General features: G+C 64.7%; 44 protein-coding genes, 1 tRNA gene and 1 pseudogene. 24 read left to right on the top strand and 22 right to left on the bottom strand.

What is annotated here, in order from left to right:
• The 7 genes and pseudogenes from AC3WUT_RS02135 to AC3WUT_RS02165 form a co-directional block, all read left to right on the top strand.
• Positions 1 to 1,283, top strand: a pseudogene (locus AC3WUT_RS02135) (hypothetical protein); the annotation flags it as partial.
• On the top strand, positions 1,283 to 1,954 hold the full coding sequence (locus AC3WUT_RS02140; RefSeq protein WP_492345406.1) for an OmpA family protein: 672 nt from the start codon (positions 1,283 to 1,285) through the stop codon (positions 1,952 to 1,954). The pseudogene AC3WUT_RS02135 and the gene AC3WUT_RS02140, both read left to right, overlap by 1 nt.
• Positions 1,951 to 2,655: a DUF2894 domain-containing protein gene (locus AC3WUT_RS02145; protein ID WP_492345407.1), complete on the top strand. Its 705-nt coding sequence runs from the start codon at positions 1,951 to 1,953 to the stop codon at positions 2,653 to 2,655. Before AC3WUT_RS02140 ends, AC3WUT_RS02145 begins: the two co-directional genes overlap by 4 nt.
• 232 nt (positions 2,656 to 2,887) lie before the next feature.
• A complete protein-coding gene (locus tag AC3WUT_RS02150) occupies positions 2,888 to 4,294 on the top strand; it encodes a sensor histidine kinase (protein WP_492345408.1) in 1,407 nt (468 codons plus the stop codon).
• Positions 4,291 to 6,897, top strand: coding sequence for an MHYT domain-containing protein (locus tag AC3WUT_RS02155; RefSeq protein WP_492345409.1), 2,607 nt, complete (start codon positions 4,291 to 4,293; stop codon positions 6,895 to 6,897). The genes AC3WUT_RS02150 and AC3WUT_RS02155 overlap by 4 nt, the downstream gene beginning before the upstream one ends.
• Positions 6,894 to 8,405: a sensor histidine kinase gene (locus AC3WUT_RS02160; RefSeq protein WP_492345410.1), complete on the top strand. Its 1,512-nt coding sequence runs from the start codon at positions 6,894 to 6,896 to the stop codon at positions 8,403 to 8,405. The genes AC3WUT_RS02155 and AC3WUT_RS02160 overlap by 4 nt, the downstream gene beginning before the upstream one ends.
• Positions 8,406 to 8,417: 12 nt before the next feature.
• Positions 8,418 to 8,798: a response regulator transcription factor gene (locus AC3WUT_RS02165; protein WP_492345411.1), complete on the top strand. Its 381-nt coding sequence runs from the start codon at positions 8,418 to 8,420 to the stop codon at positions 8,796 to 8,798.
• A gap of 20 nt (positions 8,799 to 8,818) precedes the next feature.
• Here AC3WUT_RS02165 and AC3WUT_RS02170 read toward each other — a convergent pair whose 3' ends face one another.
• From AC3WUT_RS02170 to AC3WUT_RS02190, 5 genes are all read right to left on the bottom strand, one after another.
• Entirely contained in the window at positions 8,819 to 13,189 is a 4,371-nt protein-coding gene (locus AC3WUT_RS02170) for a PAS domain S-box protein (protein ID WP_492345412.1), read from the bottom strand.
• Positions 13,186 to 13,905: a histidine phosphatase family protein gene (locus tag AC3WUT_RS02175; protein ID WP_492345413.1), complete on the bottom strand. Its 720-nt coding sequence runs from the start codon at positions 13,903 to 13,905 to the stop codon at positions 13,186 to 13,188. Before AC3WUT_RS02175 ends, AC3WUT_RS02170 begins: the two co-directional genes overlap by 4 nt.
• Positions 13,889 to 15,064, bottom strand: coding sequence for a response regulator (locus tag AC3WUT_RS02180; protein WP_492345414.1), 1,176 nt, complete (start codon positions 15,062 to 15,064; stop codon positions 13,889 to 13,891). The genes AC3WUT_RS02175 and AC3WUT_RS02180 overlap by 17 nt, the downstream gene beginning before the upstream one ends.
• 242 nt (positions 15,065 to 15,306) lie before the next feature.
• Positions 15,307 to 15,681, bottom strand: coding sequence for a FlxA-like family protein (locus tag AC3WUT_RS02185; protein ID WP_492345415.1), 375 nt, complete (start codon positions 15,679 to 15,681; stop codon positions 15,307 to 15,309).
• Positions 15,682 to 15,755: 74 nt separating this feature from the next.
• The gene (locus AC3WUT_RS02190; RefSeq protein WP_492345416.1) at positions 15,756 to 17,021 is read right to left on the bottom strand and encodes an MFS transporter; all 1,266 of its coding nucleotides are present in this window, start codon (positions 17,019 to 17,021) and stop codon (positions 15,756 to 15,758) included.
• Positions 17,022 to 17,262: 241 nt separating this feature from the next.
• Between AC3WUT_RS02190 and AC3WUT_RS02195 the strand changes: the two genes are divergently transcribed.
• From AC3WUT_RS02195 to katG, 3 genes are all read left to right on the top strand, one after another.
• Positions 17,263 to 18,027 (top strand): oxygen-binding di-iron domain-containing protein, encoded by a 765-nt coding sequence (locus tag AC3WUT_RS02195; protein ID WP_492345417.1) that lies wholly within the window; start codon positions 17,263 to 17,265, stop codon positions 18,025 to 18,027.
• A complete protein-coding gene (locus tag AC3WUT_RS02200) occupies positions 18,024 to 20,207 on the top strand; it encodes a putative bifunctional diguanylate cyclase/phosphodiesterase (protein ID WP_492345418.1) in 2,184 nt (727 codons plus the stop codon). Before AC3WUT_RS02195 ends, AC3WUT_RS02200 begins: the two co-directional genes overlap by 4 nt.
• 410 nt (positions 20,208 to 20,617) lie before the next feature.
• Complete coding sequence (katG, locus tag AC3WUT_RS02205) at positions 20,618 to 22,792, top strand: catalase/peroxidase HPI (RefSeq protein ID WP_492345419.1); 2,175 nt, start codon at positions 20,618 to 20,620, stop codon at positions 22,790 to 22,792.
• A 98-nt stretch (positions 22,793 to 22,890) separates the two neighbouring features.
• Here the strand turns inward: katG and ilvD are convergent, their stop codons facing one another.
• A complete protein-coding gene (ilvD, locus tag AC3WUT_RS02210; protein ID WP_492345420.1) occupies positions 22,891 to 24,750 on the bottom strand; it encodes a dihydroxy-acid dehydratase in 1,860 nt (619 codons plus the stop codon).
• Between the two features lie 446 nt (positions 24,751 to 25,196).
• Between ilvD and AC3WUT_RS02215 the strand changes: the two genes are divergently transcribed.
• Positions 25,197 to 26,783: an EAL domain-containing protein gene (locus AC3WUT_RS02215; protein ID WP_492345421.1), complete on the top strand. Its 1,587-nt coding sequence runs from the start codon at positions 25,197 to 25,199 to the stop codon at positions 26,781 to 26,783.
• A gap of 116 nt (positions 26,784 to 26,899) precedes the next feature.
• Here AC3WUT_RS02215 and AC3WUT_RS02220 read toward each other — a convergent pair.
• Positions 26,900 to 26,989: transfer RNA gene (locus AC3WUT_RS02220), tRNA-Ser, on the bottom strand.
• Between the two features lie 146 nt (positions 26,990 to 27,135).
• The gene (locus AC3WUT_RS02225; protein WP_492345422.1) at positions 27,136 to 28,293 is read right to left on the bottom strand and encodes a PilT/PilU family type 4a pilus ATPase; all 1,158 of its coding nucleotides are present in this window, start codon (positions 28,291 to 28,293) and stop codon (positions 27,136 to 27,138) included.
• A gap of 204 nt (positions 28,294 to 28,497) precedes the next feature.
• Between AC3WUT_RS02225 and AC3WUT_RS02230 the strand changes: the two genes are divergently transcribed.
• Positions 28,498 to 28,698 (top strand): hypothetical protein, encoded by a 201-nt coding sequence (locus tag AC3WUT_RS02230; protein WP_492345423.1) that lies wholly within the window; start codon positions 28,498 to 28,500, stop codon positions 28,696 to 28,698.
• 38 nt (positions 28,699 to 28,736) lie between these two features.
• Here AC3WUT_RS02230 and AC3WUT_RS02235 read toward each other — a convergent pair whose 3' ends face one another.
• Entirely contained in the window at positions 28,737 to 29,003 is a 267-nt protein-coding gene (locus AC3WUT_RS02235; RefSeq protein ID WP_492345424.1) for a DUF2164 domain-containing protein, read from the bottom strand.
• Between the two features lie 228 nt (positions 29,004 to 29,231).
• Between AC3WUT_RS02235 and AC3WUT_RS02240 the strand changes: the two genes are divergently transcribed.
• Complete coding sequence (locus tag AC3WUT_RS02240; RefSeq protein ID WP_492345425.1) at positions 29,232 to 30,026, top strand: hypothetical protein; 795 nt, start codon at positions 29,232 to 29,234, stop codon at positions 30,024 to 30,026.
• A gap of 58 nt (positions 30,027 to 30,084) precedes the next feature.
• Here AC3WUT_RS02240 and AC3WUT_RS02245 read toward each other — a convergent pair whose 3' ends face one another.
• Positions 30,085 to 30,981 (bottom strand): LysR family transcriptional regulator, encoded by an 897-nt coding sequence (locus AC3WUT_RS02245; protein WP_492345426.1) that lies wholly within the window; start codon positions 30,979 to 30,981, stop codon positions 30,085 to 30,087.
• Between the two features lie 114 nt (positions 30,982 to 31,095).
• On the opposite strand from AC3WUT_RS02245, the gene AC3WUT_RS02250 reads away from it, so the two are divergent.
• On the top strand, positions 31,096 to 32,295 hold the full coding sequence (locus AC3WUT_RS02250; protein WP_492345427.1) for a serine hydrolase domain-containing protein: 1,200 nt from the start codon (positions 31,096 to 31,098) through the stop codon (positions 32,293 to 32,295).
• A 44-nt stretch (positions 32,296 to 32,339) separates the two neighbouring features.
• Here the strand turns inward: AC3WUT_RS02250 and AC3WUT_RS02255 are convergent, their stop codons facing one another.
• Together AC3WUT_RS02255 and AC3WUT_RS02260 are read right to left on the bottom strand one after the other, a co-directional pair.
• Positions 32,340 to 32,642: a cupin domain-containing protein gene (locus AC3WUT_RS02255; RefSeq protein WP_492345428.1), complete on the bottom strand. Its 303-nt coding sequence runs from the start codon at positions 32,640 to 32,642 to the stop codon at positions 32,340 to 32,342.
• A 123-nt stretch (positions 32,643 to 32,765) separates the two neighbouring features.
• Positions 32,766 to 33,521, bottom strand: a complete 756-nt coding sequence (locus tag AC3WUT_RS02260; protein ID WP_492345429.1) for a carbonic anhydrase — start codon at positions 33,519 to 33,521, stop codon at positions 32,766 to 32,768.
• Between the two features lie 233 nt (positions 33,522 to 33,754).
• Here AC3WUT_RS02260 and AC3WUT_RS02265 point away from each other — a divergent pair, with 233 nt between their 5' ends.
• The 3 genes from AC3WUT_RS02265 to AC3WUT_RS02275 all read left to right on the top strand — a co-directional run bounded on the left by AC3WUT_RS02265 (position 33,755) and on the right by AC3WUT_RS02275 (position 36,198).
• Entirely contained in the window at positions 33,755 to 34,309 is a 555-nt protein-coding gene (locus AC3WUT_RS02265; protein ID WP_492345430.1) for a BON domain-containing protein, read from the top strand.
• A 243-nt stretch (positions 34,310 to 34,552) separates the two neighbouring features.
• The gene (locus AC3WUT_RS02270; RefSeq protein WP_492345431.1) at positions 34,553 to 35,674 is read left to right on the top strand and encodes an MGDG synthase family glycosyltransferase; all 1,122 of its coding nucleotides are present in this window, start codon (positions 34,553 to 34,555) and stop codon (positions 35,672 to 35,674) included.
• Complete coding sequence (locus tag AC3WUT_RS02275; RefSeq protein ID WP_492345432.1) at positions 35,671 to 36,198, top strand: hypothetical protein; 528 nt, start codon at positions 35,671 to 35,673, stop codon at positions 36,196 to 36,198. The genes AC3WUT_RS02270 and AC3WUT_RS02275 overlap by 4 nt, the downstream gene beginning before the upstream one ends.
• A gap of 137 nt (positions 36,199 to 36,335) precedes the next feature.
• On the opposite strand, the gene AC3WUT_RS02280 is transcribed toward AC3WUT_RS02275, so the two are convergent.
• Together AC3WUT_RS02280 and AC3WUT_RS02285 are read right to left on the bottom strand one after the other, a co-directional pair.
• Positions 36,336 to 37,247 carry an SPFH domain-containing protein gene (locus AC3WUT_RS02280; protein ID WP_019576615.1) on the bottom strand — a complete coding sequence of 304 codons (912 nt, stop codon included), beginning with the start codon at positions 37,245 to 37,247 and terminating at the stop codon, positions 36,336 to 36,338.
• A 52-nt stretch (positions 37,248 to 37,299) separates the two neighbouring features.
• Positions 37,300 to 37,725 carry an NfeD family protein gene (locus AC3WUT_RS02285; RefSeq protein WP_492345433.1) on the bottom strand — a complete coding sequence of 142 codons (426 nt, stop codon included), beginning with the start codon at positions 37,723 to 37,725 and terminating at the stop codon, positions 37,300 to 37,302.
• A 161-nt stretch (positions 37,726 to 37,886) separates the two neighbouring features.
• Here AC3WUT_RS02285 and AC3WUT_RS02290 point away from each other — a divergent pair, with 161 nt between their 5' ends.
• Positions 37,887 to 40,157 carry an Orn/Lys/Arg family decarboxylase gene (locus AC3WUT_RS02290; RefSeq protein WP_492345434.1) on the top strand — a complete coding sequence of 757 codons (2,271 nt, stop codon included), beginning with the start codon at positions 37,887 to 37,889 and terminating at the stop codon, positions 40,155 to 40,157.
• Positions 40,158 to 40,252: 95 nt separating this feature from the next.
• Here AC3WUT_RS02290 and AC3WUT_RS02295 read toward each other — a convergent pair whose 3' ends face one another.
• Positions 40,253 to 41,185: a DNA ligase gene (locus AC3WUT_RS02295; protein ID WP_492345435.1), complete on the bottom strand. Its 933-nt coding sequence runs from the start codon at positions 41,183 to 41,185 to the stop codon at positions 40,253 to 40,255.
• A gap of 124 nt (positions 41,186 to 41,309) precedes the next feature.
• Complete coding sequence (fabI, locus tag AC3WUT_RS02300) at positions 41,310 to 42,113, bottom strand: enoyl-ACP reductase FabI (RefSeq protein WP_492345436.1); 804 nt, start codon at positions 42,111 to 42,113, stop codon at positions 41,310 to 41,312.
• 108 nt (positions 42,114 to 42,221) lie between these two features.
• Here fabI and AC3WUT_RS02305 point away from each other — a divergent pair, with 108 nt between their 5' ends.
• The 5 genes from AC3WUT_RS02305 (at position 42,222) to AC3WUT_RS02325 (ending at position 48,344) form a co-directional block, all read left to right on the top strand.
• A complete protein-coding gene (locus tag AC3WUT_RS02305) occupies positions 42,222 to 44,039 on the top strand; it encodes an extracellular solute-binding protein (protein WP_492345437.1) in 1,818 nt (605 codons plus the stop codon).
• Between the two features lie 48 nt (positions 44,040 to 44,087).
• Positions 44,088 to 45,113, top strand: a complete 1,026-nt coding sequence (locus AC3WUT_RS02310) for a microcin C ABC transporter permease YejB (RefSeq protein WP_492345438.1) — start codon at positions 44,088 to 44,090, stop codon at positions 45,111 to 45,113.
• Positions 45,079 to 46,185 (top strand): ABC transporter permease, encoded by a 1,107-nt coding sequence (locus AC3WUT_RS02315; RefSeq protein ID WP_492345439.1) that lies wholly within the window; start codon positions 45,079 to 45,081, stop codon positions 46,183 to 46,185. Before AC3WUT_RS02310 ends, AC3WUT_RS02315 begins: the two co-directional genes overlap by 35 nt.
• Positions 46,182 to 47,828: an ABC transporter ATP-binding protein gene (locus tag AC3WUT_RS02320; protein WP_492345440.1), complete on the top strand. Its 1,647-nt coding sequence runs from the start codon at positions 46,182 to 46,184 to the stop codon at positions 47,826 to 47,828. Before AC3WUT_RS02315 ends, AC3WUT_RS02320 begins: the two co-directional genes overlap by 4 nt.
• 123 nt (positions 47,829 to 47,951) lie before the next feature.
• Positions 47,952 to 48,344: a VOC family protein gene (locus AC3WUT_RS02325; protein ID WP_492345441.1), complete on the top strand. Its 393-nt coding sequence runs from the start codon at positions 47,952 to 47,954 to the stop codon at positions 48,342 to 48,344.
• A 24-nt stretch (positions 48,345 to 48,368) separates the two neighbouring features.
• Here the strand turns inward: AC3WUT_RS02325 and AC3WUT_RS02330 are convergent, their stop codons facing one another.
• Positions 48,369 to 48,857 (bottom strand): hypothetical protein, encoded by a 489-nt coding sequence (locus tag AC3WUT_RS02330; protein WP_492345442.1) that lies wholly within the window; start codon positions 48,855 to 48,857, stop codon positions 48,369 to 48,371.
• Positions 48,858 to 48,907: 50 nt separating this feature from the next.
• Entirely contained in the window at positions 48,908 to 50,944 is a 2,037-nt protein-coding gene (locus tag AC3WUT_RS02335; RefSeq protein ID WP_492345443.1) for an ABC-F family ATP-binding cassette domain-containing protein, read from the bottom strand.
• A gap of 220 nt (positions 50,945 to 51,164) precedes the next feature.
• Between AC3WUT_RS02335 and AC3WUT_RS02340 the strand changes: the two genes are divergently transcribed.
• On the top strand, positions 51,165 to 51,770 hold the full coding sequence (locus tag AC3WUT_RS02340; protein ID WP_492345444.1) for a peptidoglycan recognition protein family protein: 606 nt from the start codon (positions 51,165 to 51,167) through the stop codon (positions 51,768 to 51,770).
• A gap of 494 nt (positions 51,771 to 52,264) precedes the next feature.
• On the opposite strand, the gene prmB is transcribed toward AC3WUT_RS02340, so the two are convergent.
• From prmB to dapC, 4 genes are all read right to left on the bottom strand, one after another.
• Positions 52,265 to 53,173, bottom strand: coding sequence for a 50S ribosomal protein L3 N(5)-glutamine methyltransferase (gene prmB / locus AC3WUT_RS02345; protein ID WP_492345445.1), 909 nt, complete (start codon positions 53,171 to 53,173; stop codon positions 52,265 to 52,267).
• Positions 53,170 to 54,342 carry a succinyl-diaminopimelate desuccinylase gene (gene dapE, locus AC3WUT_RS02350; RefSeq protein WP_492345446.1) on the bottom strand — a complete coding sequence of 391 codons (1,173 nt, stop codon included), beginning with the start codon at positions 54,340 to 54,342 and terminating at the stop codon, positions 53,170 to 53,172. Before dapE ends, prmB begins: the two co-directional genes overlap by 4 nt.
• Positions 54,342 to 55,499: a PilT/PilU family type 4a pilus ATPase gene (locus tag AC3WUT_RS02355; protein WP_492345603.1), complete on the bottom strand. Its 1,158-nt coding sequence runs from the start codon at positions 55,497 to 55,499 to the stop codon at positions 54,342 to 54,344. The genes dapE and AC3WUT_RS02355 overlap by 1 nt, the downstream gene beginning before the upstream one ends.
• Before the next feature lie 62 nt (positions 55,500 to 55,561).
• Positions 55,562 to 56,767, bottom strand: coding sequence for a succinyldiaminopimelate transaminase (gene dapC, locus AC3WUT_RS02360; RefSeq protein ID WP_492345447.1), 1,206 nt, complete (start codon positions 56,765 to 56,767; stop codon positions 55,562 to 55,564).
• Between the last annotated feature and the right edge of the window lie 4 nt (positions 56,768 to 56,771).

Raw genomic sequence — 56,771 nt, forward strand, 5'->3', positions numbered from 1 at the left:
AGCAAGTGGCGGCTGACCGCCAGCGCCTGGAAGCCTGGGGCCAGGCCCTGGGCTCGGTGGCGCAAAGCCTGCAGGGCGAATGGCAGCGTGTGGGCGAGCAGGCCCTGGCCCAGCAGCAGGCCCTGAGTCAGACCCTGGAGCAGACGGCGGCCACCATCAGCGAGCACAGCGCCGAGCAGGCGCGGCAGACCCTGGCCGAGACCCGCCAGCTGCTCAGCCGCCTGGATGCCTTGGCCCAGGCCCGTTCCGAGGCCGAGATCCGCTCACAGGCCGCACAGGAGGCGGCAGACCGACAGCGCCTGGCCGATTGGTCACAGGCCCTGGGCAGCATGGCCGGCACCTTGCAGGTCGAGTGGCAGCGCGTGGGCCAGCAGGCCCTGGCCGGTCAGCAGCAGCTGTGCCAGACCTTGGAGAAGACGGCGGGCGAGTTGGGCGAGCGCAGTGCCGAGCAGGCACGTCGCACCCTGGCCGACATGGCCGCCCTGGTGGCCCGCCAGGACGAATTGACCCAGGCCCGCAGCACCGCCGAGGAGCGCTGGTTGCAGCAACAGGGCGAACGCATGGACCAGCTGGCCGCTTTGTGGCGCCAGGAGCTGGGCGCCTTGCGCGACGATGAAGCGCGCCGCGGCGACGCTGCCGTGCAGCGCCTGGGCGATCTGCAGGCGGCACTGGCCAGCCAGTTGGCCACCCTGGGCCAGACCCTGGAGGCGCCGATGGCGCGCCTGATGCAAAGTGCCGCCGAGGTGCCGCAGGCCGCCACCGCGCTGCTGGCCCAGGTGCGCGAACAAATGGGCGCGCTGGACCTGCGTGACCAGGCCGCCTTGCAAGAACGCAGCGGCCTGATGGAGCGCCTGAACCAACTGCTGCTGAGCCTGGAGCAGGCCTCGGCCGAGCAGCGCGACAGCGTGCAGGCCCTGCTGGGCCAGGCGCTGGGCACCTTGGGCCAGGCTGGCACCCAGTTCACCGAGACCCTGAGCAGCCATGCCGTGCGTGCCGAGGACCTGGCCGTGCACCTGCGCGGCGGCGCCATCGAGCTGTCCAGCCTGGGCGAGGCCTTCCATCAAGGGGTGCAGTTGTTCAGCAGCAGCAATGAAAAGCTGGCCGAGGGCCTGCAACGGGTCGAGACCGCCATCACCCAGTCGATGGCGCGCAGCGACGAGCAACTGGCCTACTACGTGGCCCAGGCCCGCGAGGTGATCGACCTGAGCATCAGCGCGCAGCGCGGCATCGTGGATGACCTGCGCCGCCTGCAGGCCCAGGCCACGGCGGCCGGGAGCGCCTGATGAGCCAGCTGGAGGAGATGGACGAGGGCCTGGAGCAGACCGCTCCGGTGTGGGCCGTGTTCGGCGACCTGATGACCGGCCTGCTGGGGGCCTTTGTGCTGGTGCTGCTGGGCGTGCTGGTGGTGCAGATGGACCTGGTGGACCACCTTCAGGTCGAGGTGCAGAAACGCCAGGTCGAGGAACGGCGTCGCATCAGCCTGGAAAAGGCGCTGGCGGGCCCGCTGGCGGCAGGGCGGGTGACGCTGAACAACGGGCGCATCGGCATCAGCGGCAGCGTGCTGTTTCCGTTCAACTCAGACCAGTTGCGGCCCGAAGGCCGGGCCTTGCTCAAAAGCCTGGTGCAGCCCCTCAAGGTGTACCTGGCCGAGCGTGACGAGATGCTGATGGTCAGTGGTTTCACCGATGACCGCCCGATCCAGGAAGGCAACCGACGCTTTGCCGACAACCTGGAGCTGTCGGCCCAGCGGGCCTTGACCGTGACCCGGGCGCTGGTGGACGAGGGCATGCCCTCGTCGCAGACCTTTGCCGCCGCTTTCGGGGCCGAGCAGCCCGTGGCCTCGAACGCCAACGAGGCCGGCCGGGTGCTGAACCGGCGTGTCGAGATGGCGCCTGTGCCCAAATCGGCCCCGGCCCCGGCGGCCGTGACTGACGGCCGCGACCCACGTCCATGATGTCGCTTGTGCCCCCAGCGATGGAGCCTGCCCTGGCCGACGCAGACGAACTGGCTCGGGCCCTGGCCCGCTTGCAGGCCTTGCACGAGGCCGGGGCGGGGCAGGCCGACCCCATCGGGTTGGCCTATCTGGAAAGCCTGGCCCGCCAGGCGCAGGCGCAGGCGCACTATGGGCCCTTGCGGGCCCGCTTGCAGCGGCGCCTGGGTGAGGCGCTGGACCGCTTTGAGCAGGCCCTGGCCTGGGCTGTGAACGAGCCCCGCCCGGCGCCCGGCGACCCGGCCTTGACCCGCCCCGCACCGGCCGCGGTGCTGGCCGAGCTGAACCGCCTGCTGCGTGAGGCCAGTGCGCCGGCCCCCCTGGCCGAGGGCGAGGAGGCGGTGTCGGCGCCCGTGCGCAGCCCGGCCGGCCGACCCGAGATGAAGAGCGTGACCCGGTTTCGCGAGGGTTGGTCGCGCCTGCGCGCCGAGACCCGCGTCACGGAAGCCTTGGGTCGCAAGCCAGAGAACGCCGGCCCGCTCAATTCGCACGCGCTGTTGCTGCGCTCGCTGGACCTGATGCGGGGCCTGTCGCCCGACTACCTGCGCCGCTTTGTGACGCATGTCGATGCCTTGCTGTGGCTGGACGCTGCCGGCCAGAAGCCCCAGCCGCCCAAGGCCAAAGGCAAGCCCGGGGCTGCACAGCGTCGGGTCAAACGCACGTAGCTTGACCCAGGTTTTGCAGATTTTAAAGCTGCATAAATGATTTTCTGAAATTATTTATGCCGTTTAAATGTGGCAAAAAAGGGTTTGTGAGGTATAAACACGCTCTGTGAAATGCGTTCTTTGATGAACGTGTTCATTTGGTCCTTTGAGGCCGTCCCGCCAGACTGGTTGGGGGGCTGCAATTGACCCTGTGCATCCGCTGGCCCTGGGCTGCCAGCCCACGGAGACCCTGATGACCTCGAGCACCTGTGAGCCTGCGACGCGACCTGCTGCCCCGGTGGTTCTGCTGGTGGACGACCAGCGCGTCAACCTGATCCTGCTGCGTGGCCTGCTGAGCCCCGCCTACCAGGTGCTGGAGGCCGATTCCGGCGCCCTGGCGCTGACACTGGCTGCCGCCAGCCCGCGGCCCGACCTGATCCTGCTCGACATCATGATGCCCGACATGGATGGCTACGAGGTGTTGCGGCGCCTGCGCTCCGACCCGGCAACCTGTGAGATCCCGGTCATCTTCGTGACCGCCATGACCGACGAGAACGACGAGCGGGTGGGCCTGACGCTGGGGGCGGTCGACTACCTGACCAAGCCCTTTCGCTCGCCCATCCTGATGGCCCGGGTGCGCACCCAGCTGGAGCTCAAGCAGGGCCGCGACGAACTGCAGTTGCGCAACGACAGCCTGGAGGCCGCCGTGCAGCAGCGCACGCAAAGCCTGTCCGAAGCCCTGGCCCGCCAGCGTGAACTCAACCAGCGCCTGGAGCAGGCGCAGCTGCAGTTGCTGCAGTCCGAAAAAATGGCCTCGCTGGGGCAGTTTGCGGCCGGTGTGGCGCACGAAATCAACAACCCGATCAGCTTTGTGCGCTCCAACCTGGGCACGCTCAAGGGCTATGTCGGCGATGTGATGGCCCTGCTGCAGGCCGGTGATGCGGTGTGCCAGCAGGCCGCGGCGAGCCCGGCCCGGGCCGACTACCTGCGCCTGTGCCAAGAAAAGGATTTGCCCTACCTGCGCGAGGATCTGGCGCTGATGCTGGACGAAAGCCGCGACGGGCTTGACCGGGTGAGCCGCATCGTGGCCGACCTGAAGAACTTCTCGCGCTTCGGTCGCGAGGACTGGGCCTGGGCCGACCTGCACGAAGGCCTGCAGGCCACCCTGCGCCTGATGGCCGGCCAGTTTCCGCCGGGCTGCGAGGTGCAGCTGGAACCCGCACCCGAGCTGCCGCTGGTCCATTGCATCGCTCCACAGCTGAACCAGGTGTTTCTGAACCTGCTGACCAATGCCGTGCAGGCCTTGCGGGGGCCTGGCTGCATCCGCATTGCCACACGCCGGCTGGACGAGGCGCGTGTCGAACTGCGTTTTGAGGACACCGGGCCCGGCATCGCGGCCGAGCACCTGGGCCGCATCTTCGACCCCTTTTTCACCACCCAGGCAGTGGGGCAGGGCATGGGCCTGGGCCTGTCGATCAGTTGGGGCATCGTGCACCGGCATGCGGGCCAGCTGACGGCGCACAACCGCGAGCAGGGCGGTGCTTGCTTTGTCCTGCAGTTGCCGCTGGATCCAAAGGCTGTGCCGTCTGAAGACGGTCCGCGCGTTGGCGGCCACGGCCAGACCTCTCCTGTACAGCTTCACACCGAAGGCGTCTCATGAACCTGTCTACCGTCTTGCCCCTGAGCTTCATCACCTCACCCGACGAGGTGCTGCGGGCCTACGACATGCACTTCCAGCCCACCCAGGTGCTGGTCTCGGTGCTGCTGGCAGTCTTTGCGGCCTGCTGTGCGCTGGAGATGGCCAACCAGAAGACCCACCGCCCTCGGTGGATCGCCCTGGGGGCGCTGATGCTGGGCCTGGGCACCTGGGCCATGCATTTCATCGGCATGACGGCCCTGCGCCTGGCCTGCGGTATTCAGTATGAGCCCTGGTTGACGGCACTGTCGGTGCTGCCGGGGGTGGCGGCTGCGGCCGTGGCCCTGCAGGTTGCCGCACGCGACCGTGCGGGCCCGGCCACTTTATGGCTGGCGGGCAGCGTGATGGGGGCAGGCGTGGGCCTGATGCACTACCTGGGCATGGCCGCGATGCGCCTGGACGGGGTGCTGCGCTATGACAGCGGGCTGTTCATGCTGTCGATCGTGGCGGCGGTGTTGCTGGCCATCGGGGCGCTGTGGCTGCGCCAGCGGCTGCTGGGCACGCGTCTGGGGCGGCACCCTTTCCTGGGCTCCTTGGCCGGCGGGGCGGTGCTTGGCCTGGCCATCTCGGCCATGCATTACACCGCCATGGCGGGTGCGTATTTTCTGCCCGGCCCGGCGGGGGCCTCGGGTGTCTCCGGGTTCACCGACCCGACCGCCCTGGCCACGGTGGTGGGCTTGTTGACCGTGCTGCTGCTGCTCGGCGGCCTGGCCTTTCTGGTGGCCTCGGCCCGCATCTCGATGGCCCGTCAGCGCGCGGAGGCCATGCAGGCCATGCTGCGCAAGGTGACCGCGGTGCTCGACAACATGGGCGATGGGCTGCTGGTGACCGACGGCCAGGGCCGCATCACCCAGGTGAACCCGGCCCTGCTGGCCTTGTATGGCCTGGACGATGAGAGCGGCTCACCCGTGGCGGGCCAGCCCGTGAGCGCCCTGTTTGGCGACGAAGTGGCCGATTTTGTGGGGCGGGCCTTGGACACGCCGCGCGCCAGTGCCTCCCTGACGGCCGAGGTGGCGGTGTTGGACAGCCGGGTTGCACGGGTGGTTGCCACCGTGTTGGGCCAGGACAGCGGCCTGGCCCAGCCGGGGCCGCAAGGTCTGGTCATCACCTTCCGTGACATCACCCATGAGGTGGAGGTGTCGCGTATGAAGACCGATTTCATCGCCAATGTGTCGCACGAACTGCGCACCCCGCTCACCTCGGTGCTGGGCTTTGCCAAGGTGATCCGCAAGCAGTTCCAGCGCAGCGTGCTGCCGGCGCTGAACCCCGAGGACAGCAAGGTGATCTCGGTGGTCGAGAAGATCCAGTCGCAGCTCGACATCATCGTGTCCGAGGGCGAGCGTCTGACCAATCTGATCAACGACGTGCTTGACCTGACCAAGATCGAAGCGGGCAAGATCGAATGGCGTGATGAACCCGTGGACATGGGCGCCTTGTTGCAACGGGCGGTGGATGCCACGGCCGCCCTCTACCAGCCGCGGGCGCTGCCCCTGCAACTGGAGGTGGCCCGCCCCTTGCCGCTGCTGCGCGGCGATCCGGATCGCCTGCTGCAGGTGATCATCAACCTGCTGTCCAATGCCGCCAAGTTCACTGAACACGGCGAGGTGCGTTGCTGGGCGCGCCTGGAGGGCGGGCGCCTCACGGTGGCGGTGGCCGATCAGGGCTGCGGCATCAGCGATTTTGATCAACAGCAGCTGTTCGAGCGCTTCCGCCAGGTCGGCAATACCCTGACCGACAAACCACGAGGCACCGGGCTGGGCCTGGCCATCAGCAAGCAGGTGATCGAACACCACCGGGGCGAGATCTGGGTGGAAAGCCAGATCGGCCAGGGCAGCACCTTCTACTTTGCGCTGCCCCTGCCCGATGAGGCCTTGGCTGGGGGCGCGGCGCAGGCACCCGACGCCCCGCCGGCCAGCGCCCTGGCTGCCCTGAGCGAGGGCCCGCGCACCATTTTGGTGGTGGATGATGAGACCAACATCCGTGCCTTGCTGAGGCTGGAGCTGGAGGCCGTGGGCTACGGGGTGCACGAGGCCGCCGATGGCCTGCAGGCCATTCGGCAGGTGAAGCAGGCGCCGCCCGATCTGATTTTGCTCGACGTGATGATGCCCGGCATGAGCGGCTTCGAGGTGGCCGCGGTGTTGCGCTCCATGCCTGAGGCCAACAAGATCCCCATCATCATCCTCAGCATCGTGGATGACCGCGCCCGTGGCCGTGCGGTGGGGGCGGACAGCTACTTGTCCAAGCCCATCAACATGGAAGTGCTGCTGCCCGAAATCGATGGCCTGCTGCGACGGCGCGAATCCACCAAGCGCATGTTGCTGGTGGACGATGGCGAAGCACCCGTGGTGGCCGTGACCCAGATGCTGCGGGCCAAGGGTTACCAGGTGGAGGTGTTGGGCCCCGAGGTGCAGCGTGGTGAGCGGGCGGCGGCCTTGCCGGAGATGATGGTGGTGTTCTCCTCCTCTGAAGACCCCCTGCATGTGGCCTCGTCGATGCAGGCGGCGCGGGAGGGCGAGCGGGTGTACCTGGTGGTGACCGGTTCTGTGCCGGCCCTGCCTGACGCATGATCGCCCGCGCCACCCGCCGCGCCCTGAACCGGCCGGCGCTGGGCCAGGCGCTGGGCCGTGTGGCCCAGGCACTGGACAGCGCCTGGTGCGTGATGGATGAGCAGGGCGAAGCCATTGCAGGACAGATCGGCCAGGCTGAGCCGGCCTGCGCCTGGCCACGGGTGCCGCTGGACAGCCTGCTGCCCGAGCGCTTGTGGCTGGCGGCCCCTTTGCATGCGCCCGCGCTCGCCGCGGCCATGAATGGTTTGCTGATGCAGGAGGAAGAGCGCCGGCTGCTGGTGGAGGAGGCGCTGGCCAAGTACCGCGAGATCAATCTGCTGTTCCGGGTGCACGAGGTGATCAACCACCACATGCCGGCTCGCGAGGTGTTGCAGGCGCTGCGCCACGAGGCTGCGCGCTTGATCCCGGGCCTGCCGCTGGAGGTCTTGCTGCTGAGCACCGATGCCAACCTGCTGGCGCAGGGCCTGGGCCCCGAGCAAGGCGTGCACACGCCCGCGGCCGCGCCCTGGGGCGGCGAGGTGGCGCAGCGCGCCTGTGCCATGCGCCAGGCCGACATCGTGAACGCGGGCGAAGCCTTGCCCGCGGCCCTGGGCGAGAGGAGTCTGATGGTGGCCCCCATGGTCACCCCGCGCGCAGAACTGGGCGCCTTGCTGGTGGGCAGCCGCCAGGCGGTGGTGTTTCAGGCCAACCACCTCAAACTGCTGGTCACCCTGGCGGCCCATGGCGCCGTGGTGCTGGAGAACGCGCTGCTGACCGACCAACTGCGTGGGGCCCTGGACCGGGCCGAGAGCGCCAACCGATCGAAGAACGCTTTCTTGCGCAACATGGGCCACGAACTGCGCACCCCGATGAACGCGATCCTGGGGTTTTCGGACCTGCTGGCGCTGCGCTTGCAGGAACCCGATAGCCTGGAGTTTGCGCGCAGCATCCAGAGCTCAGGCCGTCATTTGCACGGCATGCTCAATGACATCCTGGAAATATCGCGTGGCGACGACGACGGGCCGCGGCGACTCAGTGCCTTCAGCGTGGTTGACCTGCTGCAGGCGGTGGTGGCGGCCGAGCGGCCGGCGGCACAGGCCAAGGGCCTGCAGTTGCAAACCCGGATCGATCCGGAGCTGGAGGCGGGGGCCCTCGGGGAGGTCAATCGCCTGCGTCAGGTGCTGCGCCACCTGCTGGGCAATGCCGTCAAGTTCTCCAGTCAGGGGCTGATCACGGTGGAGGCCGCCCTGCAAGACAGCGCGGCCGGTGCCCCCCGGCTGGTGTTCAGCGTCCAGGATCAGGGCGAGGGCATTCCGGCCGAACACATGGCGCGCATTTTCGCCAGCTTCGAGCAGGGCGATGGCGAGCGCGGGCGTCGCCACGAAGGCGTGGGCCTGGGCCTGACCGTCTGCAAGTACCTGGTGGAGCGCATGGGGGGCGAACTGGGCGTGGACAGTGTGCCGGGCCAGGGCAGCCGTTTCTGGTTTCGGGTCGGGATGGAATGGCCTGGCCACGAGGCCGCGAATTGAACAAGGAACACGATGGAAACCACCGTATTGATTGTGGATGACGAGCCCCATATCCGCATGCTGCTGGAGGAGAGCCTGGTCGATCTGGAGGACCAGGGGATCGGCCTGTTGAGCGCGTGCAATGGGCGCGAGGCGCTGGACTTGATCGAGGCGCACCGGCCGCGCCTGGTGCTGCTGGATGTGATGATGCCCGAGCTCAGTGGCTACGAGGTGTGCCAGCAGGTGCGTGCCAACCCGGCACTGGCCGGGGTCTACATCCTGATGCTGACGGCCAAGGGGCAGGAGGCCGATCGCTTGCGCGGCCTGGAGGCCGGGGCGGACGACTACGCCACCAAACCCTTCGATCCGGACGACATGCTGGCGCGGGTGCAGCGGGTGCTGGCCCTGGGCTGAGGCGGCGGCCCCGGTGGGTTTCAGCCCGGTGGCGGCGGTTTGGGGTGGCGCTCCAGCAGGGCCAGGGCTTCGGCCAGGTCAAAGGCCTCCATGGCTTGCGCCAGCTGCCGTGTCAGGGCCGGATCGGCTTGCTGCAGGGCAGGGCGCAGGGCCTCGAAGGCTTCGGCTGCGTCCAGGTCGTCGCTGGCCAGTTGGCGGCGCCAATGGGCCAATGGCTCCGCCAGATGGGTCAGCGAGCCGGCGGGGGCCTGGGGCAGCGGACTGGGGGCTGGCGTGCTGGCCGTCCCGTCCGGGCCCAGGCGTTGCAGAATGGATTGGCAGCTTTCATCAAGGGCCTGTTGCAGTGCCAGGAGCACGGCCTGGGTGTTGGCCGCATCACTGTCCGGGGCGGCTTCGGGCGAATGTTTGAACGCTTGCTCGGCAGCCTGGGCCAGGCGCTGGACCCGCTCCAGTCCGAGCATGCCCCCCAGCCCTTTGAGCGTGTGCAGCCTGCGCTGGCCTGCCTCGTGCTCGCCTTGCTGAATTTCGTCGCGCAGCTTCAGCAGGTCCTGGCCATGTTCGGTGGCAAAACGCAGCAGGAAGTTGCGCAGGCGCTGCTGGTCACCGCGCATCGAGCGCAGGCCGGCGTCCAGTTGCAGGCCTTCGACCAGGTGCAGGCGCTGGCGCAACTCGGTATCGCCCAGCGCCGGCATCGAGGCGGTGCCGGGGCTGGACACGGGCGGCGTGTCTGCCTTGTCTGGCGCCCGCAGGGCTGCGGGTAGCCACTTGGCCAGGGTCTGGGCCAACAGGGTCGGGTCCACGGGTTTGGGGATGTGGTCGTTCATGCCGGCGGCCAGCGCCACGGCACGGTCTTCGGCAAAGGCATTGGCCGTCATGGCCAGGATGGGGGTGCTGGCCCAGCCGGGCAACTGGCGGATCTGGCGCGTGGCCTCCAGGCCATCCATGACCGGCATCTGCACATCCATCAGCACCAGTTCGTAGGCCTGGTGCCGGGCCTGCTCCAGGGCCTGCAGGCCATCGCAGGCCAGGTCCACGGCAAAGCCCAGGTCCTTGAGCAGTTCCAGGGCCACTTCCTGGTTCATCGCATTGTCTTCAGCCAGCAGCAGGCGGTGGCCGGGGGCGAACCGGGGCTGGGCCTGGGCCGGGTGAGGCGCTGTGCCCAGGTTGCCACGACCCTGGGCCAGGGTGGCCGAGATGGTGTCGGCCAGCAAGGCGGGCAACACCGGTTTGGGGATGAAAGCGGCAAAGATGCCGTCATCCTTGACCTCGCTGGGGCAGCCACTGCTGCCGCTGACCAGGATGCACACGGGCTGCTGGCGCAAGGGCAGTTGCTGGATGCGTTCGCAGGTCTGCGATCCATTGAGGCCGGGCATGAGCCAGTCGGAGAACACCATCAGGTAGGGGTCGCCGTGCGCGTCGGCCTGGGCCACCATCTCCAGGGCCAGGGCGCCCGAGCTGGCCCGATCGACCCGGGCGGACAAGCCCTGCAACAGGTCGCCCAGGGCTTCGCGGGCCTCTTCCATGTCATCAAGCACCAGCACGCGGCTGCGCGGTGGCAGGGGCATGATGCCGTTGACAGGGCTGTCGGGGGCTGATTCGAAGGGCGCTTCGAGCCAGAAGGTGCTGCCCTGGCCTGGTTGACTGCTGACACCGACCTGGCCGCCCAGCAAATCGGCCAGGCGCCGGCTGATGGCCAGGCCCAGGCCGGTCCCGCCATACAGCCGCGTGGTGGAAACGTCGGCCTGCTGGAAGGCGTTGAACAGGCGGGTTTGCTGATCGGCGGTGATGCCGATGCCGGTGTCTCTCACCTCGAAGCGCAGCCACTGGTGGCCATCGCCCCGGTCGGGCAGCACGCTGCCGCGCAGGCGCACGCTGCCATGCTCGGTGAACTTGACGGCGTTGTTGGCGAAGTTGAGCAGCACCTGGCCCAGGCGCACACCGTCACCATGCAGCATGCGGGGCAGGCTGCCGATTTCGGCCACCAGCTCCAGCCCCTTGGTCTCGGCTTTTTCGGAGACCAAGGCAAACACGTTGGAGACCACGCGTTCGAGCTGGAAGTCGGTCGGGTCCAGGGTCATCTTGCCGGCCTCGATCTTCGAGAAGTCGAGGATGTCATTGATGATGGACAGCAGGTGCATGGCCGCATCCGACAGCTTGTCCAGCTGCTGCGCCTGGCGCTCGCTCAAGGGGGCGCGGCGCACCAGGTGGGCCAGGCCGATGATCGCGTTCATGGGCGTGCGGATCTCGTGGCTCATGTTGGCCAGGAAGCTGCTCTTGGCGCGGTTGGCACTTTCGGCCATGTCGCGGGCGCGGCGCAGCTCTTCGGCATGGCGGTGCTCGGCCGTCACGTCTTCGATGATGCCGATGATGGCGTTGGGGAACTCGGGAATGTCGATGCGCGCATTGGTCAGGCGGGCCCAGAAACGGCTGCCGTCGCGCCGGCGCATTTCCTGCTCGCGCACATGGGGCCCCAGTTGATCAAGCTGGCGCTCGATCAACTGGCCTGCCGCTTCGTAGTCGGCATCGCTGCCGTACCACAACCGGGTGCTCTGGTTGAGCAGCGCGCCCGGGGGGTAGCCGAAAATCTCTTCGACCTTGCGGTTGCAGCGCAACACCCGGCGCGACTGCAGGATCACGATGCCCGCGGTGGCGTGGTCGAAGATGCCGCGCAGCTCGCTGTTGGCCGAGCGCAATTGCAAGGTCTGCTCTGACAGGCGCCGGCTGGCCTCCTCCAGGCTGGCCGTGCGCTCGATCACCCGCTGTTCCAATTGCTCACGATGGCGTTGCAGTTCCCGCTCGGTGTTCTTGCGCTCGGTCACGTCCATCCAGACGCCGGTGAGGCAGGCCCGCCCGTCCAGTTGCAGGGGGCGCATGGAGATCCAGAATTCACGCACCTCGCCCTGTTTGTTGCGGCGCTGGTTTTCGAACTCCAGGCCGTTCTCGGACACGATGCGCTGCACGACGGCGTCGACTTGCGCGGGGCTCAGGTGGGCTTGCAGGTCATAGATGCTCAGCCGGGCAAATTCGTCGCGCTCGTAGCCCATGGCCTGGCAGGCCGCCTCATTGAAGCTGATGAAGCCCAGGGTGGCCTGGTCGACCAGCACGATGCCGATGGGGGCCTGGCTGACGATGCTGGCGTATTGGCGTTCCCGGTCGGCCAGGGCTTGCTGGGCCTGGTGCAGGGCCGTGATGTCGCGGCCCACGCCCAGCACGCCCAGCAGCTGGCCCTGCGCGTCGCGGATGGGGGTTTTGATGGCGGTCACCAACTCGCGGTGGCCATCGGCAAAGGTGCGCCAGTGCGGCGGCAGCTCGTAGCGGCCGGTGTCGACGGCGATCTGATCGCCGCTGAGGTAGAGCGCCGCCACTTCAGGAGAGAACAGGTCTTGATCGCGCAGACCCCGCAGGGACTCGGGGCTGCGCCCGGTCTGCTGCAGAAAGCGCTGGTTGAACACCTGGTAGGCGCCGTCGGGGTCTTTCAGCCAGACCAGATCGGGCATGCCCTGGATCAGGGCTCGCAGTTGGCTGCGCTCGGCGTCCAGTGCGTCCTGGGCAGCGCGGCGCTGCAGTCGGGCGTCGCGGTAGGCCAGCACGGCGCGGGTCATGTCGCCCAGCAGGCCATGCCGGCGGGCACTGGCCACGAGTTCGGTGAACAGCGGCGTGTCGCCGGGCTCGTCCCCGTGCTCGCTGAGTTGGCGAAGCGCGGCGCTGAGGCGGCCCAGGCGTCGGGCCAGCCGCACGGCCACGGCCAGCCAGAGCAGCAGCACCAGTCCTGTGGCGGTGCCACTGAGCACCAGCATGCGGGTGCGGATGGCGTCCAGCGCCTGGCCGGCCTCGGCGTTGCGCTGCTGGGCTTGTTGGGTGAGTCGCTCGTCAATCGACTGCAGTTGCAAGGCCAGCTTCACGTAATGCTCATGGGCGGTGAGCAGGTGCTGGCCGGCGAGGCGGGTGTCGATCGAGGCCAGGTCGGTGCTCATGAGCACAAAGCGTTTGAAGTCGCCGAATTCGGTCTGGGCAGCGCGCAGGGCCTGGGCCTGCTCGCTTGACAGGTCGGCCTGCCCCAGACGGGCCAGGCGTTGCTCGAACTGGGCCACCTGGTCAACGATGCGGGTGTGCAGGCGGTAGGCACCGGCCTCGTCGATGCGCCCGGCCTGGGCTTGCGCCAGCGCGTCGGTCAGCTCTTGCTGCAGGACCAGCGCTTGCAGGCTGATCGAGGAGGCCTCGCTGGCGGTGCCCAGGTCGCGCGCCTGGGCCCGGTCGTACTCGCTTCGAGTCTGTTGCAGTTCCTGTTCAGTGAACTGGTTGAACGCACCACCCAGCAGCAGGGCCAACGCCACCGGCAGAAAGAGCAGCAGCAGAAAATGCAGTTGCTTGGAGTCGGTGCGCCACTTCATGGCGTCGGCGCCGCCTTGAGCAACTGCGGCCAGAGGGCTGGGGGGATGCTGGCGAGGTATTCAAAGCCGTTGGAACCCAGTGGGCGCAGCACGACCACCGTGCCCTCGGGCTTGACGAAGTAGCCCATCAGGTCTGCCATGTTGGGGGCGTGGGCCACGATCAGCCGGTTGCTGCCTGGCGCCGGCGGCGTGCTGACCAGGCGCCGGGTGGCTTGCAGCACGGGCTTTTTCTGTTCACTGGTCAGGTTGGCGGTGTACATCAGGTCCGGGTCGGCGTGCACCGGGCCTTTGAAGTCGGGGTAGGCCAGTTTCACGGTCTCGGTGGTGCGGCACAAGGGGCTGTGGAAGATCTCAGCCACCGGGATGCGGGCCTGGCGCAGGGTGTTGCCCAGGGTGACCGCGAGACGGCGCCCCTCGTCATTGAGCACACGCTGGGTGCTGCAGTCGTCCAGGCGCAGGCCGGTGACGGCATCGGCCCGGCTGTTGTCGGTGGTGCCGTGGCGCATGTAGAGCACGTAGCCGCCGGATCGCAACTGGCTCAGGATTTCGGGTTTGGCCATGACCTCCTGAAATGGAGTCGGTGCGGGCATGGGGCTGGCATCCGCGGCCCGGGCTGCCTGGCTCGGACCCAGCAGCAGGGGCGCCACCAGCGCGGCACAGGCTGCGAGTCGTTGTAGGGCCGGTCGCGGCGATGCGGGCTCAGGCTTGATCGGCATAGTGGTCTGCAATGGTCCTGAACTCATCGAAGCGGGCCAGAAAGGCGTCGACGATGTCGGGGTCAAAATGGCGGCCTCGGCCCTCGGTGATGATTTGCCGGGTGGTGTCCATGGGCAAGGGCAACTTGTAGGGGCGGCGCGAGATCAGTGCATCGAACACATCAGCCAGGGCCATCAGGCGGGCCGGCAGAGGGATCGCTTCACCAGACAGCCCGAGGGGATAGCCACTGCCATCCCATTTTTCATGGTGGCCGGCCGCGATCTGTTGGGCGGTTTCGAGGAACTCGAGGGAAGGGCTGCTGTCGGATGTGTCTGGTGCGTCTGGTGCGTCTGGTGCGCCCGGGGCGTCCGGGCCGGCGCCCACAGGGGTCAGCGTGGGCTCCAGTTCACGTGCACGTTCAATGGCCTCTTCAAGGGCCTGCGCTCCGATGGCCGCATGGGTCTTCATGATCTCGAACTCTTCGGGCGTGAGCCGGCCGGGCTTGAGGAGAATGGCGTCCGGAATGCCCACCTTGCCGATGTCATGCAGCGGCGCGGCCTTGGCAATGCGCTGGCGCACGTCGGGTGCGGCCAGCGCCTGGGCGAAACGAGGATGATCGAGCAGCTGGTTCATCAGCACCTCGATGTAGGCCTGGGTGCGGCGCAGGTGGTTGCCGGTCTCGTTGTCACGTTTCTCGGCCAGCGTGGCCAGGGCGAACAGGCTGAGGTTCTTGATCAACTCGTTTTCGGCCATGCGGCGACGCACCTCGGCGTCGAGAAAGGCGTTCTGGTGGGCCAGGCGGTCACGGGCCTGTTTGAGTTCGAGCTGCGCATGCACCCGGGCCAGCAGCAGTGCCGGCTTGACCGGCTTGGTCACGTAGTCGACCGCACCCAGGGCCAGACCGTGCTCTTCGTCGTCGTCGGCGTTGAGGGCGGTGACAAAGATCACCGGGATGTCGCGCCACAAGGGGGCAGCCCGCAGTTGCTCCAACACCTGGTAGCCGTTCATGTCGGGCATCATCACGTCGAGCAGGATCAGATCAGGTCGAGGTGGGTTCTGCAGCGCGAGCAGGGCACGTTGCCCCGAATTGGCCACCCGGACCTGGTAGAGCGGACGCAACATCTGACCGATGACGGAGAGGTTCTCCTTGGTGTCGTCCACCAGCAAAACCGTCGGCAAAACGCGCCCTGCAGGCGCCAAGGCGTCTGGATTCGGGGGCGAAATTGCAGGGTGCGTGTGCATCATCAGCAGAGCATGGATATTCCATTGGCTGTTTGATACAACAAGATACACGAAGCGCTTCGATAATCCAGCCCCCATCGCAATGAATCACCAGGTATCGCTGGGGTATCGAACCGAGCCGGCTGAAAATCCCGGCTTATTGCGTTGAGGCGATCTGCATGCGCCACCATTCAACGTTTTCAGACGTAGACGTCGACCTGCTGGCCCAGGCCGATCTGGGCGGCTGCTTTTTTCTGCTGCGCCTGTTGATTTTTACCGCTGGCCTGGCCGGGCCTGGATTCCTGGGCCTTCGCAGCTTTGTCCAGCTTTTCTTGCTGCTGCTGTTGTTGCAAGGCGGATATCTGGGCCTGAACCAATTGAATCTGAGCCTGCAGCAAGGCGGCACGCTTTTGCTTGGTCTTGGCGTCACCATCGGAATTGGTGATGTCCTTGAGTTGTTGAGTCAATTGCCGCAACTGCTTTTGAAGCGCGGCAATCTGGCTGGCGCTGTCGGTTCCGCCCGAGCTGGTGGTGCTTGTGACGGCGCTGCTGGAGGTGTTGGAATTGACTTGCATGCCCTTGTGTATCGGCCATATCAGCCAAAAATGAACTGATTTAGTATTTCTGATGCGGTTTCTTTGCCTGCTGCTTACAAATCGGGGCCCTGGCTCGCCCGCCGCCAGACCCAACCCAGGCCCGACAAGACAAGCAAGGCCAGGACCCCATTGAGGGCCAGCGCGCTGCGCACGCCCATGAGGTGCACGCTGAACCCCGTGAGCAGGCTGCCCAGCGACAACCCACCCCGCATGGCCAGCATGAACAGGCTGACCGTCTTGCCACGCAGGTGCTCGGGTGCACTCGATTGCAGCAAGGTGTTGGCAGAGGCATTGCTCGCAGTCATGGCCACCCCGGCCAGGACAAACAAGGGGGCCATCGCGCCAGCCCAGGGTTTGATGGCGGCCAGCAACACGACCACTGCATAGGCAAGCGCAAAGCCCGTGCACCAGGGGCGTCGGTCGCGCTGGGCGTCGAACCCCAGCAAGGCGGCTGCGCCCAGCAGGCCCCCCAGACCGAGTGCGCCAGCGCTCAGGCTGAACTGGGCAGCATCGCCTTGAAAGGCCTGTTTGACCAGCACGGGGCAAAAGGTGATCAGGGGGGCGCACAGCAGGGCATTGACGAACACGGTCAGCAGGGCGCCTCGCAGTCGGGCCTGGCCCAGCACCTCGCGCAGGCCCAGCCAGAGCCTCTGGCTGCCCTGGGTCAGGGCCTGGGCGGGCGGGCGACCCGGCACCTGGGGGGCTGCCGGGGGCGTTTGCAAGCGCCGCGGCAGCACCCACAGGGCCACGCCGATGAAGGGTAGGTAGGACGCTGCGCTCACGGCAAAGGCGCCGGCCATGCCGGCACTGGCCATCAGCAGACCCGCCACCGCAGGCCCGAGGATGCGTGACAGGTTGAATTGACTGGCATTGAGGGCGATGCCCGCCGGGATCTGCTCGTGCTGGACGATGGACGGAACAATCGATTGAAACGATGGCATGGACAAGGCGTCGGTCACGCCAACCACCAGCGAGAGCAGCACCACTTCCCAGGGTTGGATCCAGCCGCCCAGCACGCCTGCGACCAGCAGCAAAGGGCACAGCATCTGGATCGACTGGAACAAGGCGATGGTGCGGCGCCGATCGGCACGGTCGGCCAATTCGCCACCCACCAAGGTCAGCAGCAGGGCGGGTGCGCTGAGCGCAAAGGCATCCAGGCCCAGCATCAGGGGCGAGGCGCCCAGGCTGAGCATGAGCCAGGGCTGGGTGACCTGTTGCGCCCAGGTGCCGATGTTGGCCAACAGGCTGGCGACCCAGAAGGTGCCGAAACGCCGGCTGGTCAACAACGCCAGGGATTTTTGAAAGGCAGTTGAAGGCACAGCAGGCTCAGGGGTTGGAGATAAAAATCATAGATGAAATAAATGCGTGGCTCGTTTCATTTTTCGGACTTTGGCATCAGTGGATTTGTGTCGCCGTTGCCACGCCGAAGATGGGGTTTTCCCTTGAGCAAAAATCCAATTCAGATTCCTTGACGTAACGCAAATGGAACAGATTGCCGCTCCGAAATCATTTTATGTTTCGTCGATCATCGACCCTGCCCCTTGAAGCTCTCAGAAGGTTATGCGCAATATCAAGCTCCATGAATCAGACCAGCATCAATTCATTTTGTTGAATGAGAGTGAACCGGGCGAGGAGGATGGGATCAGGTCCAACCAATATCTGGTGGTTCATGAGGGGCAGGGTGTGCTGCTGGATCCCGGTGGTTTTGGCGTGATGCCCCGGGTGCTGGCTGAAATGCTGCGCTATGTGCAGCCTGCCGGCATCAAAGGTGTTTTTCTCTCCCATCAGGATCCGGACATTGTCGGGGGCCTGTCGACCTGGCTAGAGTTGCTGGACGCGCCGGTTTATGTGTCGAGCATCTGGATGCGTTTTTTGCCGCATTACGGGCTCAAGGACATGTCCCATTTTGTCGGGGTTCCCGACGAGGGCATGCACTGCAACGTGGCCCCTGGGTTTGATCTGGAGGTGGTGCCGGCGCATTTTCTGCACTCCGAGGGGCAGATCAATGTGTACGACCCGGTGGCCAAGGTGCTGTTCTCAGGCGACATTGGGGCGGCCATGTTGCCGCCGGAGCAGGACACGGCCTTTGTGGATGATCTGGCTGGGCACCTGCCCTACATCGAAGGCTTTCACCGCCGCTACATGGGATCGAACCGGGCCATCCGTTGCTGGCTGGAGACGATCGCGCACCTGGACATCGAGATGATCGCGCCCCAACATGGGCCGGTTTACCGTGGGGCCGCGGTGGGGCAGTTTCTGGCCTGGCTGGGCGAATTGCAATGCGGCATCGATCTGCTGCAAAGCGGCGGGCGATTCGTTCGATGAGTGCCCCCATCTTCACCAACCATCTGGAGGCCTTGCGCCAGCGGGTGATGGACCGCATGGCGTCCCTGCTGGAGAGCCAGACGCGCAGCCGGGCCTTCGCCAGCAACCTGGGGGCCCTGGTTCGCCAGGTGCAGAGTGAGGTGATGGCTGAGCTGGAGGCCTTGTCGCAAGAGGCCATGCCGCACAACCTGGCGCTGCGCCTGCGCCACGTGATCGACACCTACCGCAGCCTGGAGCAGACCATGGCGCTGCTGTTGGGCGAACGCCAGCGCCAGTGGAGCCGCAACGCCGAGCATGCCAAGACCACCTTGCTGGAGTTCAATCAGACGGTGACCGATCTGGCCTCGACGCTGATCGAGAAAGACCTTTTCGAGCGCCAGAGCCGGGTGCTGGAGCGCATCATCCTCTCGCACGAGCATGTGGCCCAGTGGAAGGCGTTTGTGCAGGAGATCCTGGCCGATTTCCATGCCATCTTCCCGTTCAACTTCTTCTACATCGCATTTGCCGAGGAGCACGGCCTGTCGCTGTTCCTGTACTACCTGGGTGACTACCCGGAAGACATGAAGAAGAGCGCGCGCGAGATGCTGTCGCGCCAGATGTTGACCGGGCTGAACCTGCCGGCCGACACCCTGCTGGAGATCGACGAGTTCGAGATTCCCGTGCCCGAGCAAAATGCGGCAGCGGATGACATCCGCATGATCACCGTGACCGTGCCCGAGCACACTCCGCGGCTGGCCGGCCTGCTGGGCGTGGCCTACGTGGGCAGCAACGAGCTGACGTCGCAGGAAGAGAGCGTGGTGCGCTCCATCCTGTCGGTGATGGTGATGGTGGTGGGCTCCAGCAAACTGTTGTCGCGAACGCTGTCCGAGCTGGAGTACTACGCCATGCACGACCCGCTGACGGGCTTGTACAACCGGCGCCAGTTCAGCAACGTGCTGGAGTACGAATTTGGCCGTTCGGAGCGTCACGGGCACGAGTTTTCGCTGCTCATGCTGGACCTGGACGATTTCAAGGACATCAACGACTCCTATGGTCACCAGGTGGGTGACGAGGCCTTGCGCGGTGTGGCCGAAATCCTGCGCACCCAGATCCGCAAGGGGGATGTGGCAGCGCGCATCGGTGGCGACGAGTTCACCGTGCTGTTGATGGAGACGGGCCGCAGCGGGGCCAGCACCGTGGCCAACCTGCTGGGGCAGGCTTTGCGCGAACGCAGCTTCACCGCGCCCGATGGCAAGCACTTTCACCTGACCGTGTCGATTGGCATCGCGGTGTACCCTGGTGACGCCGGCAATGAGGCCGATATCCTGGCCGGTGCCGATCAGGCCATGTACCGGGCCAAGGAGATGGGCAAGGACGGCGCCTGCACGCTGGAATCGCTCAAGGGCAAGGCCCACGCGGGCCGGCAGACCCGTGACTATGCCGAGCGCCTGCGCGTGGCGTTGCATCAGGAGCGCATCGTGCCGTACTTCCACAGCATCGTGGACTGCCACAGCGGCGAGCTCTTTGCTTGCGAGACCCTGGCTCGGATGGTCGAGCCCAATGGCGACATCGTGGTGGCCGGGCAGTTCATCGAGACCATCGAGAAATACGGCATGGGCCGCGAGCTGGACCGCATCGTGATCCGAAAAGCCCTGGAGGCCCAACGCCAGCGCATGCTCAGCGGCGCGCCCGACATCAAGGTGTTCCTGAACCTGTCGGCACAGGAAATCCAGGGGCGCGGCGTGCTGGCCTATGCGGAAGACCTGTGCAATGCGCTGGGCATCCCGCCCCAGTGCATCGTGTTTGAGATCCTGGAGCGCGATGCGATTGGTGACATGACCAATATGCGCACCTTTCTCACCCAGTTGCGCAGCCGGGGCTTTGCCTTTGCGCTGGACGATTTTGGCAGCGGCTACAACTCGTTCCATTACCTGCGCGAGTTGAAGTTCGAGTACGTGAAGATCGATGGCGCCTTTGTGCGCAATATCCTCAACTCGAAGATCGACTATGCCCTGGTCCATAACCTGTCGCGTCTGTGCCAGGACATCGGCATCCTGACCGTGGCCGAGTTTGTCGAGAGCGACGACATCCTGCAGGCGCTGCGTGAGATGGGCATCAATTACGCCCAGGGCTACCGCATCAGCCTGCCCACCCGGGACATGCCGCTGACGGCCTCTCCGCGTCTCAGCAGCGAGGCCTGAGGCACCCTGGCCCGGGTCGAAGGCCGGCGAGCGAGTGCGGCTGGCGCGCGTTCGCCTGCAAAGGGCGAGGTGAGGGCAAGGCTTCCTTTCGTCGGATGGTGCGACCGTTTGCTTCTCAAAGCGCACACACCTGCGCCATCGCGAGGCACGATAGACACCGAGCGGTCGGTGCCGATGACTGAATGGCGCACAAAACTATCAAAAATCAAAGTTGTTTGTATTTTTCTATTGTGATGATAATGATTTTGGAGTGATATTTTTGTGGTTTTAAGCGGCCAGGGCTTCAGAATGGAGACCGCTGGATAGTGATCAACAAGACGCAGCTTGGCCCCGCCTCTTTTGGCATGCCAGGGCCATCGCATCGAGTCAGGTCGATCCGGACCGTCATCTTTTCTACAAAGGAACTCGCAATGGAAAACAGCAACGCCAATGCCGTCGGCAAATGCCCGGTCATGCACGGTGGAATGACCTCGGTCAGCAAGACCAATGCCGATTGGTGGCCCAAGGCCCTGAATCTGGACATCCTGCACCAGCACGACAGCAAGACCCAGCCCTTGGGCGACGGCTTCAGCTACCGTGAGGCAGTGAGCAAGCTGGATGTCGAAGCCCTCAAGCGCGACCTGAAGGCCTTGATGACCGACAGCCAGCCCTGGTGGCCGGCCGACTGGGGCCACTATGGCGGCCTGATGATCCGCATGGCCTGGCACTCGGCTGGCACCTACCGCATTGCCGACGGCCGTGGCGGTGCAGGCACGGGCAACCAGCGCTTCGCCCCCTTGAACTCCTGGCCTGACAACGGCAACCTCGACAAGGCCCGCCGCCTGTTGTGGCCGATCAAACGCAAGTATGGCAATCAGCTGAGCTGGGCCGACCTGATGATCCTGGCTGGCAACATGGCCTACGAATCGATGGGCCTCAAGACCTTTGGCTTTGCCTTCGGCCGTGAAGACATCTGGGCACCCGAGAAGGACATCTACTGGGGTTCAGAAAAGGAATGGCTGGCCCCGAGCGGCGGCCCCAACAGCCGTTATTCCGGCGAGCGCGATCTGGAGAACCCCCTGGCTGCGGTCATGATGGGCCTGATCTATGTGAACCCGGAAGGCGTGGACGGCAAGCCCGACCCACTCAAGACCGCCCACGACGTGCGTGTGACCTTTGCCCGCATGGCCATGGACGATGAAGAGACCGTGGCCTTGACCGCCGGCGGCCACACCGTGGGCAAGGCCCACGGCAACGGCGACGCTGCCAAGCTGGGCCCGGCCCCCGAAGGTGCTGATCTGAACGAGCAAGGTCTGGGCTGGATCAACCACAGCGGTCGAGGCATTGGCCGCGATACCGTGACCAGCGGCATTGAAGGCGCCTGGACACCGCACCCGACCCAATGGGACAACGGCTATTTTGAAACCCTCTTGAACTACGACTGGGAACTCAAGAAGAGCCCGGCCGGGGCCTGGCAGTGGGAGCCCATCAACCTCAAGGACGAGCACCGCCCGAGCGATGTGGAAGGCGCCAGTGGCCACACCCGCCTGATCATGACCGACGCCGACATGGCCATGAAGATGGACCCGGCCTACCGCGCGATCTCGGAGCGTTTCTACAAGGATCCGGCGTACTTCTCGGAAGTGTTCGCCCGGGCCTGGTTCAAGCTGACCCACCGCGATCTGGGCCCCAAGGCCCGCTACATCGGCCCCGATGTGCCGCAGGAAGACCTGATCTGGCAAGACCCGGTGCCGGCCGGTCGCAGTGACTACGACGTGGCCGCCGTCAAGGCCGCCATTGCGGCGACAGGTCTGAGCACGGCTGACTTGGTCAGCACGGCCTGGGACAGCGCCCGTACTTTCCGTGGCTCGGACAAGCGCGGCGGTGCCAATGGGGCCCGCATCCGCCTGGCCCCGCAAAAGGACTGGGAAGGCAATGAGCCAACCCGCCTGGCCCGTGTGCTGTCGCTGCTGGAGCCCATCGCCGCGAAATTCGGCGTCAGCGTGGCCGACGTGATCGTGCTGGCCGGCAATGTGGGGGTGGAAGCGGCTGCCAAGGCAGCCGGGTTTGACCTCACCGTGCCGTTTGCACCCGGTCGCGGCGATGCCACGGCAGAGCAGACCGACGCGGCGTCTTTCGACGTGCTGGAGCCGGTGGCCGATGGCTTCCGCAACTGGCTCAAGAAGGACTACGTGGTCAGCGCTGAAGAGCTGCTGCTGGACCGTGCCCAACTGATGCGCCTGACGGCTCCGGAAATGACGGCTCTGATCGGCGGGCTGCGTGTGCTGGGCACCAATCACGGCGGCAGCGCACATGGCGTGTTCACCGACCGCGTGGGCACTCTGAGCACCGACTTCTTCGTCAACCTGACCGACATGGCCTACACCTGGAAGCCGGCCGGCAGCAACCTGTACGAGATCCGTGATCGCCAGTCGGGTGCCGTGCGCTGGACGGCCACCCGGGTGGACCTGGTGTTCGGCTCGAACTCGGTGCTGCGCGCCTACGCCGAGGTCTATGCCCAGGACGATGGCCGTGACAAGTTTGTGAAGGACTTCGTGGCCGCCTGGACCAAGGTCATGAACGCGGACCGTTTCGACCTGGCCTGAGCCCCCCACCGGCCCCGAACGGGGCCACCATGAGAAAAGCCCCTTTCGGGGCTTTTCTCGTTCAGAGCTCAGAGCTCAGAGCTTGGGGGCGCTGGCGTTCAGTCGCCGAGCAGCGAGAGGTCGCGCACGGCACCCTTGTCAGCCGAGGTGGCCAGCAGGGCATAGGCCTTGAGGGCCGCCGACACCTTGCGGGGGCGCGGCTTGACGGGCTTCCAGCCCTTGGCATCTTGCTCGGCGCGGCGCACGGCCAGTTCTTCGTCGCTCACCAGCACATCGATCGTGCGGTTGGGAATGTCGATCCGGATGCGGTCGCCATGGCGAACCAGGCCAATGGTGCCGCCCGCAGCGGCTTCGGGTGAGCAGTGGCCGATCGACAGGCCGGACGTGCCCCCCGAGAAGCGGCCGTCAGTCAGCAGGGCACAGGCTTTGCCCAGGCCCTTGGACTTGATATAGCTGGTGGGGTAGAGCATCTCTTGCATGCCCGGGCCCCCCTTGGGGCCTTCGTAGCGCACGATCACCACGTCGCCGGCCTTGACTTCGTCGTTGAGGATGTGCTCAACCGCTTCGTCCTGGCTTTCGACCACATGAGCCGGGCCCTCGAACACCAGCAGGCTGTCATCCACGCCCGCGGTCTTGACCACGCAGCCGTCCAAGGCGATGTTGCCGCGCAGCACGGCCAGGCCGCCTTCCTTGGAGAAGGCGTTTTCGTACGAGCGGATGCAGCCCTCGGCACGGTCAGTGTCCAGGCTGGGCCAACGGGTGGCCTGGCTGAAAGCCACCTGGGTGGGGATGCCGGCCGGGCCAGCCATGTAGAACGTGCGCACGGCCTCGTCGGTGGCGGTGACGATGTCCCAATGGGCCAGGGCGTCGCCCAAGGTCTTGCTGTGCACGGTGGGCACGTCGGTGTGCAGCTTGCCGGCGCGCGCCAGTTCTCCGAGGATGGCCATGATGCCGCCGGCACGGTGCACGTCTTCGATGTGGTATTTGTTGGTGTTGGGCGCCACCTTGCACAACTGAGGCACCACGCGCGACAGGCGATCGATGTCGGTCATGGTGAAGTCGATGCCGGCCTCTTGCGCAATGGCCAGCAGGTGCAGGATGGTGTTGGTGGAGCCGCCCATGGCGATGTCCAGGGTCATGGCGTTCTCAAATGCCTTGAAACCCACCGAGCGCGGCAGCACGGTCTCGTCATCGCCTTCGTAATAGCGCTTGGCCAGGTCCACGATCAGGTGGCCCGCACGCTTGAAGAGCTGCTCGCGGTCGGCATGGGTGGCCACCACGGTGCCGTTGCCCGGCAGGCTCAGGCCCAGGGCTTCGGTCAGGCAGTTCATCGAGTTGGCGGTGAACATGCCCGAGCACGAACCGCAGGTGGGGCAGGCTGAACGCTCGACCTCGGCCACGTCGGCATCGCTGACCTTGCTGTCGGCGGCCATCACCATGGCGTCAATCAGGTCGAGCTTCTTGAATTCGATGGTCTGGGTCACCGGGTTGGCCAGGCGCACCTTGCCGGCTTCCATCGGGCCACCCGACACGAAGACGACCGGGATGTTCAGGCGCATGGCGGCCATGAGCATGCCGGGCGTGATCTTGTCGCAGTTGGAGATGCACACCAGCGCATCGGCTGTGTGGGCGTTGACCATGTACTCGACCGAGTCGGCAATGATGTCGCGGCTGGGCAGCGAATACAACATGCCGTCATGGCCCATGGCAATGCCGTCATCCACCGCAATGGTGTTGAACTCCTTGGCGACGCCGCCAGCGGCCTCGATTTCACGCGCCACCAGTTGGCCCATGTCCTTGAGGTGAACGTGACCCGGGACGAACTGGGTGAACGAGTTGGCAATCGCAATGATGGGCTTGCTGAAGTCGTCGTCCTTCATGCCGGTGGCGCGCCACAGAGAGCGAGCGCCCGCCATGTTGCGGCCGGAAGTGGAGGTCTTGGAGCGGTAAGCTGGCATGAGGAGGTCCTTGGGGTCGTTCCAGATCGTTGGTGTCGAACAGCGTGCCGCACAGGCGGTGAGCGCCGAAGCCCCTGATTATCGTCTGGCGGAGCAAGCCTTGTTGTCGTGCGGGTCTGAGGCTTGGGGCAGGGGCCGCCCCGGTGGGTTCCGGTCCAGGCAATGGGCGCGGCGTCGGCCGTGCCGGTGGGTCAGCCCACTGCACCGGCTCGCTCGATGGGCCGATGATTCGACGATCTGTATCAATCTGGCAACAAAATGGCGTTCGTCGGTGTCAAATTTTTGACTTGAGTCATTTTCGGGGCTGCGCGAGCTTCTAATTGCCGATTCTGGCGACAAATGTGCTGCGTTGGAGTGGGGCGGGGTTGATGATTGTCAATGAATATATGTACGGAGTGGCGGGGTTTGTGGTGCCCCGAGCGGCAAGTTTCCCTTCGCCACTGTCCATGCTGTTATTTGTGGCCTTCGCGATTCTGGTGGTGCAGGTCAGCAATCGGCTGGTGGAGCACGCAGCATGGTCGGTCGACCCCGGCAATCGGCGCCTGAGTGCCTCGCACGCTGCGCTGATCATCGGCTGTATCGTCTGGGCGCTGGACATCGGTGGTTTCTTCATGTACCAGCACCTGGGCGGCAGGGCGCCCAACCTGAATGAGGGGCTGCTGGCCTTGCTGGTGATGATGGTCAGTGCCCGCATCACGCTGCCTGAGCTCAGCACCAGCGTCAGCCGCAAGCGCACCGTGGTGGCGGGTGTGGTGATGGCCCTGGGCATGCTCACGGGGCACTTCGTGCTGGCCATGGGCTATGGCGCCAGCCTGGCGCACATCGATGCAGGGTCCCTGCTGGCGTCCATCGCGGTCGCCATTTGCCTGACGACTGTCCTGTCCATCCGTCACCGTGCGGCGAAGCGGCGTTTGTTGATCCAGAGCCACGCCATGCGGCGCTGGCCCGACGTGGTGCTGGGTGGCCTGACCATCCTGGCTCTGCATTGCCTGCTGATCAACGCCTTTCCTCCGTCGCCATTGACGGACCCGGTGGGCAGGTCGGCTGGCGCTATCGCGGTGGTGGCGGTGTTTGCCCTGGTCGTGGTGCTGGAGCACATGGGCAACCTGCGTTTGGATCAGCGGCTGCAATTGCGCTTGCGGCAAGGCCTGTCAATGATGCGAGTGGCAACACCGGTGACCAACCCGCAGCACGACGTTCAGATGGCGCTGATCGCAGACCACTTGGCAGAGTTGCTCACCAAGCAGCGCCTGAACTTGCATTTTCAACCCATCGTGCAGTTGAAGGCGGGCCAGCCGCCGGCCTTCGAGGCCCTGCTGCGTCTGCAGCATCCGGTGCTGGGCCGACTCAACCCCGAGGTGTTTTTGCTGGTGTGCGAGTTGCAGGGCAAGACCACGCTGGTGGATCGCCTGATCCTGGAGCAGGCCATCGGTCAGATGGCGCGCTGGGGGGATGACGGCCAGCTGGGTCTGCGGGTTTCGGTGAACCTGTCGCCGACCACACTGATGGAGCCAGGGTTTGAGCATTGGCTGGTACAGGTCTTGGCGGCTCACGGTGTCGAGACCGGACAATTGACCCTGGAGTTGACCGAGCACGCCATCATTGCCAGCGGTGCTCCCATGCTGGAGGCCATGCGTGCCATGGCGCGGGTGGGCATTGCCGTGGTCATGGATGATTTTGGTGCCGGGTATTCATCGCTGGCCATGTTGGCCGAGCTGCCCATCCGGGGCATCAAGTGCGACCGTCTTTTTGTGCGAAACCTGTTGCTCGATCCGCGGCGTCAGCGCTTGCTGAGCCATGTGTTGGCCATCGCGCAGGATTTCGACCTGGAGGTGACCGCCGAGGGCATCGAAACCCAGGAGGAACTGGCCGTGGTGCGTGGCATCGGACTGCACAAGCTGCAGGGCTACCTGTTTGCCAAAGCCATGCCCGCCGAGGAAATTTCAGACTGGTTGACCCGCCTGTCCCATGGACTGCCTGAACTCCAAGTGGCAGAGAAGTCGGCCGTTGGGCAGCGAACTCTCCAGCCCTGACGACCGTCGCTTGCGTGGGCTCATGAATGGGCTGATCAGGGCCCCATCCGTGCCCTGGTGAAAGGGTGTCGGGCAACAAAAAACCCCAAGTGACGCAAATCACTTGGGGCTGTATTTGGCGGAGAGGGCGGGATTCGAACCCGCGGTGGGGATTAACCCACACACGCTTTCCAGGCGTGCGACTTAAACCGCTCATCCACCTCTCCGGAAGCCCTCAACTATAGCAGGAAAAACGGAGGGCTTTGGCTTGATGGAGGAGGAAGGCCGAATTTTTCTGGCTCAGTGCCGCGGGGCCAGCCCTGCGTGCCTGGCCGTTCTGGAAATCGCGAAGGCTGCTATTTGGGGACCTGGCTCACAGGCTGATCGTCGGCGATGTCATGGAACCGGCCGGCGGCGGCCGCCGGCTGCGCAGCTTGATGGCCAGGCGCATTTCATTCTCGCTGTCGGCATACCGAAGTGCATCGGTGTAGTTGATCTGCCCCAGTTCATGCAGATCAAAAATCGCGTCATCGAGCGTCTGCATGCCCACATTGCGCGATTTGCTCATCACGGCCTTGATGTCGTGAAACTCTCCGCGGTAGATTTTCTCGGCCAGGGTCGGGGTGTTGAGCAGTATCTCGATTGCGGCCTGGCGGCCTTGCCCTTTTGCGTGGGGCACTAGGCGCTGGGAGATGATGGCGTTGAGGTTCATCGACAGGTCCATCAGAATCTGCTGCCGGCGTTCTTCCGGAAAGAAATTCAGGATGCGATCAAAGCTGCGGCTGGCGCTGGTCGCATGCAGGGTGGCCATGCACAAATGCCCGGTCTCCGCAAACGACAAGGCCTGTTCCATGGTCTCCGTGTCGCGAATCTCGCCGATCAGGATCACATCCGGCGCCTGCCGCAGCGCGTTCTTGAGTGCGTGATGCCAGGAGTGGGTGTCGATGCCAATCTCCCGGTGCGTGACCAGGCTGGAGATCGAACTGTGGACATACTCTACCGGGTCTTCCACCGTCACGATATGGCTTTTGGTGTGGCGATTGCGGTGATGGAGCATGGCCGCCAAAGAGGTCGACTTGCCCGAGCCGGCTGCCCCCACCAACAGAACCAGGCCACGCGATGCCAGCGATAGGGTCTTGAAGATGTCTGGCAGGCCCAGTGCCTCGATCTCGGGCACTTCGTTCGGGATGGTGCGGATCACCATGCCGACCTGGCGCTGTTGGCGGAACACATTGACCCGAAAGCGAGCCACGCCGGGCAAGGACATGGCGAAGTTGGCTTCCAAATCCTGCTCAAAATCCTGCCGGTGTCCTGCGTCCATCAGCGCTGCGGCCAGTTGCAGGGTGTGCTCACCCTGCAATTTGATGGATTGCAAAGGCTGCAACTCGCCATTGACCTTCATGGACGGTGGAAAGTCGGCCGAGATGAAGAGGTCGGTGCCGCCGGCCTGAACCATGGTACGCAGCAAGGTGTGCAGGTAGGTCAGCGAAGGGTGACCTGGTGTGCTTGGGCTGTCGGCAACAGTGCTCATGATGTTGGGTTCTCCCTGAACGTTGGTGGTGGCTGCTCTGAGGGCATTGGCCACCGTCGACGGGAAGCAATAAACGCACCGGCGTACGCGGACAGGGGCCGTCGGTGGCAAATCATAGGCCGGGCCGCCCAGTCAGGCCAACAGGGGGTTCTTCCCGAGTGCTTGCTCTGTCTGTTGGCGTTCAATTCGGTATTGAAAGCCACGGTGGCCTTGCCGGAAGTGATGCCGGCCCTTGTGCTCACGGTGGGGTTTTTGTTGGCGTACAGCCTGGCCATGGCTATCTATGGTGGCTTCACGCCCCTGATCTCGACCTGGTTGATCGAGACCACCGGTGACAAGGCTTCGTCGGGCTACTGGATCTCTTTTGCCGGGGCCTGTAGCTTGGTCACCATGGGCTTGCTGTAAAAAGGGTGGTGAAAGCCAAGGCCGCTGCGGCCTGATCATTATTTTCGTTGACGATCGAACTTCTGCCAATACGCAAAGGGCTCTTCATGCACCTCCAGGTCGATCTCACTGACCCGGTGCTGCAAACGCTCTTGCACATCGCTCACGGCCTGGTTGTAGATCAAGGGGCCGATCTCTTCGAGAAAAAATCCCAGTAGAGCGCCCGCAGCGATGTTGCCGATGCGCTCTTCGTGGTGGACCTGAAAGTAACGCTCGATGGAGGTGACGGCCTGTTGGCGTGCTTCGCGCTGGAGTTCTAGGGGCATGTGGGCTGCCTGGCGGCGTTTGAATACGGATGGACTCCTACTTTGCGTGAGGGGTGGTTTCCTGATGGGGCCGCTTGCCCAGGCCGAAAATCGGGCGCGGAATCCCAGCAGTCCTCTCGGATTTTCCGTTTGAGGCATGCTGCCTGGCGCGCTGGCTAACCCGTTGTCGCATGGGGTTGGCCTGTGCCGGATGGTTTCTGTTTTCTTTGTGATGGAGGGCCCTGCCGAATGCGCCTGCAACTGCCTACGCTGGCGAAATGGGTGTTGGTCACAGCGGCTGCGTTGAGCACCGGGCTGTGTCAAGCGGCCCCGGAGGAGATTCAGGTCTACCTCGATGAATTTGCCGAGCCGGGTCAGTTCGGCTTGGATCTGCACACCAACTTCGTGCCCTCGGCCCAGCCCGGCTCGCCCACCTTTCGCCAGTGGCGACTCACGCCTGAACTCAGCTATGGCATCAACGCCCACTGGGAGGCGGGTCTGTATGTTCTGAGTTCAGGGGCCCCGGCCGTCTCGCAGGGGCACCCCGTCACCGATGGGGCCAAGGTCAGAATCAAGTGGCGGCCCAGTGCGCCTTCGGCGGATTCGCCTTGGTATTTCGCCGTCAACTGGGAGGTGGGGCATCTGGCCCAGCGTTTTGATGCCGATGAAAGTTCAACCCAACTGAAGTTCATTGAAACCTACCGCCAGGGGCGCTGGCTGGCGGGGGGCAATTTCAACCTCAACGGCTCTTTCAGAAGTCACCCGCAGCAGTCCTCGTCGACCGAGTTGGACTACAAGCTCAGCTATCAGTTCACGGACGAGGAGCACGGCGACTTGCGCCTGGGAGTCGAGCGATACGACACCCTGGGCCTGCTGCATCGGAATGCGGCAGTGGCGTCGCCCCACACTACCAGCAATTTTGTGGTGGCCGACTTCAACCTGGGTGGGTGGGATGTCGACCTGGGGTTAGGGCGTTCCTATGGCTCTGCGTTGGCCAACAGCGACAGAACGGTCATCAAGTTGATTCTCGGCGTACCCATTTGATGTCCGGGTGGGTGCTTGGGGTTGAGTCGGGCCGCCGTGCCTGCGAATTCGCTGAACCTCAGGCCAGTCGTTGTCGCAGCAGGTCGCACAAAGGGGCCATCACCGGCAATTGGACCCGGCTGGTGGTCCGTACCAGGGCATAGCGACCGTCCGGTGTCGGCAGACCGGTGGCGGGCAGAGCGATCAGGCGCCCATCGTCCAGTTCGGCCCGCACCACGGCATGCGCCACCAGCAGCACCATGTTGGAGGCCAGGGTTGCGCTCTTGAGGGCCTGGTAGTTGTCGCCCTGCAGGCTCAGCAAGTCACCCGAGTGCAGCGGCTTGCCGAGGATCTGGCCGATCTCCCGGTCAAAGGCTTCACTCAAGGGGGAGCAGGCCACGGCGTAGGGGCGCAAATCGGCCAGGCCAGGCTGGGGCAGGGCGCTCAGAGGATGGGCGGCCCGGCAAACGAAACCACCAGTCAGGGGTCGCAAAAGCTCGATGCTGAGGCCCTCTTTGTCGTGAATGGCGCTGGCGTCCACCACCGCCAGGTCCAGGACATGGCGGCGCAGATCGTTGAGCAAGGCGTCTGTCCTGCCGATGACCATGCGGGCGTGCACCTGCGGCGCCTGGTCGGCCAGCCAGCCCAGGCAGGGGGCCATGCCCAGTTCGGCCGGGGTCGGGCTGAACCCGATCGCGCAGTCGCCGGCCTGCCCTGCGTTCATCAGGGCCAATTCGCGTTTGAGTTCACGCTCCTCATCCAGCAGGCGCTGGGCCCTTTGCTGCAGGGCCAGGCCGAAGCGGCTGGGCTGCAGCCGACGTTTGCCACCATCGAACAGGGGCACGCCCAATTCCTGGGCCAGTGCTGCCAGGCTCCGGCTCAGGGCTGACTGGGTGAGGTGGCAATGCTCGGCGGCCCGCTGCATCGAGCCATGCTCGCACACTGCCAGAAAGTGCTGCAACTTGCGGCTTTCCATGCTTGAAGGTCGTTGTATGAGGAAATTGCAAAAATTGGATGATTATTTTGCGCTTGAATCACTGAACTCGGCACAGGATGATCAGGTCTTTGTCACTTGCTGCCCGAGACATCCATGCCCACTTCTTCTGATCAATGCGGCTCTCCGCGCCCCGGCGAGCCTCTGCCGATAGGCCGCTTCGAAGACATGATGACCTGGCCCGCAGAGGTCCAGCTCAACAGTTACCGGCAGATGGAGCAGGTCTACCCAACCCGTCGGGTCTGTCGCGGTCCCGGGGTGCGGCCTCTGCCGTCGGGGCCAGGGCTTTCGCTCCAGTACCGCGTTGGCGAACAGGCACTGGGCATCGACGATTTCATGCAACGCAATCGCACCACGGGGCTGTTGCTGCTCCAGGACGGCCAGGTTCGGCTGGAGCGCTATGCGGGGGGGCACCATGCCCAAGCCCGATGGCCCTCTTTTTCCGTGGCCAAATCGATTTCTTCAGTGTTGCTGGGGATCGCGCTGCACGAGGGCTTGATCCAAAGCCTGGACCAGCCCGTGACGGACTATGTGCGTTCTCTCAAGGGCTCGGCCTACGAGCAGGTCAGCATCCGCCAGGTGCTGCAGATGAGCTCCGGCGTGGGCTGGAATGAGGACTACCTCGACCCCCAGTCCGAGCGTCGGCGCATGCTGGCCGTCCAGGCCGCTGATCAGAAAGGGGGGGTGCTGGCGTTCATGGCCCACCTGCCGCAGGTGGCGGAACCGGGCACGCGCTTCAACTACAGCACCGGTGAAACCTATCTGGTGGGCGAGATACTTTCTGCCGCCATTGCTCGCCCGCTCAGCGACTACCTGTCTGACAAGCTTTGGGCCCCGCTGGGGATGGAGTGCGATGCGCTGTGGCAACTCGATGCCGAAGAGGGGCTGGAATTTGCTGGCAGCGGCTTGAACGCCACATTGCGCGATTTCGGGCGCTTTGGGCAGTTCATCCTGAACCAGGGTGTGGTCGATGGCCGTCGCATCTTGCCGCTGGATTGGGTGGCCGATTCGACTGACGTGGTCCGTCACCGCCACCTTCAACCCGGGCAGATACCCCGCTATGCCCCCCGGGGCTACGGCTATCAATGGTGGACCTTTGCCGATCCACCGCCCGCGCCGGGGCAGCGCAGTGCCGCCCTGTTCGCGGCACTGGGTATTTTTGGCCAACAGATCTACATCCATCCGGCTTCACGCATGGTGCTGGTGCTGCACAGCGCCTGGGCCGAGCCGATCGACCCGGCCTGTGTGGCAGAGACCTCGGCCTTGGTTCAGGCCTTGTTGCACGCCTTGTCCTGAATCTGGGGGGCCCGCTTTCGCTTGGCCGCTCAGGCCTTTGTGGCTTAGCCTGGCGGATCGACGATGAGCAAGGAACCCCAGCTACCGCTGGCCACCGCATGCGCAACGCCCGCGGTCACGGTGTAGAGCTCACCGGCCTGGACGCGGACGGCCTGCCCTTCAATCGTCAGCAGAAGCTGGCCTTCCAGCACCAAGAAGGCCTCGTCATAGGGGTGGGTTTCTTCTTCGACGGTCCGGCCATCCATGCGCAGGATCTTGATCTGGCTGTGGCCCAGGCGCGCAATGATGTGGGAGCACCAGGCTGGTTCAAGCTGGGCAGCTAGTGGGTACAGGTCCAAAGAAGGCATGGGTGCAATGAGGCTCCGGTCTGGCCCCGCGCACCGTGCGCCAGGCCGATGGCAAGCATAGGGGCCCAAGGCCTGGCGGTCTTGTACCGGATTGCGCACCCGTTCGGGGCCAGGGCCTTGAGCTCAGAGGCTCTCGTGCACCACCCGTCCCTGCAAGGGTTGCACGGGCCGGGCGTTGGCCGGGAACAGGCGGCGGAAGGCCTTGATCTGCGCCGGTGCCAGCGTAATGGGTTGCTTGAGCACCATCCAATTGACCCCTTCCGAGCAAGGTGGCGTGGTCAGCGAGCCCTCAAAGGCGTAGTAACCCTGCTTGGCTGGCAGCAGGTCAGCCAGTTTGATTTCCAGCCCCTCGACGGTGATCTTTTCCCCGGGGCGCGGCAGGTGGGCAAACACGGGCTCGAAGGCTTTGTTGGGCACGCCAGGCTGTATCAGCACGCCGACCACGCCGAGTTCGCCGGCAGCGCTTTTGTGCACAAAATGGGCCACCATCGCGGTATGGCGTCCCTTCAAGGTCTCTTCGCTGGGGGTGTGGAAATGGAACTGCAGCAATTCGTAGGTCTTGTCACCCACGCTCAGCTTGCTGCCGGTGGGCAGGTTCACCTGCACCGTGTGGCCGTTGTTCACCAGCGTCGGGGATGCGCTGCCGTACTGAAAATCGAGTGCGGGCAGTGTCTCCTTGACCGTGGTGCTGATGTCGATCGGACTTTGGCGCAAGCCCTTGGCGCAGCTTTCAAATGCGGGGTCCATCTCGGCCCAGTGCGCGGCCCCATGGTGGCCTGCGTAGCCCCAGTGGGGGGCTGTATCGGCGGCTTGGGCTGCGATGGCTGCCAGGGCGAGCATGCTCGCAGACAGTGTCTGAAGGGTGGGGCGGCGGATCATGTGAGGGCTCCTTCTCGGCTGGCGCAGGTCTCAGGGATGCGCGTACGAGTGGGTTAAATGTAAGTGGATGTTACTCTTGGTTGGTTCAAATTTGGACAATCAAAAGCGAGGCTGGTGTGATGTCGAACATCCGGGGTCGCCGAGACGATTCAAAAGGCCCGTTTTTTCAGCGGGGCTGCACCCGCCCGCCTGTCGCGGGGCGGGCCTCGGTCCTGAGCAGAGCAGGAGAAAACATGGGCGTTCGCTTTTTGCCAAGGCTTGTGCTGGCTTGCCGCAAGCCCATGCTGGGTGTGGCCTGCTTTCTCGGTGCGCATGGCCTGTGGCTGGCCGCGGTCTTGGGAGCAGGGTCTGCGGCGGCTCAGCCAACGCGGCACGCCGATGACCCGATGTTGCAGGTCAGCCAGGCCATCGCCGGATGCCCGATACCGGCCGTGCCTGTTGAAACACCGGCACAGGCCCGCGATTCGGCTCATTGGCGTGCCGAACGCGGCACCAGTTGCTACCGTTCTGGCCGCTGTCGACTGCCCAATGCCTACCTTTACGACGCCGAGATCATTCCCAGGGTGCGCCAGTTCATTCAGCAAGATGATCGGTTTTGGGGGACCAGCCTCTGGGTTCTGGGCCAACGTCGCTGGGTGTTTGTGTTCGGTTGTGTGAGTTCAGAGGCGCAGGGCAGGGCGTTGGAGCAGGCCATCCAGGGCATTGACGATGTGGAGGCCGTTGTCGGCCAATGGCGGGTTGGGGCAGGCGCGCCAGTACCCTATCCGGTGGCTGGGCCGTCACCCTGATGCGCCTTGCCCTGCAGAGCACTGGGCGGTCGGCCCTCGCCTCGACCGAGTGCCGGATCGAGGCCCGCCGTGACGCCATCAAGGGCTGCCGCCTGGAGACCTGTGGTGCCCCTCAAGCGATTGCCTGGGGAAATGCTGTTGTCATGTGCGGGCCCTAGGCTCCAGGATCGACCGTTTCGTCGAAATGCCTTTGTGTCATTTTCGTGCCATTGCCATGTCCCCCTACCTGAACCCCGGCCTTCCATGCCAGCCAAGAAACTCCTGATCATGAGCGTGTCGGCCGGCATGGGCCATGTGCGGGCCGCGGAGGCCATCCGGGCCTGTGCGCTGCAGCATGCCGAGGTGGCCGAAGTGGTGCACCTGGACGCGATGGACTTTGTGACGGCGGGCTTTCGCAAGGTCTACACCGATTTCTACGTCAAGCTGGTCGACAAGGCGCCCACGCTGTGGGGCTACCTGTACAACCACACCCATGAGGCCAAGGCCGACAGCTCCCTGGAGCGCCTGCGCCGCGCCCTGGAGCGCATGAATGCGCGGGCCTTGCGCCGTCAGATCCGGGCCCTTCAGCCCGACGCCATCATTTGCACCCACTTTCTGCCGGCCGAGATGCTGGCGCGCCAGATCCACCTGGGTGAGCTTGCCTGCCCGGTGTGGGTGCAGGTGACCGATTTCGATTTGCACCGCCTGTGGGTGCATGAAGGCATGGCGGGTTACTTTGCCGCCAATGACGAAGTGGCTTTTCGCATGCAGGCCCAGGGCATTTTGGCGCGCAACATCGAGGTGACGGGCATCCCCATCATGCCGGCCTTTGGGCAGCCGCTCAGTCGTGCCGTGTGTGCGGCAGAGTTTGGGCTGGACCCCAGCCAGACCACCTTGCTGCTGATGGGCGGTGGGGCCGGCGTGGGCAGCCTGGAGACCATTGCCCAGCGACTGATGCGCCTGGAGCAGCGCTTTCAGCTGGTGGTGCTGGCCGGCCGCAATCTGCAGGCCCTGGCCAGCCTGCAGGGCCTGGCCCAGCAACACCCGGGTCGGCTTTTTCCGCAAGGTTTCACCGGCGTGGTCGAGCGCTTGATGGCCTGCGCGGATCTGGTGATCACCAAACCCGGTGGCTTGACCACCTCTGAGTGCATGGCCATGGGGCTGCCGATGATCGTCAATTCGCCGATTCCGGGCCAGGAGGAGCGCAATGCCGACTACCTGCTGGAGCAGGGCGTGGCGCTCAAGGCCTTCGATGGGGTGACGCTGGAATACCGTGTGCGGCGCCTGCTCGATCAACCGTCGCTGCTGGCCGCCATGCGCGAGCGCAGTCGCGCGTTGGGCCGCCCCGACGCGGCGCAGCGGGTGCTGGCCAGGGTGCTGTCGTGAGCGCGCAGCCCCGCCTGCAGGGGCAGGCCACCGAGCGGCCCTGGCTCACCATCGCCTGGGTGGCCGTGCTGGCCTTCTTTTTTGCCCAGGTCGAGATCCAGATCGAAGGCGGGGCAGGCTGGGCGGCGGCCTTGCCCACTTGGCGCATCGAGCAGCATTGGCTGCTCGACATCTTCTGGGGCGGTCGGGCCATGACGGGCTACCACGCCTGGATCTTCTCCTTCATGGTGCTGATGTTCCATTTTCCGCTGGCCTTTGTGCAGACCTGGTCATGGCGTCTTCAGGCCCGGGCGCTGGCCTGCATCATGCAGTTCTGGGTGATGGAAGATTTTCTGTGGTTTGTGTTCAACCCCGATTTCGGGCTGACCCGCTTCGATCCGCAGAACGTACCCTGGCAAAAGCACTGGTGGTGGTGGGCCCCGACCGACTACTGGACCTTCTCGGCCGTGGCCATTGTGTTGTTCTGGCTCTCGTTCAAGGCCATCGGTGCCCCAAAAGCACTGCCTGTCACACCACTGCCTTGAAAACAGGCAGTGCAAGGCAAGTCAAGTCAAATCAATGACTTGCGTGTGCTTTCAAGCCCAAGGGCACGGCTTGTCCACAGCTTTGTCCAGTGCTCGCGGGGAAAACCCTGCCTTTGTCATCGATGGTCTGGGCCGTCTCAGCCCTTGTTCTGCTTGACCAGGGCCATGGCTGAACCGATCAGGCTGGCCAGTTCACCCATGTGGCTGGGCACGATCAGCGTGGTGGTGGCGTCGGTGGCCACGCGGCTGTAGGCGTCCACGGCCCGTTCGGCCACCTTCAGCTGCACGGCCTGTTCACCGCCGGGCTGGCGGATGGCGGTGGCAATGCGTTCGATGGCTTGCGCGGTGGCGTCGGCCACCGCCGTGATGGAGGCGGCCTCGCCCTGGGCCTTGTTGATGGCGGCCTGTTTTTCGCCCTCCGAGCGCGCAATGAAGGCCTCGCGTTCGCCGGTGGCGATGTTGATCTGCTCTTGCCGGCGGCCTTCCGAGGCGGCGATCAGGGCCCGCTTTTCGCGTTCGGCCGTGATCTGGGCCTGCATGGCGTGCAGGATCTCCTTGGGCGGAGTCAGGTCCTTGATCTCGTAGCGCAGCACCTTCACCCCCCAGTTCAGGGCGGCCTCATCAATGGCGGCGACCACCTGGGCATTGATGATGTTGCGCTCCTCAAAGGTCTTGTCGAGCTCCAGCTTGCCGATCACGCTGCGCAGTGAGGTCTGGGCCAGTTGCGTGACCGCCATGATGTAGTTTGATGAGCCGTAGCTGGCCCGCATCGGGTCGGTGACCTGAAAGTACAGGATGCCATCGACCTGCAGCTGGGTGTTGTCGCGGGTGATGCAGATCTGGCTGGGCACATCGAGCGGAATCTCTTTGAGGCTGTGGCGGTAGGCCACGTTGTCCACGAAGGGGATCAGCAGCTTGGGGCCGGGCGTGAGGGTGCTGTGGTAGCGCCCCAGGCGCTCAACCACCCAGGCGTGCTGCTGGGGCACGATCTTGATGGAGCGGGCGATGAAGATGGCCACGATGACGGCGATGACGAGGGCGAATTCCATGGGGTTCCCTGGGCTGGTGGAGGAGGGCTGAAGTGGAACGGGAGGGAGCGTTTCAGATGGGGGCAACGATCAGTCGGCTGCCCAGCACTTCGACGATGCGCTGCGGCCCGGGGCGGGCGCTTTGGCCAGCCTGCAATTGCACGGCCCATTGTGCGCCGCGGTATTGGGTGGTGGCGCTGCCGTCGGCCTGCCAGTGCGCCACCTGCACGGTCTGGCCCAGGTCCAGGTTCACGTCGGGGTTCTGGCTGGCGGGGCGGTCCTTGGGGTGCTGGCGGCGCCACAGGTGCCAGGCGAGCATCAACGCGCCCGCCACGGCCGAAGCCAGCAGCAACTGGCTGGTGGTGCCGACACCCAGCCAGGCGGCCAAGGCGCCGGTGGCCAGTCCGGCGGCCAGCAGCAGGAGGTAGAGCGTGCCCGTCAACAGCTCGGCAACGACGGCCGCTCCGGCCAGAATCCACCACAGGGTGATCGGGGTCATGATTTCTTCTCCCAGGCCAGCCATGATGATGTCTTGCTGACACCACATTCTGGGTGAAAAACAGGGGGTGTCAAAAGGGCGCCCCCAATATTCCTTACACTTCGCGCCTGTTTCCGTGATCCACGCCCTTTTTAGCCCCACTCCCGCTTCCGGAGGTCTGCATGAAATTTCGCTTCCCCATTGTCATCATCGATGAGGACTTCCGCTCTGAAAACACCTCGGGCCTGGGCATCCGTGCGCTGGCACAGGCGATCGAGTCTGAAGGGTTCGAGGTGCTGGGGGTGACCAGCTATGGGGACCTGAGCCAGTTCGCCCAGCAGCAAAGCCGGGCCAGCGCGTTCATCCTGTCGATCGACGATGAAGAGTTCACGCCGGGCCCCGACCTGGACCCGGCCGTCGTCAATTTGCGCAGCTTCATCGATGAGGTGCGGCGCAAGAACCTGGATGTGCCGATCTACATCTATGGTGAAACCAAGACCTCACGCCACCTGCCCAACGACATCCTGCGTGAGTTGCATGGCTTCATCCACATGTTCGAGGACACCCCCGAATTCGTGGCGCGCCACATCATCCGCGAGGCCAAGAGCTACCTGGAAGGCGTGCAGCCGCCGTTTTTCAAGGCCCTGCTCGACTATGCCGAAGATGGCTCCTACTCCTGGCACTGCCCGGGGCATTCGGGTGGCGTGGCCTTCCTGAAAAGCCCGGTGGGCCAGATGTTCCACCAGTTCTTTGGCGAGAACATGCTGCGCGCCGACGTGTGCAATGCGGTGGAAGAATTGGGCCAGTTGCTGGACCACAACGGCGCCATCGGCGAGAGCGAGCGCAATGCGGCCCGCATCTTCAATGCCGACCACTGCTTCTTTGTCACCAATGGCACCAGCACCAGCAACAAGATGGTGTGGCACCACACCGTGGCGCCCGGCGACGTGGTGGTGGTGGACCGCAACTGCCACAAATCCATCCTGCACTCGATCATCATGACCGGGGCCATCCCCGTGTTCCTGAAGCCGACGCGCAACCACTTCGGCATCATTGGCCCGATCCCGCAAAGCGAGTTCACCCACGAGTCCATCCAGGCCAAGATCAAGGCCAACCCCTTGCTCAAGGGGGTGGATGCCAAAAAGGTCAAGCCGCGCATCCTGACCATCACCCAGTCGACCTACGACGGCGTGCTGTACAACACCGAGACCATCAAGGGCATGCTCGACGGCTATGTCGAGAACCTGCACTTTGACGAAGCCTGGCTGCCGCACGCGGCCTTCCATCCCTTCTACGGCCCCTACCACGCCATGGGCAAGAAGCGCGCGCGCCCGAAGGAGAGCGTGGTGTACGCCACCCAGTCCATCCACAAGCTGCTGGCCGGCATCAGCCAGGCCAGCCATGTGCTGGTGCAGGATTCGCAGAACACCAAGCTGGACCGCCACCTGTTCAACGAGGCCTACCTGATGCACACCAGCACCAGCCCTCAGTACAGCATCATCGCCAGCTGCGATGTGGCCGCCGCCATGATGGAGCCGCCCGGCGGCACCGCGCTGGTGGAAGAAAGCATTGCCGAGGCACTCGATTTCCGCCGCGCCATGCGCAAGGTGGACGATGAGTACGGCAAGGACTGGTGGTTCAAGGTCTGGGGCCCCGACAAGCTGGTGGACGACGGCATCGGCCGCGCCACCGACTGGATCATCAAGGCCGACGCCAAGTCCACCAAGTGGCACGGCTTCGGCAAGCTGGCCGACGGCTTCAACATGCTCGACCCCATCAAGTCGACCATCGTCACCCCCGGCCTGGATCTGAACGGCAAGTTCGCCAAGACCGGCATCCCGGCCAGCATCGTCACCAAGTTCCTGGCCGAGCACGGGGTGATCGTCGAGAAGACGGGCCTGTACAGCTTCTTCATCATGTTCACCATCGGCATCACCAAGGGCCGCTGGAATTCGCTGCTGACCGCGCTGCAGCAGTTCAAGGACGACTACGAGAAGAACCAGCCGATGTGGCGCATCCTGCCCGAGTTCTGCCAAAAGAACCGCCGCTACGAGCGCATGGGTCTGCGTGACCTGTGCCAGCACGTGCACGAGCTGTACGCCAAGTACGACATCGCGCGCCTGACCACCGAGATGTACCTCAGCGACCTGACCCCGGCCATGAAGCCGTCGGACGCCTATGCCTACATCGCCCAGCGCAAGACCGAGCGCGTGGAGATCGACCACCTCGAAGGCCGCATCACCACCAGCCTGGTCACACCTTACCCGCCGGGCATCCCCTTGTTGATCCCGGGCGAAGTGTTCAACAAGAAGATCGTCGACTACCTCAAGTTCTCGCGCGAGTTCAACGCTCAGTGCCCGGGCTTCGAGACCGACATCCACGGCCTGGTCGAGGAAGAAGACGCAGACGGTCACATGCGTTACTTTGCCGATTGCGTCAAACAAGGCGCTTGAGACCGGTCCGCTGAGCCGCAGGCCTGCGGCACATGAACAAAGGCCCCGCCCTCCAAACAGGAGGCGGGGCCTTTTTGTCGGCCGGTGCCGGCGCGTCAAAGGTCGATGTCGGGGATCACTCGCAAAAAGCTGGCAAAGCGTGGCATGCCACCGGGGTGCAGGCCTTGGTAGCGGAAGCTGACCCAGCTGCCCACGGGCGGTGGCGCGCGGCGATGGGCCTCGGACAGGCCGCTGCCCAACCGCAGGCGATGCCCGTCGGTGGTCTGCACCAGCAAGGCCCCGGCCAGGCCCTGCCACTGGCCCTTGCCGGGCAGGATCTGCACCACGCGGGCCTCGGCGTCCAGAAAGGGCTTGAATTTCAGCAGGTCGTTGGAGCGCCCTGATCGGTAGAGGTTGCTGGCGCGGTGCAGCATCAGCCCCTCGCCACCGGCGGTCACCACCTCGTCCAACCAGGATTGCAGGTCGGCCGTCGATGTCACGGGGTGCTGGGGCAGGGCCTGCAGGCCCGTGGGGGCCGGTGCGTGCGATGCGCTCAGCGCCGCCTGCAGCAAGGCCAGGCGACCCTCCGGGCCGCCAAAGGGCCGCACCGGGTCGGGGGTGTCAAACACCATCAGGCGCAGGCCGGTCCAGGCTTCGCTGCCGGCACCCTCACGTACCGCGGCCACGGCGCGCAGAAACTGGCCCCGGCCGGCCCACAGCTCGCCATCCAGAGGCAGTGCGGGCCAGCCTGCGGTGAAGTCGTCCGGTGGTGTGATCCGGTGGCCGCTGCGGGTCCAGAGTTGTTGGCCGTCCCAGCGCGCCCTCACACCGTCGAGTTTTTCGCTGACCAGAAAACCGTCCACCGGCTGGCCAGCCTGGTAGCGGCCAGCCTTCATGAGGGGCCCGGGAGCGGGTTGAGGGCTCAGGGCCCGGGCATGTGGCGCCATCGAACCCAGGGCTGCGAGCGCCAGCAAAGTTTGGCGCCGTGCTGGATGGCGCGAAGCCGTGGAGGCGCCTTGGGGGCGCGAGATGGGAGAGGCAGAGGGCATGGCAGCGTCCGGTGCGAAGGGATCAAGGTCGATCGGCACCGCACCGGTGCCGTCAGGCACGGGCGCGGTGGGCTTCTGCCCGGGCGCGGCAGGGCGGCGCTGGGGCCGCCTGAGATTGTGGTGCTCAGCCGGCCACGGCGGGTTCGGCAATGCCGCCGACCACCTGGCTGAAACCACCGTCCACATAGGTGATTTCGGCGCTCACGCCGGCAGCCAGATCGCTCAGCAAGAAGGCGGCCACGTTGCCCACGTCGTCGATGGTCACGTTGCGGCGAATCGGCGAGTTTTCGGCCACAACCGACAGGATCTTGCCAAAGCCCTTGATGCCGCTGGCGGCCAGGGTCTTGATCGGTCCGGCCGAGATGCCGTTGGCACGCAGGCCCCGGTTCTGGCTGCCCAGCGACTCGGCCAGGTAGCGCACCGACGCTTCAAGACTGGCCTTGGCCAGGCCCATGGTGTTGTAGTTGGGCACCGTGCGCAGGGCGCCCAGGTAGCTCAGGGTCAGCACCGACGACTTGTCGTTCAGGTAGGGCAGGGCCGCCTTGGCCATGGCCGGGAAGCTGTAGGCGCTGATGTCGTGCGCGATGCGGAAGGCTTCGCGGCTCAGACCATCGAGAAAGTCGCCCGCAATCGCCTCGCGCGGGGCGAAGCCGATGGCGTGCACAAAACCGTCAAACTTCGGCCAGTGGGTGGACAGGTCGGCAAACAGCTTCTCGATCTGGGCGTCGTCGGCCACATCGCAGTCAAACACCAGGTTCGAGCCGAAATCGGCGGCAAATTCGGTGATGCGGTCCTTGAAGCGCTCGCCCACATAGCTGAACGCCAGCTCGGCGCCTTGCGCATGGCAGGCCTTGGCGATGCCGTAGGCAATCGAGCGGTTGGACAGAACGCCGGTGATCAGCAGTTTCTTGCCGGTGAGAAATCCCATTCTTGTTCTCCAGATCAGGGCCCGGACGTTGGCGCCGGGCAGGGTTCAGGGGCCGGGCCGCAGGCTTGCTTGCCTCAAGCGACTGCCGGACTAGGGCAGAATTGTCTCATGCGTGCTTTGAGCTTTTGCCTCCTGCTTGCCGCTTCGGCGTTGAGCGCTTCCCCAGTCGGGGCTGCCCCGGCCTACGCCCTGTGGGGGCAGCCCAAATACCCGGCGGGTTTCGCGCATTTCGACTACGTCAACCCGCAGGCGCCCAAGGGCGGCGAATTGCGTCTGGTCAGCAACAGCCGCGCCTCCACCTTCGACAAGTACAACCCCTTCACGCTCAAGGGGTCGGCCCCGGCCTACCTGGGGGCGTTGATGTTCGACACCTTGCTCACCGGCGCGATGGACGAGGTGGGCTCGGGCTATGGCTTGCTGGCCGATGATGTGACGGTGGCCCCCGATGGGCTGAGCGCCACTTTCCGGCTGCGGCCCGAGGCCCGCTTTCACAACGGCGACCCGGTGCTGGCCCGTGATGTGAAGTACAGCTACGACATGCTGATGGGACCGGACACCTCGCCCGCCTACAAGACCACACTCGAAGACGTGGCGGGCCTGGACGTGCTGGATGATCGCACCGTGCGCTACCGTTTCAAAAAGCCCAACCGAGAGCTGCCCCTGACCGTGGGTGGTCTGCCCGTGTTCAGCCACCAATGGGGGGCCGGCAAGCGCTTCAGTGAGGTGGTGACCGAGGTCCCCATCGGCAGCGGCCCCTACCGCGTCGGGCCGGTGCGTTTCGGCAAAGACATCACCTATGTGCGCGACCCCCAATACTGGGCGCGCGATCTCAACGTCAAGCGTGGCAGCGACAACTTTGACCGCATCACGGTCAAGATCTACAAGGACAACACGGCCAAGCTGGAGGCCTTGAAGGCGGGCGAGTTCGACCTGATGCGTTTCTATTCGGCGGGCGACTGGGCGCGCCGCGTCAATGGCAAGCGATTCGATTCCGGCGAGCTGGTCAAGCGTGAATTCAAGCACCAGCTGCCCTCGGGTTTCCAGAGCTTTTTCCTCAACACCCGGCGCAAGCCGCTGGACGACCTCCGGGTGCGTCAGGCCCTGGGGCTGGCGCTCGATTTCGAATGGATGAACCGGCAGCTGTTCTACGGCAGCTACCAGCGCGTGACGGGTTTGTTCGGCAACACGGCCTGCGCCGCTTCCGGCAGCCCCGGCCCCGATGAGCTGGCCCTGCTGGAGCCCTGGCGTGGCCAGGTGCCCGAGGCCGTGTTCGGCCCCATGGCTCAGCCGCCGCGCACCGATGGCGATCAGTCGCTGCGCGGCAACCTGCGCCTGGCCCAGGCGCTGCTGGCCGAGGCGGGCTGGCACTACCGCGATGGCGCCTTGCGCAATGCGCGGGGCGAGCCCCTGGTGCTGGAGTACCTGGACAGCAGCGAAGGCAAGATGGCCACTTTTGCCTCGTGGGGGCGCAATCTCGAGAAGCTGGGCATCAAGCTCAATTTCCGCTCGGTCGACTTTGCGCTGTACCTGCAGCGCATCCAGAAATTTGATTTCGACCTGATCACCCTGGCCGTGCCCGGCACCCACACGCCGGGCCAGGAGTACGCCGACCTGTTTGGCAGCAAGGCCGCCGACACCGAGGATTCGGGCAACATGGCGGGCGTCAAGAGCCCGGCAGTGGATGCCCTCATCGCCCGCATGACGGCGGCCAAGACCGAGGCCGCGTTGCATTCGGCCTGCCGTGCGCTGGATCGGGTCATCATGCACGGCCACTACCTGATTCCGCAGTACACCGCCGTCACCCACCGGCTGGTGTTTGATGCCTGGCGCCTGCAGGGGCCCGCCACCATGCCCCCCTACGCCCCGGGCGAAGAGTGGGTGATCGACACCTGGTGGGCCCGGCCCGCGCCGGCCCGACAGCCCTGATCCCGCCCTGACCTCAAGCCCTGACCCCAGTCACCCACCGGCCCACCCATGCTTGCCTACATCGTCAAACGCCTGCTGCTGATGGTGCCCACCTTGTTCGGGGTGCTGCTGCTGACCTTCGCCGTGATCCAGTTCGTGCCCGGTGGGCCGGTGGAGCAGTATCTGGCCGAAGCCAAGGCCGGTGCCCAGCGCGGGGCCGAGGGCGGCGGCAGCTACCGCGGAAGCCAGGGTGTGGACCCGAAACGGCTGGAGCAGATCAAGGCCTTGTATGGCTTTGACAAGCCGCCAGCCGAGCGTTTCGTGCAGATGCTGGGCCAGTTTGCGCGCTTTGACCTGGGCAAGAGCTTCTTCCAGAACAAGGATGTGTGGCAGCTGATCCTCGACAAACTGCCGGTGTCGGCCAGCCTGGGCCTGTGGACCTTTTTCATCAGCTACGGTGTGGCCGTGCCGCTGGGGGTGGCGAAGGCGGTGCGGTCAGGCTCGCGCTTCGATCTGGTCACCACCTTGCTGATTTTGGTGGGCTATGCGATTCCGGGCTTTGTGCTCGGGGTGGCGCTGCTGGTGATCTTTGGCGGGCAGTTGCAGTGGTTCCCGCTGCGTGGGCTGACCTCCAGCAACTGGTCTGACCTGGCCTGGCCGGCGCGCATCACCGATTACCTGTGGCACATCGCGCTGCCGGTCACGGCCATGGTGCTGGGCAGCTTTGCCGTCACCGCCATGCTGACCAAGAACGCCTTTCTCGAAGAAATCCGCAAGCAGTACGTGATCACCGCCCGTGCCAAGGGCCTGAGCGAGCGTCAGGTGCTGTGGAAGCATGTGTTCCGCAATGCGCTGATCCCCATCATCACCGGTTTTCCGGCGGCCTTTGTGGGGGCCTTCTTCACCGGCTCGCTGTTGATCGAGACCCTGTTCTCACTCGACGGGCTGGGACTGCTGAGCTACGAGAGTGTGATCCGGCGCGACTACCCGGTGGTGCTGGGCACGCTGTACCTGTTCACGCTGATCGGCCTGGTGACCAAGCTGATCTCCGACCTGTCTTATGTTTGGGTGGACCCCCGTGTCAAATTCGACTGAAGCCCCCCTTTCGTTGCCTGAATCCTTGCCCCCCGTGCCGGCCAGCCTCAGCCCCTCCCGCCGTGCCTGGCTGCGCTTCAAGCGCAACCGGCTGGGCTACTGGAGTCTGGTGTTGTTCGTGGCCCTGGTGTTGATGAGCCTGGGCGCCGAGCTGATGTCGAATGACCGCCCGCTGCTGGTGCGCTATGCCGGCCAAACCTACTTCCCGATGTGGAACGACTACCCCGAGAAGGTGTTTGGCGGTGATTTTGAAACCCCCACCGACTACCTCGACCCTTTCATCCGTCAGCAATTGGCGCAGCCCGGCAATTGGGCGGTGTTTGCGCCCAACCCCTATGGCCCCAAAACCCTGAATTACTTCGCCAAAGAGCCCAACCCCTCCGGCCCCAGCCGAGATAACTGGCTGGGCACTGACGACCGGGGGCGTGACCTGCTGGCTCAACTGATCTATGGCTTTCGTGTCAGCGTGCTGTTTGCCCTGGCACTCACCGTGTCGGGGGTGTTGCTGGGGGTGTTGACGGGCGCCGTGCAAGGGTATTTCGGTGGGCGGACCGACCTGGCCTTTCAGCGCTTCATTGAAATCTGGGGCTCCATGCCTGAGCTGTACCTGCTGATCATCTTCAGCGCGGTGTTTGCGCCCAGTGTGGCCCTGCTGCTGGTGCTGCTCAGCCTGTTCGGCTGGATGGGCCTGTCCGACTATGTGCGCGCCGAGTTTTTGCGCAACCGGCAGCTCGACTACGTGAAGGCTGCCCGTGCCCTGGGGGTGTCCAACACCCAGATCATCTGGCGCCACATCCTGCCCAACAGCCTGACCCCGGTGGTCACCTTTTTGCCCTTTCGCATGAGCGCAGCCATCCTGGCGCTCACCTCGCTTGATTTTCTGGGCCTGGGGGTGCCACCGGGCACGCCCTCGCTGGGTGAATTGCTGAGCCAGGGCAAAGGCAACATCGATGCGTGGTGGATCTCGCTGTCCACGTTTGGCGTGCTGGTGGTCACCCTGCTGCTGCTCACTTTCATGGGCGATGCGCTGCGCGATGCCCTCGACCCCCGTCAGGCGGAGGCCCAGGCATGAACACCCCCACCACCGATGCACCGCTGTTGCAGGTGCAGGATCTGCGCATCGCGTTTGACGACAAGGAAGTGGTGCATGGCATCAGCTTCAACTTGGCTGCGGGCGAAAAACTGGCCCTGGTGGGCGAATCGGGCTCGGGCAAGTCGGTCACGGCACTGAGCTTGCTGCGCCTGGCGGCGCATGCCCGCTGTCGGGGTTGTGTGCTGCTGCGCGACACCGCGACCGGCGCCCCCATGCGCGACCTGCTGAGCCTGCCTGAGCGTGAGTTGCAAGGCCTGCGGGGGGACGACATCGCCATGATCTTCCAAGAGCCCATGACCGCCCTCAACCCGCTGTTCACGGTGGGCGAGCAGATTGTGGAGGTGCTGCAACTCAAGAAGGGGCTGAACCGCCAGCAGGCCTGGCCCCTGGCGGTCAAAGCCCTGGCCGACACCGGCATTCCCGAGCCGGAACGGCGCGCCCGCAGCTACCCCCATCAGTTGTCGGGCGGCCAGCGCCAGCGCGCCATGATTGCCATGGCCTTGGCCACCGAGCCGCGCCTGCTGCTGGCCGATGAGCCCACCACGGCCCTGGATGTGACCTTGCGTGCACAGATCCTGGATCTGCTGTCCGATCTGCAACGGCGCACCGGCATGGCCGTGCTGTTGATCACCCATGATCTGCAGATGGTGCGCCGTTTTGCCGACCGCGTGGCGGTGATGGAAAACGGCGTGCTGGTGGAGCAGGGCGCCGTCGCTGAGGTGTTTGCCAGGCCCCGCCATGCCTACACCCGCAAGTTGCTCGACAGCCTGCCGCGGCGCGACGTGATCGAGGCCGATCCCGCCGACCCTGTTCCGGCCGCGGTGCTGCAGGCTGAGGGCCTGCGCGTGGTCTACCCCGTGGCCTTGCCAGGTTGGCGGGGCTGGTGGGGGCGCGGCGAGTTTGTGGCGGTGCAAGGTGCCAGTTTCAGCCTGCCCCAGGGGCGCACCCTGGGGGTGGTGGGCGAGTCGGGTTCAGGCAAGTCCACCCTGGCACAGGCGGTGTTGGGCTTGCTGCCCAGCCAGGGCAAGCTGCGCTTTGGTGCGCAGGGCTGGCAAGGCCTGGGCACCCGCAACACGCCGGCCCACCGGGCCTTGCGGCGCCAGGTGCAGGTGGTGTTTCAAGACCCGTTTTCGTCCTTGTCGCCCCGGCTCACGGTGGAGGAGATCGTGGGCGAGGGGCTGCTGGTGCACGAACCCGGGCTGAGTGGGGCCCAGCGGCGCGCCCGAGTCGCCCAGGCCCTGGCCGAGGTAGGGCTGGGCGAGGCGCAGTTTCCGGGTCTGCTGGCCCGCTACCCGCATGAATTCTCGGGCGGCCAGCGTCAACGCCTGGCCATTGCCCGGGCCCTGATCGTGGGCCCGAGCCTGTTGGTGCTGGACGAACCTACCAGCGCGCTCGATGTCAGCATCCAGAAGCAGGTGCTGCAGTTGCTGCAGCAGCTTCAGCGCGAACGCGGCCTGAGTTTCCTGCTGATCACCCACGACATCGCCGTGATCCGCGCCATGGCGCACGAGGTGCTGGTGATGAAAGATGGCCAGGTGGTCGAATCCGGCACGGTGGCCCAGGTGCTGGAGCAGCCGCAAAGCGACTACACCCGCACCCTGGTGCAGGCCGCGCTGGATTGAGGGCCGCCAGGATCATGCCCAGGCGCTGTCGCACTGCCACGCAGGTGACTCAGACCGCGCCGGCTGGGGCGCCACCTTGCGCTAGCATGCCTCACCCCCCATGAAAACCCAAAGGAGACTCCCATGTTCAACCACGTGATGCTGGGCACCAGCGACATCGAGCGGTCCAAACGTTTTTACGACGCCGTGCTGGGCGTTCTGGGCGCGGGCGAGCCCGCGCGCAACGTGAACGCCACCGGCCAGGTGCGGCTGTTCTATCGGCACGATGGCAACACCTTCGGCCTCAGCGAACCCATCGATGGCCAGGCCGCCACCGTGGCCAACGGTTTCACCCTGGGCTTCAAATGCAATTCACCCGAGCAGCTGAAGCAGTTCCACGACACCGCGGTGGCCCATGGCGGCATCTCCATCGAAGACCCACCGGGTCTGCGCGAAGGCAAGATGGGCTCGATGTACCTGGCCTATGTGCGCGACCCGGATGGTCACAAGCTCTGCGCCCTGTACCGTCCCAAGTAAGTCGCTGGCCGCGGGTCGGGCGCGTCAGTCAGGTGCTGGCGGCAGCGCCTGGCGCACCAGCACACATTCGCGGATGTGCTGTTCGCCCAGGGCTCGCACCGCTGCATAGCCCATGGCAGCCGACAGGGCTTGGCCGGCAAGCGGCACGTAGCGGGCGGCCTGGCCGGCGGTCAGGCGCAGGCCAGCCTTGGCCGCCAAGGTCAGCAGCAACTCGGCGCTGAGAAAACGCCCGATCAGCAGCGAGCCCACCACTGCGACGGCTTTCTGCACCTGTTCGCGCCGATCTGGTGACAAGCGGTCCAGTTGCACCCCGGACAGGCCAAATTCATGGCTGATCTGGGGGATCAGGCGCGACAGCAGGGCCGCGTCCACAGCGAAATCCAGGCCCGGTACGGGCAGGGCGGCGGCAGCCGCCGCCCACAATGCGCGCTTTTTCAGCAGGCGCCGGCTGTTCAGCACGGCGCGTTGCAGGTCGGCTTGGCCGTGGGTCAGGGCCAGGGTCTTGTCGGGCATGGGGGCTCCAGTCAGTCCTATGGCGCCATTGTGCTGGCCAAGGTCCTTCTTCAAGCGGCCTGCGTGATGGCTTCGATCTCTTCGTTGAGTTCCAGCCAGCGCTCTTCAAGCTTTTCCAGTTCGTCGCTGATGGCCTTGAGCTTCTTGCCGCATTCTGCAATCTCGGCCGACGGCAACGGCGTGCTCAGGCGTTCTTCCAAGGCTGTCTTGTCCTTGCCGAGCTGGGCCATGCGCTGGTCCACTTGCTCCAGCTCTTTCTTGAGGGGGCGGGTCTTTTCGGCCAGGGCCTGGCGGGCCTGGGCTTCGAGCTTGCGTTGATCACGTGAGGCAATGGCCGGGGCCGCGGCCTGGCTGGCGGCGGCTTCGGCAGCACGGGCGGCCTCGGCAGCGGCGGCCTGGCTGGCCTGGGCCTCGGCCTCCAGATTGCGCTGGGTTTCCTTGGCGACTTCACGCAGGCGTTTGGATTCGTCCAGCAGGTAACGCTGGTAGTCGTCCAGGTCACCATCGAAGGGGCCGACCACGCCACGGCCCACCAGCCAGAACTCGTCGCACACCGAGCGCAGCAGCGCCCGGTCGTGGCTGACCAGCATCACGGTGCCTTCAAACTCGTTCAGCGCCACCGACAGGGCCTCGCGGGTGGCCAGGTCCAGGTGGTTGGTCGGTTCGTCCAGCAGCAGCAGGTTGGGTCGCTGCCACACGATCATGGCCAGCACCAGGCGCGCTTTTTCACCGCCGCTCATGGTGCCCACGGCCTGCTTGACCATGTCGCCGCTGAAGTTGAACGTGCCCAGGTAGTTGCGCAGGTCTTGCTCGCGGGAGGATTCGCGGGCATTCGGCCCCAGCTCCTTGGCCAGGCGGATCATGTGCTCCAGCGGGTTCTCGCCGCTGCGCAGCACATCCAGTTCCTGCTGGGCAAAGTAGCCGATGGACAGGCCCTTGCCTTCGGTCACGGTGCCGCCCAGGGGCTTCATCTCGCGGGCAATGGTCTTGACCAGGGTCGATTTGCCCTGGCCATTGGCACCCAGGATGCCGATGCGCTGGCCGGCCAGTACCGAGCGGTTGACCCCGCTGAGGATGTACTTGTCGCCCTCGTCGGTCTGGTAGCCGAATGCCGCATCGCTGATGGCCAGCATGGGGTTGGGCAGGTTGGTTGGTTCCTTGAACTCGAAGGTGAACTCGGCATTGGCCAGGATGGGCGCAATCTTCTCCATGCGCTCCAGGGCCTTGACCCGGCTTTGCGCCTGCTTGGCCTTGCTGGCCTTGGCCTTGAAGCGGTCAATGAACTTCTGCAGGTGGGCAATCTTGTCCTGCTGCTTGGAGAAGGCCGCCGCCTGCAACTCCATCTGCTGAGCCTGCAGGGTCTCAAACGCGCTGTAGTTGCCGCCGTAGCGCACCAGTTGGGCGTTGTCGATGTGCAGGGTGACGTTGGTCACGGCATCCAGAAACTCGCGGTCGTGGCTGATCACGATCATGGTGCCGGCGTAGCGCTTGAGCCAGGCTTCGAGCCAGACCAGGGCGTCCAGGTCCAAGTGGTTGGTGGGTTCGTCGAGCAGCAGCAGGTCGGAGGGGCACATCAGAGCCCGGGCCAACTGAAGGCGCATGCGCCAGCCGCCCGAGAAACTGTTCACAGGGCGGTCCAGCTCGTGGCTCTGGAAACCCAGGCCCAGGATCAGCGACTGGGCGCGCGGCACCGCATCGTGGTCACCCGCATCGGCCAGGTCGGTGTAGAGCTGGGCCATGGCCATGCCGTGGTCGTGATCGTCGTACGACGCGTCAGAGGCCTCCAGTGCGTGCAATTGGGCACGCAACTCGGCGAGTTGGGTGTCGCCATTCAACACGAAATGGGTGGCACTTTCATCGGTCTCGGGCATGTTCTGGGCCACCTGGGCCATGCGCCACTGGGCCGGAATGTAGAAATCGCCGCCGTCTTCATGCAGGCTGCCATTCAGCAGGGCAAACAGGGTGGACTTGCCGGCCCCGTTGCGACCGACCAGGCCTACCTTCTCCCCCGGGTTGAGGGTGACGGAAACCTTGTCGAGCAGCACTTTGGCGCTGCGTCGCAAGACGATGTTCTTGAGCGTGATCATGGCAAGGCCCGGCCGGTGCCGGTGTTGGAAGGCAAAGCCTGCGATTTTCGCACGGCGGCAAGACCTGGGCATGACGGCGGACACAAGGGGCGCTGCCTGAGCCATCGGGTGGGGCCTACCACTCGGCGAATTCGTGTTCAGGCACCGCGGTGTGCAATGCACAGTTCATCTCTTGGGTTGCTGGAATCGCAGCGCAGCCTGCTAACGCCAATGAGGTTATATGCTACCCATCGATCTTCGTGGCCATGTTGCCAGTCCAAAGATAAAACTGGCTATAGAAAAATCCATCGAGCGGGGTGACATGAAAGAGGTTCGTGGAATCATCGTCCATCAAACAGGCGGCGCAACAGCTCAGTCCGCCATCAATAGCTACAGGCGGCCATCTGCCAAAGGCGCACATTTTCTAATAGATAAGAATGGTTCAATTTATCAAACAGCTTCGTTGTACAAACAAACATGGCATGTCGGCAAATTAAAGACCCGCTGCCTATTGGAAAAGCGCTGTTCGGCTGTTGAGTTGAGATCGTTACAGAAGTTCAACCCAACTCAGGAAGACAAAAGAGAAATGCTGAAAAAAGTCCCTGAACGATTTCCATCCAATCTGGACAGCATTGGTATTGAGTTGGTCGGGGAAGCCTTTCCGAGAGGCATGAGTGTTCCAGAGGATAAAAAGATCTATGAGACCATCACAAGTGCGCAAGCCGAATCTCTGAAATGGCTTATTAATGAGTTGACGCTAACCTTCCGAGTGCCTATGGCCGAAATCTTCAGACATCCTGATGTTTCCAGAAAAAATCCGACGGAAGCGGGGTCGGCAAGGTGGTGAAATTCCTAGGCACTTTTCTTCTGTCAAACTTCTGCGCCACGGCGGTGTTGGCATCAGATGCCTGTACACAAGGATCTGAGCATGAGCCGTCGTTGTGCCCACTGAAGATCCCAGGAATAAATCGGATATTGATAGAGGAAAATGGAGCCAAGTCACCCGCAGAGTCAAATCCTGCCATCACCTGTTCCGGATTCAGATTGACGGAGCACCAAGTTCGTCGTTATTTTTTGAATGCCAAGTCAGTCAGTGAAAATGACGACCATTACACGCTGGACTGGTCACCCTGCTATGCCAGTGGAACCCTATTTTTCAGCGATGGGCGCCACGGCATCTGGAGCATTGACCAATTCCGCCGGGGGAGCTTGGTCATGAGCAACGGCGAAAAATCCATGCAATTCTGTCCGAAATGCAAATTCAAGCCCTTCATGTGGTGAGGGGCCTTGAGGGCTGTGGGGCGGCCTGAGGCCAAGGCTCTCGCCAGGCCTGTCGCCGGTTCAGGCGTCCGGGCTCAAGGCCTCACGCGTCACCAGCAGCACCTGGTCGCCGCCGGCACTGGTTTCCAGCCAGAACACGGGCAGATCGGGGAAAGCGGCTTCGAAGTAGGCCCGTTCGTTGCCGATCTCCAGCACCAGTACGCCTTGCTCGCTGAGTCGGTCCGGCGCATCGCGCAACAACTGCCGGATGAAATCCATGCCGTCGGTGCCGCCAGCCAGGGCCATTTCGGGCTCGGCCAGGTACTCCGCGGGCAGTTGGGTCATGCTCTGGGCGTTGACGTAGGGCGGGTTGCACAGGATCAGGTCGTAGGGGCCGGGCAGGGCGCTCAGGCCGTCGCTGGTCTTGAGCGTGATACGGTCTTGCAGGCCATGCCGGTCCACGTTGATGCGGGCCACGGCCAGTGCGTCGGCAGAGAGGTCGGCGCCTTCCACCACGATTTCGGGCCAGGCCATGGCGGCCAGCACGGCCAGGCTGCCGTTGCCGGTGCACAGGTCGAGCACGCGGTGGGTGTTGGCGTCCAGCCAGGGGTCGATGCTGCCGTCGGCAATCAGTTCGGCAATGAAGCTGCGCGGCACGATGGCGCGCTCGTCCACATAAAAAGGCACGCCTTGCAGCCAGGCCTCGCGCGTCAGGTAGGCCGCGGGCTGGCGGCTGCTGATGCGGCGCTCGATCAGGGCCTGCACGCGTGCGGCATCGTCGGGGCCAACGGCTTGGTCGGCCACCGAAGGTTCACCCTCGGGCTCACCCCCCAAGGGGCTGTCCAGCGGCAGGCCCAGTTGCCACAACACCAGCCAGGCGGCCTCGTCAAAGGCATTGGTGGTGCCGTGACCAAAGGCCACGCCAGCGGTCTCCAGTTGTTGCCGGGCTTGCTCGATCAGACCCAACACGGTTTGCGGGGCGCCGCTCACGCTGCGACTCCGGTGCCCAGGCTGGCGTTCAAGTTCTCAAGGGTGCGGCGGTAGATGTTTTTCACAGGTTCAATGTCGGCCACGGCGATGTGCTCGTCGATCTTGTGGATGGTGGCGTTGGGCGGGCCAAACTCGATCACCTGGGGGCAGATCTGGGCAATGAAGCGACCGTCGCTGGTGCCACCGGTGGTGGAGAGTTCGGTCTCGATGCCCACTTCGTCGCGGATGGCGCCCTGGATGGCTGTGACCAGGCTGCCCGGGGTGGTCAGGAAGGGGTGGCCACCGATGGTCCACTGGATGTCGTATTCCAGCTCATGGCGCTCCAGCACGCTGGTCAGGCGCTGCTGCAGCGCTTCGGCGGTCGATTCGGACGAAAAGCGGAAGTTGAAGTCGATCACCACCTGCCCGGGGATCACATTGGTGGCACCGGTGCCGCCGTGGATGTTGCTGATCTGCCAGCTGGTGGGGGGGAAGTAGGCGTTGCCACGGTCCCACTCGATGGCGGCCAACTCGGCCAGGGCCGGCAGGGCTTGATGGATGGGGTTGCGGGCCAGTTGCGGGTAGGCGATGTGGCCTTGCACGCCCTTGACCGTCAACTTGCCGCTCATGGTGCCGCGGCGGCCGTTCTTGATCATGTCGCCGGTGCGCCGCACCGAAGTAGGTTCACCCACGATGCAGAAGTCGAGCTTCTCGCCACGTTCCTTGAGGGTGCGGCAGACCACCACGGTGCCGTCTACTGAAGGGCCTTCTTCATCGCTGGTGATCAACAGGGCCAGGGACAGGGCTGGTTGCAGCTGCGCGGCCAGAAACTCTTCGGTGGCGACCACAAAGGCCGCGATCGAGGTTTTCATGTCGCTGGCGCCACGCCCGTACAGGCGCCCGTCGCGGTGGGTGGGGGTGAAGGGGTCGCTCTTCCACTGCTCCAGCGGGCCGGTGGGCACGACATCGGTGTGGCCGGCAAAGACCAGGGTAGGGGCATCGGGGGTGGCGCCCGGCCGCTTGGCCCACAGGTTGGTGACTCGGAAATGCGCGGGCCCGCTGACCAGGGTTTCGCAGACAAAGCCCAGGGCCTCAAGGCGTTCGCGCAGCAGCGCCTGGCAGCCCGCGTCGTCGGGCGTGACGGAGGGGCGCGAGATCAGTTGTTCGGTGAGGTGCAGGGTACGGGACATCAGTGCTTCACGTCGAGGACGATTTCGGTGAATGAGGGTTCGTCCTCGGGCTCGGCCCGGGACTTGGCGGCCTCGGCAGCGGCCTTGCCGGACTGGTCGAAGTCGTTTTGCAGACGCCACATCAGGTTGGTGGGCGAGTCGGCATGGGCCATGCCTTCCTTGCGGTCGATGATGCCGGCCTGGATCAGGCGGGCAATGTCTTCTTCGAAGGTCTGCGAACCTTCGGCCATGGACTTTTCCATGGCTTCCTGGATGCCGTTGAAGTCGCCTTTTTCGATCAGGTCGGCAATCAGCTTGGTGTTGCGCAACACCTCGCAGGCGGGGATGCGGCCGCCCTGGTTGCTGCGCAGCAAGCGCTGCGACATGACGGCCTTGAGCGCCGAGCTGAGGTCGACCAGCAGGGTCTGGCGCACTTCGACCGGGTAGAAGCTCAGGATCCGGTTCAGGGCCTGGTAGCTGTTGTTGGCGTGCATGGTGGCCAGCACCAGGTGGCCCGACTGCGCATAGGCCAGGGAGGCCGACATGGTCTCGCGATCGCGGATTTCGCCGATCAGGATCACGTCGGGGGCCTGGCGCAGCGCGTTCTTGAGCGCCACCTGCAGCGACTGGGTGTCGGTGCCCACCTCGCGCTGGTTGATGATCGATTTCTTGTTCTTGAACAGAAACTCGATCGGTTCTTCGATGGTCAGGATGTGGCCGGTGCTGTGCTCGTTGCGGTTGTCCAGCATCGAGGCCAGCGTGGTGCTCTTGCCCGAGCCCGTGGCCCCGACCACCAGCAGCAGGCCCCGCTTCTCCATGATCAGCTCGGTCAGGATGTCGGGCAGGTTCAGCGTGGCCAGCTTGGGGATCTCATGGCTGATGTAGCGGATCACGGCGGCCACGCTGCCGCGCTGATGCATGGCGCTGATGCGGAAGCGCCCGATGCCCTTGAGCGCATAGCCCACATTCAGCTCGCCGGTTTCATGCAGCTCTTCCATGTTGCTGGCGGGCAGGATCTCGGCCAGCAGGCTGCGTGGGGCATCAAAGGGCAACAACTGGTTGTTGATGGGCACGCAGGTGCCGTTGATGCGGATCAGGGCTGGGGCGTTGGCTGACAGGTAAACGTCGGACGCACCCTTTTCACCCATCAACCGCAGGATGCGTTCCATCATGCTCATGTTGGCGCTCATGGACTGGCTTTCGAAGTGCAGGGTGGCGTGGGGACCCGGGGCAACCGGCTTCAGCGGCTGCGCGACTGGACGAAGTTGACGATGCGCAGCGCCGCTTCGACGCATTCGGCCGCATCGGCCACCAGGGCCATGCGGATGCGCTGGGCTCCGGGGTTGACCCCACCCACCTCGCGTGCCAGGTAGCTGCCCGGCAGCACCGTCACGTTGTATTGAGCCAGCAATTCACGGGCAAAACCGGTGTCGCTGAGGCCCAGGGCCTCGGGCACCCGGGCCCAGAGGTAGAAGCTGGCGTCGGGCAGTGCCACATCCAGCACGCCGGCCAGAATGGGGGTGACCTGGGCGAATTTCTTGCGGTACAGCACGCGGTTCTCGACCACATGGGCTTCGTCGTTCCAGGCTGCGATGCTGGCCGCCTGCACCACCGGGCTCATGGCGCTGCCATGGTAGGTGCGGTACAGCAGGAACTGCTTGAGGATGGCCGCATCGCCCGCCACAAAGCCGCTGCGCAGGCCCGGCACGTTGCTGCGCTTGGACAGGCTGGTGAAGGACACCAGATTGCGGAAATCGTCGCGCCCCAGCTTCTTGGCGGCTTCCAGGCCGCCCAGTGGGGGCTCATCGCGGAAATAGATTTCGCTGTAGCACTCGTCCGAAGCAATGATGAAGCCATGGCGGTCGCTGAGTTCGAACAGCTTTTGCCACTCGCTCAGGGGCATCACGGCCCCGGTGGGGTTGCCGGGCGAGCAGACAAACAGCAACTGGGTACGGGCCCAGGTGTCGGCGGGCACGCTGTCCCAGTCGACCGCAAAGTTGCGCGCCGGATCGCTGGGCGCAAAGTACGGGTCGGCGCCGGCCAGCAGGGCCGCACCTTCATAGATTTGATAGAAGGGGTTGGGGCAGACCACGGCCGGTGTGGGCCAGCGCGGGTCGATCACGGTCTGGGCAAAGGCAAACAGGGCTTCGCGCGAACCGTTCACCGGCAGGATCTGGCTGGCAGGGTTCAGGTCGAGGTCGTAGCGGCGTTTGACCCAGGCGGCCATGGCTTCGCGCAATCGGGGTTCACCGGCCGTGGCCGGGTAGCCCGCCAGGCCGTCCAGGCTGTTGACCAGGGCCGTCTTGATGAACTCGGGCGTCGGGTGCTTGGGCTCGCCAATGCCCAGGCTGATCGGGCTGTGGTAGGGGCTGGGCGTGACGCCGGCAAAAAGTTGCCTCAGCCGTTCAAACGGGTAAGGCTGCAGTTTGGAGAGCAGTGGGTTCATGGAA

The sequence above is a fragment of the Curvibacter sp. EU05-FHT14A10 genome, assembly GCF_058791075.1.

Excerpts from the sequence above, each read along its gene's own strand:
- AC3WUT_RS02140 (WP_492345406.1), top strand. The coding sequence starts at position 1,283 with ATGAGCCAGCTGGAGGAGATGGACGAGGGCCTGGAGCAGACCGCTCCG.
- AC3WUT_RS02145 (WP_492345407.1), top strand. The coding sequence starts at position 1,951 with ATGATGTCGCTTGTGCCCCCAGCGATGGAGCCTGCCCTGGCCGACGCA.
- AC3WUT_RS02150 (WP_492345408.1), top strand. The coding sequence starts at position 2,888 with ATGACCTCGAGCACCTGTGAGCCTGCGACGCGACCTGCTGCCCCGGTG.
- AC3WUT_RS02155 (WP_492345409.1), top strand. The coding sequence starts at position 4,291 with ATGAACCTGTCTACCGTCTTGCCCCTGAGCTTCATCACCTCACCCGAC.
- AC3WUT_RS02160 (WP_492345410.1), top strand. The coding sequence starts at position 6,894 with ATGATCGCCCGCGCCACCCGCCGCGCCCTGAACCGGCCGGCGCTGGGC.
- AC3WUT_RS02165 (WP_492345411.1), top strand. The coding sequence starts at position 8,418 with ATGGAAACCACCGTATTGATTGTGGATGACGAGCCCCATATCCGCATG.
- AC3WUT_RS02170 (WP_492345412.1), bottom strand. The coding sequence starts at position 13,189 with ATGAAGTGGCGCACCGACTCCAAGCAACTGCATTTTCTGCTGCTGCTC.
- AC3WUT_RS02175 (WP_492345413.1), bottom strand. The coding sequence starts at position 13,905 with ATGCCGATCAAGCCTGAGCCCGCATCGCCGCGACCGGCCCTACAACGA.
- AC3WUT_RS02185 (WP_492345415.1), bottom strand. The coding sequence starts at position 15,681 with ATGCAAGTCAATTCCAACACCTCCAGCAGCGCCGTCACAAGCACCACC.
- AC3WUT_RS02195 (WP_492345417.1), top strand. The coding sequence starts at position 17,263 with ATGCGCAATATCAAGCTCCATGAATCAGACCAGCATCAATTCATTTTG.
- AC3WUT_RS02200 (WP_492345418.1), top strand. The coding sequence starts at position 18,024 with ATGAGTGCCCCCATCTTCACCAACCATCTGGAGGCCTTGCGCCAGCGG.
- katG (WP_492345419.1), top strand. The coding sequence starts at position 20,618 with ATGGAAAACAGCAACGCCAATGCCGTCGGCAAATGCCCGGTCATGCAC.
- ilvD (WP_492345420.1), bottom strand. The coding sequence starts at position 24,750 with ATGCCAGCTTACCGCTCCAAGACCTCCACTTCCGGCCGCAACATGGCG.
- AC3WUT_RS02215 (WP_492345421.1), top strand. The coding sequence starts at position 25,197 with ATGCTGTTATTTGTGGCCTTCGCGATTCTGGTGGTGCAGGTCAGCAAT.
- AC3WUT_RS02225 (WP_492345422.1), bottom strand. The coding sequence starts at position 28,293 with ATGAGCACTGTTGCCGACAGCCCAAGCACACCAGGTCACCCTTCGCTG.
- AC3WUT_RS02235 (WP_492345424.1), bottom strand. The coding sequence starts at position 29,003 with ATGCCCCTAGAACTCCAGCGCGAAGCACGCCAACAGGCCGTCACCTCC.
- AC3WUT_RS02240 (WP_492345425.1), top strand. The coding sequence starts at position 29,232 with ATGCGCCTGCAACTGCCTACGCTGGCGAAATGGGTGTTGGTCACAGCG.
- AC3WUT_RS02245 (WP_492345426.1), bottom strand. The coding sequence starts at position 30,981 with ATGGAAAGCCGCAAGTTGCAGCACTTTCTGGCAGTGTGCGAGCATGGC.
- AC3WUT_RS02250 (WP_492345427.1), top strand. The coding sequence starts at position 31,096 with ATGCCCACTTCTTCTGATCAATGCGGCTCTCCGCGCCCCGGCGAGCCT.
- AC3WUT_RS02255 (WP_492345428.1), bottom strand. The coding sequence starts at position 32,642 with ATGCCTTCTTTGGACCTGTACCCACTAGCTGCCCAGCTTGAACCAGCC.
- AC3WUT_RS02260 (WP_492345429.1), bottom strand. The coding sequence starts at position 33,521 with ATGATCCGCCGCCCCACCCTTCAGACACTGTCTGCGAGCATGCTCGCC.
- AC3WUT_RS02265 (WP_492345430.1), top strand. The coding sequence starts at position 33,755 with ATGGGCGTTCGCTTTTTGCCAAGGCTTGTGCTGGCTTGCCGCAAGCCC.
- AC3WUT_RS02270 (WP_492345431.1), top strand. The coding sequence starts at position 34,553 with ATGCCAGCCAAGAAACTCCTGATCATGAGCGTGTCGGCCGGCATGGGC.
- AC3WUT_RS02280 (WP_019576615.1), bottom strand. The coding sequence starts at position 37,247 with ATGGAATTCGCCCTCGTCATCGCCGTCATCGTGGCCATCTTCATCGCC.
- AC3WUT_RS02285 (WP_492345433.1), bottom strand. The coding sequence starts at position 37,725 with ATGACCCCGATCACCCTGTGGTGGATTCTGGCCGGAGCGGCCGTCGTT.
- AC3WUT_RS02290 (WP_492345434.1), top strand. The coding sequence starts at position 37,887 with ATGAAATTTCGCTTCCCCATTGTCATCATCGATGAGGACTTCCGCTCT.
- AC3WUT_RS02295 (WP_492345435.1), bottom strand. The coding sequence starts at position 41,185 with ATGCCCTCTGCCTCTCCCATCTCGCGCCCCCAAGGCGCCTCCACGGCT.
- fabI (WP_492345436.1), bottom strand. The coding sequence starts at position 42,113 with ATGGGATTTCTCACCGGCAAGAAACTGCTGATCACCGGCGTTCTGTCC.
- AC3WUT_RS02305 (WP_492345437.1), top strand. The coding sequence starts at position 42,222 with ATGCGTGCTTTGAGCTTTTGCCTCCTGCTTGCCGCTTCGGCGTTGAGC.
- AC3WUT_RS02310 (WP_492345438.1), top strand. The coding sequence starts at position 44,088 with ATGCTTGCCTACATCGTCAAACGCCTGCTGCTGATGGTGCCCACCTTG.
- AC3WUT_RS02315 (WP_492345439.1), top strand. The coding sequence starts at position 45,079 with ATGTTTGGGTGGACCCCCGTGTCAAATTCGACTGAAGCCCCCCTTTCG.
- AC3WUT_RS02320 (WP_492345440.1), top strand. The coding sequence starts at position 46,182 with ATGAACACCCCCACCACCGATGCACCGCTGTTGCAGGTGCAGGATCTG.
- AC3WUT_RS02325 (WP_492345441.1), top strand. The coding sequence starts at position 47,952 with ATGTTCAACCACGTGATGCTGGGCACCAGCGACATCGAGCGGTCCAAA.
- AC3WUT_RS02330 (WP_492345442.1), bottom strand. The coding sequence starts at position 48,857 with ATGCCCGACAAGACCCTGGCCCTGACCCACGGCCAAGCCGACCTGCAA.
- AC3WUT_RS02335 (WP_492345443.1), bottom strand. The coding sequence starts at position 50,944 with ATGATCACGCTCAAGAACATCGTCTTGCGACGCAGCGCCAAAGTGCTG.
- AC3WUT_RS02340 (WP_492345444.1), top strand. The coding sequence starts at position 51,165 with ATGCTACCCATCGATCTTCGTGGCCATGTTGCCAGTCCAAAGATAAAA.
- dapE (WP_492345446.1), bottom strand. The coding sequence starts at position 54,342 with ATGTCCCGTACCCTGCACCTCACCGAACAACTGATCTCGCGCCCCTCC.
- AC3WUT_RS02355 (WP_492345603.1), bottom strand. The coding sequence starts at position 55,499 with ATGAGCATGATGGAACGCATCCTGCGGTTGATGGGTGAAAAGGGTGCG.
- dapC (WP_492345447.1), bottom strand. The coding sequence starts at position 56,767 with ATGAACCCACTGCTCTCCAAACTGCAGCCTTACCCGTTTGAACGGCTG.